The sequence below is a fragment of the Pseudoalteromonas sp. NC201 genome (genome assembly GCF_002850255.1).
Lineage (GTDB): Bacteria > Pseudomonadota > Gammaproteobacteria > Enterobacterales > Alteromonadaceae > Pseudoalteromonas.
Window position 1 is genome coordinate 230,687 of the sequence record NZ_CP022523.1, and the last position, 57,671, is coordinate 288,357.

The following is a 57,671-nucleotide window of genomic DNA, read 5'->3' on the forward strand; positions in this document are numbered from 1 at the left end:
GCGCGCTTCCCTTGATGAAAATAGGCTTGTTGCACATGTAATAGTTGGGTTTGCCAGTACTTTAACTCGCTTTTGTAGTGTTTTTTTGAATCAATAGCAGGATGTGCCATGGGAGGCTTAACACTTAGCCCGCGATTTAGCGCTTTTATTTTTGATACATAACTGGTCATGCTAACTCCTTTAATCGCCTTTGGTTAAGTTGGCCCTGTTGCTTTTCAACGCGAAAATATTACCGCACCAACTAACTTTTGAGCGTGTTAGAGTAACCTAGAGTAAACTCTACAGGGTCTTTTTGACAATGATATGTCATACTACTTTGTCTTAATAATTGCTCAATTTGAGGGAGGAAATCATACGCTGACTGCGTTAAGAATTTCTCATCATTTAGAACAGGTAAATAGCAAAATTTTTCCTTGATTGAATAACTGACTCCATCAGTATAAAATCTAGTCCAGATTATATCTCGCGCTCATTGATGAGTAGCAAATTGCATTGATGAGGAACAACCGGAATAAACAAGGAAGGATTGGCATGAAGCCTTTTGACAAGTGGCCTGCGCTTGTGCAAGACGCACAGCAAGGTACATTCGATGATTCACTTTTTCAGTCAGATTCAGACGTAAAAAATTCGGCACAACCAACCAGATTGCCGATGGCTAAAGTGCCCAACATCATTCTTAAAGCACTTAACCCCCATCACACTGACTATATTCGTATTGACCCAAAAGAAGCTCGTTACTGGCATGGTGGACTTCATCACCATGACGATAGACAACTACTTGTTATTTCAAATAACCAAGCACAACGTCTCAAAACGGTTTCTCAAGGCAATATAAAGGAGATCTTTGCGTTTATTAAAAAGTCAGCGCTTGAGGCTAAAGTGGAAGGTCAGTTCAGTTCTAGTGGCAGTAAAGGCTTCTCGGGTGGGGCGGGAGAGTTAAGCCAAAACGGTGCACATTTAGGTGCTGCAGCTAAATATGCTGCTACAAGCGATTACTCAAAAAATGATGGTGTGGGCTTCAATAGCAGCCAAGGAGCAGGTACAACGCGACCGTCAATGGGTAAGAGTAACGCTGGGATTCAAAAAACACCCACTAAGCTAGAAAATACAGCACAACCCATATCTACCAGACAGAGGCTACGATTGGGAGTTGGCGCTATCGCTTGTGGCGGGGGAATACACATTAACCGCTGAAGCCGAAGGTGCAACGCACTCCGTGAGTTTTTCAGTTGAAGAATCCGAGGACCAACTGGAAATTATTGATTTTATATACATTCCAGAAGATAACAGCTTTATAGCGGTCACCCAGTCACTTGCCGATATTTTAGAGCAAGAAATGGAAGTACTTAACCCTCCCATGGAGCAGTTAAAGCAAGCGCTGGCTGGACAACAAGACCTCTCGAAACAAGATGATAAAGTAATTGACGCAAAAAGGCGTTAAACGAGACCCTAAAACCACTTGTTTCAGGCCCTACCGCTAATAAAATTACCGAAGTCATTGGCTTTAAAGGCCGAAAGTATACCTATGTGCGTAGTGATAAAATGGCCAACCACTTTAGACGCTATAAAATTGATACGGACATTCGAAACGGTCGTCGTTTTAGCGATGCGAATGGCAACTTAGACCGTAAGAAACTGAACAAAGCGCTTAAAAATGATTTGAGCAAGCTAAAGGTCAATTTTAAGTATGATAAGAAGCTCGTCGACACGTATACAACCATATGGGGCGAATGGGCTAGGGAGCTTAATAAAGATCTAAATATAAAAAGGTTTGAAAAAAGCGACTATTTTGATGCCAGTGCAGAGGCGCGACTAATGCGCTACACCCATGGTGCAGGCATTGCGGCAAACTTTAGCCCAAAGGATGGTGTCTTTTCATTTCAAGCTGATGGCAAAGTCGATTTTGCAGTTGGTGAAGCAAAAGCAGCAATGAGTGGTTACTACCCTAATAAAAATGGGTATGAATTTAAGTTTATGATGCCACTTAAAAATACGACCAAAGAGCGTGAGATAAACTTAGGCGCGATCCGATTAAATGCGACCATTGCCCTTTTTGGCTATGCAGGAGCGAAATTACAAGCGGCGGCAAATGTAGGCTGTACAGTAAAGCAAGGTAAAATGATGCTTGAGGGATTAACCCCTGAACAAGTAAAAGCACTTAGCCGCGCCGATCGCAAGTTTGAACCTGTAAAAGGCGAGCTGAGCGCATTTGCTGGGGTATCCGCAGGCTGTGAGTTAACAGGTGCTTTGCAATGGGATAACCCAGAAAAATCTGGTAAATCTAGTTTTTGTGATTTAGCTAAACTAGGTGGAAAGGCAGAAGGCGCATTTGGCGCTGGTGCACATGCCGGATGTTATATTGGTTATGAAGACGGAAGGTTTATGCTTCGTGCGAAATTGGGACTTATCTGGGGCGTAGGCGCTGGCGGAGAGTTGGTCTGTGAGATAGGTGTAGATGAAATTGTCACGCTTGCCCAATTTGTTTATCACCAGCTTAAAAATAATGATTATGATTATCTCGAGTTTATACAGCCATTGGCATTTAACGTGCTTTATAAAGCCGTGGGTATGCATATAGCAACAGGTAAAGATATTACTGAGTTTGTTGGTGGAACTGCTAAAGACATAGATGAATGGTGGCGAACTAAAGTAATAATTCATGAACAAGCCAAGGCTATCATGCAAAGAGTTGAACAAACACCAGAAATGCTGAAGTTTACGGTACCTGAGTCCAAGGGGGCATTTCTAAACTTATTAGCGAACCCTAACCTCGCTAGCCTTATAGACTCAAACGCCTACAGCTGGTCGGGCTTAAATGAGCAGCGCGAGAATGCGATTATTATCATACTCAAGCATATACTTTGTACAGAGGAATTAGACGAGGTGTTGCAGCATATGGGTAAAGGAGGAACTAAGTGTAGCCAAGAAGAGGGCTTATCTCAGCTTAATAGTATTTTAGAAGGTGCTCAGCAGTGAGAGTTTGATGCATGGCGACGCAAACTACCAAGCCGAGCTCGCTCCGGTTCGGTTGCTGTCGCGATGCTTAATATCAGTCCATTTGTAGCACTGGCATAACAGCGTATGAGCAACCAAAGTTAGCTACTTTGGTTGCTCATTTAAAGGCATAGACTGATTGAGCACGCAGCGAAATCCAGTTGCCCTGTATGCCTTTTTTAGTTTCTCAGATTCTTGCCGTGTATATACATTACTGCCACGGGGAGACTCTAAAAACATCCCGCCACGCATGACCTTTTTTGTGCCTTCTTTTGGCCCTTTAGGATCCTGTTCTGGGGAGTGTTGATAGTAATCCTCAGCCCACCAGTCATTGACCCATTCAATCATATTGCCGCTTAAGTCATAAAACCCCAATGGGTTAGGTGGATAGGTGCCACTAATATGCGGTTCAGGCTCTTCGGCGAGAGAGTAATTTACACCGAGTTCAAGCATACCAGTATTGGTGGCAAACAAAATGTTTTCACCACGGTTTCGTGCTGCAAATTCCCACTGTGCTTCGGTTGGTAAATCAATTGGGAGTTGTGTGAGTTTTGCCAGCCATAAACAATAGTTCTTAGCACCATACCAACTCACTCCCGCTGGGAATTCAGGTGCGCGCCAAACTTCCCCTTTACCCCAATCCTCCCACATGGTTTTTGGTAGGTCATTTACTGCGGTATATAAATCAAAATCGCCATAGCTTACCTCATAAGCGCCCATTGAATAGCTGGTAAGGGTCACCTTATGAGCGGGTTTATTGTCGCGGGCTATGGTCCAAGGCAAGTTATTAGGACCTCCACCATCGCCCATCATAAAGCTGCCGCCTTCAACAAACACCATTTGGGCTTTAGTGCGCTCAATCAGTGTTTGCACTTGTTTGTCTTGCTCGCCAGTAAGCGCGTCTATTTGTTGGCCAAGGTCGTCACACCCGCTTATGACCAAGCATAGTAATGTCGCTAAAGGGGTTAATATCTGGTGATCAATCTTGTCCATAAGTGTGCTATCCACAAGGTCTTTGCATACACATTTATCATAACTTGTTTAGCTGTATTGAAACATAGCCAATGTGGCAGTAAGACCAATGTATAAATATTAAAATGACAATATAACGCTTGTGATTTATATTGCTTGGGCACTACAACCCTTGAAAGAATGAATGCTGTTCAAGATGTTGGCGGCTTTTGAATTTATAAGCAAGATTATGCCCAAAAAGAGTATGCTATGAAATCTGCAGTATTGGTAATTGATGTACAGAGTCTTTTATTCGACCCAGAGCCCAAACCGTATGCAAGTGAAGAGGTGTTAAACCAAATTAACTTAGTGACAGATTGGGCTCGAAAGCAAGGCATGCCAGTTATCTATATTCAACATGAGCAAAACGGTACTGCGATTGAGTATGGTAGTGAAGGTTGGCAATTACAATCAGTACTTCAAGTTGACGCCAATGATCAGTTCGTGCGTAAAACCACCCCAGATTCATTTTTAAACACAAATCTGTCTAACATACTTGAAGAACATGGAGCTCAACATATTTATGTTTGTGGTTATGCTACAGAGTTTTGTGTTGATACAACGAGTCGGCGAGCCGCGGGTTTGGGTTATGCAGTTACATTAGTGGCGGATGCCCATACCACACATTGCAAAAAGCACATGTCAGGTGAACAAATAAGAATACATCATAACGCCACACTGCCAAGTATCTCCAGTTTTGGAGTGAAAATATCCGCGGTGTCTACTGCCAAAATTATTGCTTTAGGTGACTGATACAGTCTAATTTTGTTGAGGGATTACCATTTCCTGTCACTGTTTTCACTTACTCGTCCTAATAACCGGCTGTTAAGGGTTATACATGTTATTACACAAGTGTGAAGCAAACCGGAAATGGTCCTCCTATAAGTTTTGATCTAAGTCTTTGAACCAAAGGACTATTCAATCCACATCCATGCAATTAAAGGCGGGGTAGTCGCGTTTTTAAATGTGATATTAATTACGATATCGTCTTGTGTGTTCTCGTATTTCGCTGCAAATATCAGCATTGGATCCTGACCTCTTCGAAGAGACGCTAACAAGGTTTTGGATTTTAAGCGGCCAAGCTGCGGCGCGATTTCATGGTATGCCCGTAAAAATCCCTCCTCAGAAACCTTTTTGGCTAAGTCGGTGGTTATTAAAGATAAATATGCTTGATAGTTTCCTCTCTCATGCGCCTTCAAAGCGCTGTCGACAACAGGCATGAGAAGGTTAAGCGCCTCTTCTTCCGTTGAACCAAACGTTCCAAAATAATTCATAACTATTATCCTTGTCTAATCCTACTGATTTTTCACCTACAGGTAATGAATATAAACGATAGTTTTAAGTGTCTCAAACACTGTAAAAGTCTAAGTACCTATTTCAATTGTGGGGTTAATACTTTTATACTAGGGTCTGTTGTTCTTTGCTGCTGCAAAAACAAACTTGGAAGATAAACAGGCCCTAACTTACGAGAAAGCAACGTTATTTAATAAGGAGATAGTAATGAATGCTTATAATATCGAGATATTGAAACAATCCATTGATGATAAAGCGCGCTTTGATGGTTGGGTATTTGGTTTGCCCCCCGGAATTAAAGCCAATCAATGGCCGCTTGACCCACATACCGGCTACCCGCTAAAACACAGCTTTACACTAAGATTGCCAGAGGGCTATCGCACTGATGAGAATGCATTTGCGGTTAGCTTTTTTGCAATCGCGGTTGATCACAATGATGGCGGGCCCGAATATATTGAAGGGTTAGAAGAGGCGTTATTTGCTGAGCAGTCGCCAGATGAACCGCTATTCAAACCCTTTTGGCAGGCGATGCAAACGGTTCATCCTAGCTGTAAGTTTGCAGCGGATACGCTAGATTGTTATTACGCAACGCTCCTGCTTAGTGAAGCTGAGTTTTACGGCGAGCTCTGTTCACCGCCAACTATTATTGAACGACATTTTGAAGATGATGTTTGCGTCCCTGAATGGCTAGTCGAGGGTGGGGCGAGTTGCTTTTGGAAAATGAACTATTCCCAGTACCTCAGTTTGCCAGCTGAAGAGTACCAAATATATCGCGAGCTTGGTGGAATTCCCCCAGAAGCAGTGAGTTTTAACCGTGCAATTGCGCTTGTTGCCAACCCTAGTGATCCTAATGCGGGTAAGACGCCCAGCGAATATGAAGATACAGGTTATATTGACCCGTATGAAGGCGATCCTGAGTGGTTAGAGAGTGTTTCGCCAAACCATTTAGGCGGGACGAGTTTAAACGGTCAAGGGATCCCAGATTTTCTTACACCTTACTACATCGAATTCGAAGAGATCTTAGGTGGGCATAACTTTGGCGGAGGGATAGGTATGCTTGATTTGGTAACTCGCGAGTTTGATTGGAGTTGTGGCTAATATTAACTAATACCAATTTATCTTAATACTTGCTCAATTTGAAGGAGTAAATCTGACGCTAACGGCGTTAAAAATTTCTTATTTAGAACAACTAAATAGCAAAAGTTTTGCCTAGTTATCGACAAGATTTTCTCGCCTCAAAATAGCTCACTTAATTAAGCAAATTGGTATAAAAAAGCAGCCATAAAGGCTGCTTTACAATTTGGGCAGAGTGCTTAGGCAAGCACTGATTTTAAACGCGATTATCTTGCGTTAGTACTTTCAAAGATTTTGTCAGCAGAAGCTGCAACAAAACCAGTATAGATCTCGCCGTCAGGCTTGGCATAACGCAGAGCAAACTCATAGAAGCAGCTTGGAATGCTAAATTCACCGTCATTAAACTGCACGTTTTGGTGATCAGCAAGCGTTGAAGATTGTTCTAGTAACACTTCTGGAGAGCCTTTGATCTCGCCACCTGATGTGTTTAGTTCAAAACCATTGTCTTTGAGTGCTTGGTTTACAGCTTCAATTGTGGTGAAGTTCTTCAGGTAGTTGATGCTTACCGTGAAATGGTTTGCACGGTAGCCCCATGCAGACATCCATGCGGCATACTCGCTCTCAGCCAGTAGTTTTTTGTATGTCTCGTGAGAAACGCGCCAGTGGGTGCCAGAATACAGGAAGTTTTCAGCTGTTACTGCTGATTCGTCGATTTGCTCAACCATGTCTTTAACGATAGCTTGTAGTTCTTCTGAACATTTTTCAACGAGCAGCTCAGAGATAAACACCTTTGGTTTCGTTGGATCTTGGTGTTCATAGTGCTTGGCATATAGCTTTTTCGCTTCAAAGTGGTATTCGCCACATTCTGTGTAACCTACTGCTTTAAAATGTGAAGCGAGCTTTTCTAGACCTACTTTTTCAATATTAAAAGTACGCAATGCGATGTGGTCATTGATCACGTCGTCTTTTTGCGTTGAGCCGAGTAGTTCATGAACTTTAACTGCAGAAGGTGTTACTTCTAGGTAGTTGTCCCACAGGTGTTCAAATAGTGTATCTACGTTGTTGTGCATAATGGTTTCCTAATTTTTTGTCTTGGTGACAGCTTGTTAAACTTTATACCAATTGGTATCAGCACGACATTGAAATCTATAGTTTAAATGCGTTTATCAGTTCACCTTGAGTGACATCAAGCGCATTGGCTACCTCTACGGTCAGCTGAATTTTTTCTTCTGCTTCGCACAGATAAGCCTGATCGGTAAACGTGGCTTTAAACGCGTCTAATCGACCATTTGAAATAGCAAGATTAGGGAGCTTGTCAGGTAGTGAAGCGACTATTTCAACCTCACCTTTAAACGACTCTCTAACCGTTCTAATGTTGTCTAGTTTGGCTTCTACCGTTGGACCTGCGTCGAACAAGTCAACATAGCCACGGTGTTCAAACCCTTCTTTTTGTAATAAACGCAAAGCAGGCTTGGTTTTCTCGTGCACTTTACCTATCACAGCTTGTGCTTCTGGACTTAGTAGGTTTGCATAGATGGGATACTTGGGCATAAGTTCACAAATAAAAACTTTGTCCCCGAGACCGACCAAGTGATCTGCTTGCGGAAATTCAATGCTAAAAAAGTGTTCTTGCAGCCACTGCCAAAATGGCGAATGGCCATGTTCGTCACTTACACCACGCATTTCCGCAATAACGGTGTCGCTAAAGCGTTCTGCATGTTCTGCCATAAATAAGAAACGACTTCTTGAAAGAAAGCGACCAGCGAAGCCTTGACGATGACCTTCACGTAAAAATAGCGTGCAGATCTCAGAACTTCCAGTGTAGTCGTTACACATCGACAGAATATCGACGGTATTATAGACACCCAAAGTTCTTGAGTGATGTACTGTTTTACCAAGATGATAGTGATATAAAGGCACAGACATACCTACCGCGGCTTCAATCGCAGTGGTACCTATAATTTCGCCCGTTTGTGTGTCTTCAAGAACGAATAAATAGCCTTCGTCGTATGGTTTTGATACTGACTTTGCAAAGCTTTCAACCGAGCGGTTAATTTTATTAGACAACAATTCGTCATCTACTGGCAGTGAGGTAAACCCATGGCCAGATTCAACCGCAATGGTTTTTAGCGCATCGAAGTCAGTTTTTTGTATTGGTCTTAATACTAACATGAGAAAGAGGAGACCGAGGTCCCCAGCTCCTTAGCCGTTTACTACTGCAGCAACCGCTTGTTCAAAGCGTGCTAGGCCTTCTTGGATCTCTTCATCAGTGATCACAAGAGAAGGTGTAAAACGAACTACGTTAGTGCCAGCAACTAATGACATTAAACCGTGCTCTGCACTTGCTACTAGGAAGTCGCGTGCACGGCCTTCAAATTTATCATTGAGCACTGCACCAAGAAGAAGACCTTTACCGCGCACTTCAGAAAATACATTGTATTTGTCGTTAATGGCATTTAGACCATCTCTGAATAGTTGTTCTTTGGCTTTTACGCCAGCTAACACCGATTTTGTATTTACTGTGTCAAATGCAGCTTCCGCTACCGCGCAGGCTAGTGGATTACCACCATAAGTTGAGCCATGGGTGCCGACTTTAAGGTGAGCTGCAATTTCAGTGGTGGTAAGCATCGCGCCAATTGGGAAACCGCCACCTAGTGCTTTTGCGCTAGTAAGGATATCAGGTGTTACACCTAGCCCTTGATAAGCATATAGATCACCAGTTCGGCCAACACCCGTTTGTACTTCATCAAAAATAAGTAACGCGTTGTGTTTATCACATAGTTCGCGCACAGCTTGGACAAACTCAGCATTTGGAGAAATGATCCCGCCTTCACCTTGAAGCGGTTCCATCATGACTGCGCAAGTGTTGTCTGAGATTGTTTTTTCAAATGTAGCTAAATCGTTATAGTCGATATGAGTGATATCAGCAGGTTTTGGACCAAAGCCATCTGAATAGGCTGCTTGTCCACCAACCGTTACCGTGAAGAAAGTACGACCATGAAAGCCTTTGTTGAATGCGATAATTTGCGTTTTTTCTGCACCAAATTTATCCAGTGCCCAACGACGCGCAAGTTTAAGTGCCGCTTCGTTTGCTTCAGCGCCTGAGTTTGCGAAATAGACTTTTTCTGCGAATGTTGCATCAGTTAACTTTTTGGCAAGGCGAAGCGCCGGCTCGTTGGTCATCACATTTGATAAGTGCCAAATTTTTTCGCCTTGTTCTTTAAGTGCAGAGACGAGCGCAGGATGACAATGGCCTAGACAGTTTACGGCGATACCGCCTGCAAAATCGATGAACTCTTTACCTGTCTGATCCCATACGCGAGAGCCTTGGCCTTTAACAGGAATAACGGCTGACGGGTTGTAGTTTGGAACCATGACTTCATCGAATAATTCGCGATTTGCTTGCATGACGATTTCTCCTAAATTGTTATCATTGTGCGGTATTACTGTCGAGCAGAAGCTGATTACTTGTTGTTCTGCTCACAGCCAACTTGCTATTTCTTCATTATTACGCGCTTTTGTAATAATTTGCAGTGCAATAATTCACATATTTGCTATCATTTGTGTCAAATTAACATGGTTAAATTGCAAAATGATTAGTTCACAAGACGAAAAGCTCATTGCACTGTTGCGTAATAACGCACGAGAGAGCATCTCTGAGTTGGCACGAAAGTTAGACCTTTCCAGAACCACAGTACAAAATCGTATCGCAAAATTAGAGCAAAATGGCGTAATTAAAGGCTATCGCGTAGAGTTCGCGGAGCAGTATATGGATGATTTAGTATCGGCACACGTTTCTATTAAGGTAAAACAAAAACTCACTACAAAGGCGAATTTAGCATTGCAGCAGTTGCCAAATGTTTCAGCGCTTTATGCCATTAGTGGGGAATATGACTTGATTGCTATTGTTGAAGCACAGAGTTTGGAGCAGTTGAGTCATCTGCTAGATGAAATCGGTAATTTAGAAGGGATTGAGCGTACCAATTCGTCGGTTATCCTAGAAACCAAATTTAAGCGATAAATAACCTTACCTAGTCTGGATAAATACTGTGGGCGTTCATCACGAACCGCCAAGCACCCACTTTTAGCATAATAGGTTGCCTAGCGTGAAAGGTGCAGTATATAGCTCTCTTTTTTCGCTTAACTATTAACAGCAGCTACCCAACTTGCTCTGGTAACCAAATGCTGGTGCCGGTGGCTGCGATGTGATTCACATTGCCATTTAACACTTTGCTACCCACATTATTTGAGCTTTCAGGCCGGCTAACTAAATACCCCTGTACACAGCTAATTCCTAAGTTTTTAACTAGCTCAAATTGTTCGGTTTGTTCAACGCCCTCGGCAACAATCTTTAATTCTAACTGTTGTCCAAGTTCGCTGATGGAATTGAGGATCTTACGGTACTTGGGGTTGCTATTGGCTTGGGTGATAAACAGTTTATCGATTTTTATCACATCAATGGGTAAATCGGCGAGGGTGCTTAGCGAGCTAAAGCCTGTTCCAAAGTCATCAATCGCGACACTTATTCCTGCATCTCGGCATTGTTGTAATTGTGAAATCGTTTCATTGCTGGCCTTGATAAGAGTGGACTCCGTGATTTCCAACATCAAAGCAGTAGCTGGTAAACCGGTTTTTTCTAGGGCAGCATTTACCCATTCAAAGACTTTTCTGTGCTTTAATTGTATTCCAGAAACATTGACCGAGATTTTTACCTTTTTCATCCCTGCATTATGCCATGCACACATTTGCCTACACGACTCAAGTAGGATCCAATCACCAAGCTCTAAAATTAAATTTGACTCTTCTGCAATTGGAATAAATTCGGCCGGTGGAATCTGCCCTTCTATCGGGTGGTTCCAACGAATAAGCGCCTCAAAATAGTCGATAGCACAATCTTCAACATGCACTATCGGTTGGAATGACAGATAAAAGCTTTGCGCAGAGATAGCGAGTCGTAACTCTTCTAAGAGGTAGTGATAACGTCGCATTTTCGACCCCATTTCGGGGGAATAAACTTTAAAAATTCCACGACCATCCGTTTTTGCTCTATACATGGCAACATCAGCCATCTGCAGTAATGAGTTTGGTGTTGCTGCACTATCTGGGTATACCGCGATGCCGATACTTGCTCCAATTTTGACAAGCTTATTGCCAAGCAAGAAATCACGCTCTATATCACTAAGAATGGACTGCGCGATTTCTGTGCACAAACTTGGATTGTTTAATTTGGGAATAAATAGCGAAAATTCATCGCCGCCGAGTCTTGAAAGGTTTTGTTCAAGGCCATGAATAGGGTGGCAATCTTCTAAACCATATTGGCGAACCACTTTTGAGAGCCGAGCAGCGACTTGGATCAGAATTTCGTCGCCAAAACTGTGGCCAAAGGAATCGTTGACCTGCTTAAAGCCGTCCAAATCAATAAATAGCAGGCCACATTTTTGTTGCGCCAACTCAGCTTGCTTTAACTTTGCCTCAATATGGTCAATATATGCATGTCTATCTATAAGCTTTGTGAGCTTGTCTTGAAAAATTTGAGACTCTGAATGGCGTTTTACGCGTGCAAGATGGCTAGACAAGTCGTGGATCGCATGGCTGAGCTTGGCAAGAGAGGACTTATGGTGCAGTGGCGCACTATCAACCTCTAAACGCATCAATATTCCTCCAACGTCCTTATTCACCTCGCTTATATCTTCATCTTGATTACGGTAGCGGCGTTCTGATTTAAAAAGGTATGCAACAATCGCGAGTAAAGTTGCGATTGAAATGAGAGTGATTGGAGAAGTAAATACGGTATACCAAACTGTACTTACATCCAGATATTTCGGGATTCCGAGTGTTGACTCTACCGCAACATAAGTGTGGTTTCCGCTTGCTGCAAAGTTCAAACCGTGCAGTAGTGGGGAATACCAAGGTGATATCATTGATACTGTAAGGTGCTCATTTACCGGGGTTGTAGCGATCAGCTCAAGCACGTGAGCCTTAAAAGACAGATGCAGCAATATGACAACAAATAATGTGCCCAAAAGTAGGGTACTTGTTAGTCTTATCGCGTTTGGCATGGATAGGCTTTCCTTAGTAATTCAGACTCTTGCATATTATGGAGTAATCGTACTTAGATAACACCATCATCGCAAAAAATGTAATCTGAAATTATAGTTACTAACCTAGTTTTTTACACACTTTAGCATTCAGTTGCAAACTTCATCGTGTGAAAGTACCAAATATTTCACTTTGCAGACTGCTTTATATGAGCGGGATCAATTATTAATTAAATTCACTTTACATGATAACCATTCTTAACTAGCTTTCTTGTTGACTCTTAATGTGATTGGCTCAGTGATTGCAAGGAACTCATAGCAAACTGAAATCACTGCTTATCTGATTTAGATTGCGCCAAAACGGTGCAAAATTGCACCAAATTTGTACTGTCATACAAACTCAATATTTGTTTGCTGTACTTAGGGTTGTTGATTTTTAAAGCGAACGGTGAGTTGTCATCTAGTTTCACTTAAATTTCAATATGCTCGACATAAATCGTACACAGTTACCAGTCGTTTGCAGTATTAGCGTACGTCGCTGTGAAATAAGGACTCACAAAAGGTAAACGGGGGTTATATGCTCACTAAACGGTTTTTCAAAACAAAAGACGAAGCAGAAATTACATTTTCATTTTCACACCCAGAAGCGAAAACGGTGGAACTTGCTGGTGATTTTAATGATTGGCAACCCGAGCCGATGAAATTCATCAAAAAAGACAGTGCGTTCAAGCTCAAACACCGTTTACCAACCGACAAAGATTACCACTTCAGATATTTGATTGATGGTGAAGTCTGGGACAATGATCATCAAGCAGATGATTATGTGCCCAACGGCTTTGGAGAAGACAACAGTGTTGTGTCCACAGCGAGAGCGTAACATTATAAATGGACAACATTGCTCAGCTTCTTTATCTCTATGGTATTGGTTATGAGTACCATAAATACACGGGTGATCATGTGGTATTTGATCACCAAACTCGTCTACAGGCATTGCAGGAGTGCGGTGTTGATGTCAGCAATCTAGATGAAATAAATACACTCAATTTTGAGCTGGATATTGCTAAGTGGTTAACGCCAGTTGAAGCCATTTCTTTGCTTTGCAAAGAGATGCCAACTATTACGATAAGAGTGGATGCCGGCCTGCAAATTAACGAATTAACTGTGTCGATCCCCGCATTGGGTTATTGCTGTGTTTGCGATCCAAACAAGCAAGTAGTGATTGGGGATTACCGCTATCAAGATACACGCTATGTTCAACTTGAAGTGCCAATAAACGCGATTGAAGTCGGTTATCATAGCGCTGAGGTAATGTTAAATGGTGCGCGGTTCGAGACAGAACTTTGGGTGACGCCTAGACAGTGTTATGACCCGATTGAACAACATAAGAAGCTCCTTGGATTGTCTATTCAGCTATATTCGTTAAAGCCTGCTGGCAGCAAGTTAAGTTCAGACTTTTATGAGCTAAAGCAATTAGTTAAAGCTAGCGCAGCTGAAGGGATTGACTACATTTTGCTAAACCCACTGCATTTATTGTTTGTTGATGAGCCAGAAAAAGCGAGCCCGTACAGCCCAAATGACCGCCGCTTATTGCACCCTTTTTACATTTCTATCGAGCTTTTGTGTGAACAATTTGGTTTAGATGTGAGTGTGTTTACCGACTATTTAGACAGCTCAAAGGCTAACTTGAACGCGACATATCTTGATATGACTCATTGTATGGAAATTAAGCTTAACGCGTTACGTTTTGCGTGGCAGTTATTGTGTGAACAAACTGGAGCGTGGCGTGCAGACTTTACTCGATTTTGCCAGGCTAAGCAGCAAGAGCTTAAGGCATTTGAGGACGATGACTTCGCTAAATTTTTACAATGGCTTGCGTTTGAACAATTAACGCAATGCCAGTCTTTGGCACTGAATGCCGGTATGGCTGTAGGTTTAATCAATGATTTAGCCGTTGGTTGTGCTGACGGTTCAAGTGAATACAACAGCAATAAAAATTTGTATGCCGAACGTGCTCGCGTGGGCGCGCCTCCAGACCCTTGGGCAGAGCTCGGTCAAAACTGGGGGTTACCAGCGTTAAACCCCGTTAAGTTAAAAGCGCAGCGCTTTGCATTTTTTAAACAGCTGATCCAAGCGAACATCACCGGTGTTGGGGCATTAAGAATTGATCATGTGATGGGCCTAAGAAGGTTGTGGTGGTGCTTTTATCAAGATCAGCAGCAAACAGGTTGCTATGTATATTATCCATTTGAGTACCTTTTAGCGATCCTCAAAATTGAGTCTGTCAAACATCAAGTAATGATCATTGGTGAAGACTTAGGGGTTGTTCCAATCGAAATCAAAGAAGCAATGTCTGAGTCTCATATATACAGCAATATTCTTTTTTACTTCGAGAAGGATTATCACGGTCAGTTTTTAGCACCTACGCACTATAAGCACAATGCATTACTTATGGTTGCAAACCATGACGTCCCGCCATTTTTTGGCTGGTGGAGCCATGATGACCTTAGGTTGAAACGTGAATATCAGTTATTGAGCGAACCCCAACTAACAAAAGCGGATGAAGAGCGAACATCCGAGCGAGAGAAGCTTTGTCATTGGCTTAGTCGCTATGGTGAAGTGAGTGTCAGCCTTGCGAGCGAAGCCCGCGATGTGTATCAGGCGCTTATCAATGTGCTCGCCAAGTCGCCTGCAAAAATGCTGACAATTCAGTTTGATGACCTCGACGAACAGAAGTTACCAGTGAATATTCCTGGTACTGATCAAGAGTATCCAAACTGGAGAAGGCAACTTAATCAGACATCAGCGGAAATTATTGCAAGTTCTCGGTCGCTTATCCGAGATGCAATAACTAGCAGGAAAGAATAGATGAATACAAGAGCAAAAATAGAAGACGCCCAAGTAGATGACTACATCAGTCAATTAGCCGCTTTGGAAGCCGGTAAGTGTCGCGACCCATTTGCCTTCTTAGGGCTACACCAGTTAGATGCGAAGCGCTCAGTCGTGCGCTGTTTTATTCCAGGTGCGACAGAAGTTAAGGTGCTTACCAGCGATAGCAGCTATGCACTTGAACGGTTTCGCAAAAGTGCGCTATTCACATTAGATTTTAAAGCGGATGACATCAGCAAAGATTACCTGCTTGAAGTGCACTACCCAGAGCAAACCGTTACTGGGAGGGATGTATATAGTTTTGAAAGTTGCTTGGCTGATGATGCCTTGTACTTATTTAATGAAGGAACACAAGCTCAAGCTTATTTGCATTTAGGTGCACATCAAGTAGAAATAGAGGGTGTAATTGGGTTTCGATTTGGTGTTTGGGCGCCAAATGCGTTGTCTGTTTCTGTGATAGGTGAGTTTAATCATTGGCAGGCCGTGCAGCATCCAATGCGATTACATCCAGCCAGTGGTGTATGGGAGCTTTTTATTCCGGCACTGGAGGTTGACTGCTGCTATAAATTTGCAATCACCACATTTGAGGGGGAGCGCATAGAAAAGGCTGACCCTTTTGCATTTAAAATGGAACAAGCACCGGGTACGGCGAGTATAACTCAGGCTCGACCTGCGGCTTTCACATTGAGCCAAGCTGATCATGATAAAAAGGCGCTGCGTAATAAAATCAATGCACCCATTAGTATTTATGAAGTGCATTTGGGCTCTTGGAAGCGCCGAGAGAAAGACGGTAATCGCTATCTTACGTATCGAGAGTTAGCGGACGACCTTATCCCCTATGTAAAGGCACTGGGGTTTACTCATTTGCAACTGATGCCTATCAGTGAATATCCTTTTGATGGCTCCTGGGGTTACCAACCGGTGGGGTTATTCTCGCCAACCAGTCGCTTTGGTGGCGTTGAGGATTTTGCTTACTTCGTTGAGTGCTGTCATCGTGAAGAGCTCGGATTACTTATCGACTGGGTACCGGGACATTTCCCATCAGATCCCCATGGTTTACATAAATTTGATGGCACACACCTATTCGAACATGCTGATAAGCGGCAAGGGTTTCATCCAGATTGGAACACCTATATTTTTAACTACGACCGCGCTGAAGTAAAAAGCTTTTTGTTGTCGAATGCGATGTATTGGATAAAAGAATACGCCATCGATGGCTTAAGGGTGGATGCTGTGGCATCGATGCTTTATTTGGATTACAGCCGTAAGCATGGGGAATGGGTGCCAAATCAATATGGCGGCCGTGAAAACCTAGGTGCAATTGAGTGCCTCAAATCAGTCAATACCAAATGCTATGGCGTTGATGAAGGTATTATGATGGTCGCTGAAGAATCCACAGCTTGGCCCGGTGTTACTCGCAGTGTTGAACACGATGGTTTGGGTTTTGGTTATAAGTGGAATATGGGGTGGATGAATGACACGCTAAACTATATGTCCAAAGACCCAATTCATCGCAAGTACCATCACCATGAAATGACCTTTTCGATGGTGTATGCCTATTCTGAAAATTACATCTTGCCATTAAGTCACGATGAAGTGGTACATGGCAAAGGTGCGCTACTGAGCAAAATGCCAGGAGACGATTGGCAGCAATTCGCTAATTTACGTGCCTACTATGGCTTTATGTTTGCCCACCCAGGTAAAAAGTTGCTGTTCATGGGCGCTGAACTTGCCCCCCGAGAGGAGTGGGATCATAACCAACAACTCAACTGGAAGTTGCTTGAAAGTGAAGCACATCAAGGCGTCTACAAGTGTGTCAAAGCGCTCAATACGACCTATAAATCAACGCCGCAATTATTCGAGTGTGATAGCAAATCAACAGGATTTAATTGGATTGATGGGGGGAACGCTGAGCAAAGCATATTTAGTTTTGTACGCTACGGACAAGATGGTGTTACACCGCTGGTGGTGATCGCAAACTTTACGCCACAAACTCATTTTCAATTCCGCTTAGGCGTGCCGTCAGCGGGTGTGTATCAAGTTATCTTAAACACGGATGACAAAGCGTTTTGGGGGAGCGGCGTTGGAGTCGTTGCACATAAACAACAACTCATTGAATCGAAAAGCATAGCAAGCCATGGCCTTGAGCAAAGTATCGATATAACTGTTCCGCCTCTGGCAACCGTGTATTTGCAGCTGATATCTGGTGGCACATGCTAACCAGTTATCGCGGCGATCATCAATTATTGGGTGCAACAGCCAGTGATAAAGGCGTTAACTTTTGTGTTTATGCACCGAAAGCAAAACGAGTCACCCTGTGTCTGTTTGACAAAAGCGGCCATAGCGAAGTGAATCGGATAGGGATGTTTCGGCATGAAGGCGGAAATTGGTCATTGTTTATCGAGGGAGCACAAGTCGGAGACTTATATGGCTATCGGGTAGACGGAGAGTATAGCGCGGAAAAAGGGCTGCTTTTCAATGCTAATAAGTTACTCTTAGACCCATATTGTCGCGACTTTTTCGGTGAGTTTACTTGGAGTGAACGGCATTTTTGCCATTTGCCAGTAGGCCATTTAAACCCATCTGATAACGCCTGTGATATGCCAAAGAGTAAAGTGACGGCGATTGAGAAGTATCAAGGGAAGCGACCGAAGACTCCGTGGAGTAAAACGGTGATCTATGAATGTCATGTTAAAGGGGCAACTGTTAGGCACCCAGATATTCCAACTAAACACCAAGGAAAATATTTAGGGATTGCTGAACAAACCTTTATCGATCACCTCAAGCATATTGGTGTTACTGCGATTGAGCTGCTACCTGTGCATGCGTTTATCAACGAGCAATTTCTTACGACCAAAGGACTAAAAAATTACTGGGGATATAACAGCCTCAACTTTTTTACGCCACACAAAAGTTATCTCGTTAACGACGACATCAACGAATTTAAGGTAATGGTAGAGCGACTCCATCAAGCCGGCATTGAGGTTATTTTGGATGTGGTGTTTAACCATACTGCGGAAGGTGGTTTGGATGGCCCGACAATTAGCTTTAAAGGGTTTGATAACCTGACTTATTACAGCACCTTGCCGAGTAAGCCCAATGTCTACATTAATGACACGGGTTGTGGAAACACAATGAATATCTCGAATCCAGTGGTATTAAGACTTGTCTTGGACAGCTTGCGCTATTGGGTGGAATACATGGGGGTGGATGGTTTTCGCTTTGATTTGGCGACGATCCTTGCTCGTCAAGCCTCGGGATTTTCAAATCAACATGCATTTTTGCAAGCGATCCATCAAGACCCAGTACTTAGCAAAGTAAAACTGATTGCCGAGCCTTGGGATATTGGTCCTGGTGGGTATCAACTTGGGCAATTTCCTTCTCCTTGGCGTGAGTGGAATGATAAATATCGAGATACCGTTAGGCGCTTCTGGCGTGGCGATGAGGGAGTATTGCCAGAGCTTGCGATGCGTATTCATGGCTCCAGTGATCTGTTTGAACATAACTTACGGGGCCCTTTGAACTCCATAAACTTTCTTACCAGTCATGACGGCTTCTCATTGTTTGATTGGACGGCTTACGAGCATAAACACAATGAAGCAAACGGCGAGGCAAATAGAGACGGCCACAGTGAAAACTTTTCATTTAATTGTGGGGTAGAAGGATTCAGTGCCGATCCTCAAATCAATGAATTGCGTCTCAGTATGCAGAAAAATGCATTACTCACTTTGTTTTTATCCAAAGGGATCCCGATGATTTGTGCGGGAACCGAAATGGCACATACGCAAAGTGGCAACAATAATGCTTACTGCCAAGACAACTGCACTAGCTGGCTGGCATGGAAAAACCACCAGCAACACCATACTTTAACTTTTTTTATCCAAGATTTACTTGCCCTTCGAAGGCAATTTGCCGCGTTTTCTCACTCATTTTATGTCCATGACAGTGACAGTCGTTTTGCGGTGAATTGGTTTAATGAACAAGCAAAGCCGTTATCGCCTGAACAATGGCGAGAGCCGAGCCGCAAATGGTTGAGTTACACCATTACTGATCAGCAGTTAGGGCAAAGCTTATTGATAATATTGAACGCCAGTGAAAGTGCATTGCAAATAAAGCTGCCATTTAGTGCATTTTCATCTCATTGGCAGCAAGCAATCACCACCGCGGTTGAGCCGCAAAGACCAGAGTTAGATTCTTATTTACAGGTTCCAGCTAAGTCAGCATGGATATTTACATCAATCAAAGGGGATGAAAAGCATGGCTAATAAAAGTGCGCCAGTATGCGTGGTAAAACATTGGCAGGATGCACCAAAGATAGATGAAAACACCTTGAGTGATGATTTGACTCGTCACTTTTACTACACCTTAGGTCGAGACAAAGTAGGAGAGTCGCGACTGTATTTGTACCATGCATTAGCCTTGACCATTCGTGACCGATTAGTCGCCCGTTGCCGAGCAACCAAAGAGCACATAAAGAGTAAAAAGACGCGTAAAGCAGCTTATCTCTCGCTGGAATTTTTAATGGGTAGAGCACTGTCTAATGCGGTGTTAAATCTAGACTTAGAAGAACAAGTTCAAGCGGCATTACAAGAATACTGTACTGAGCTTGAAGAGGTCGCGCAGGCTGAACATGATGCAGGTCTTGGTAATGGTGGTTTAGGCCGCCTTGCAGCTTGTTTTTTGGATAGCTGTGCTTCATTAGCCCTTCCTGTTGTTGGTTACGGTTTACGTTACGAATTTGGGATGTTTAACCAAACCTGTGAACAGGGTCACCAAGTAGAGCAGCCTGATAACTGGCTCCGTGAAGGCCATCCATGGGAGCTTGCCGCACCAGAACAAGCCCGCAGAGTTAAGTTTTTTGGTCATGTTGAAGTACATACCGACAAAAATGGTAGGCAGCATCATGAATGGCTTGATACGCAAGATATTCTCGCGGTGCCTTACGACGTTCCTGTGCCTGGATATCGTAATGAGGTGGTAAACACATTAAGACTATGGAAATCAGAGGCGACCGATGAGTTTGACCTCAACGAATTTAACGCCGGTAGTTATTCAGAAGCGGTGGCGAAAAAGAATCTCGCTGAGCAGATAACGATGGTGCTATACCCCAATGATGCCAGTGAAAATGGCAAAGAACTGAGATTAAGGCAGCAGTACTTTTTATCCAGCGCGAGCTTGCAAGACGTGATTGCAACTTGGGTTGAGCAATATGGCGATGATTTCAGTGATTTTGCGGATTATCACGTATTCCAGCTCAATGATACCCATCCCAGTATTGCCGTAGCTGAACTAATGCGTATTTTATTAGACGATTACGAGCTGGAATGGGATGCCGCGTGGAAGATAACGACATCAACTATGGCATATACCAATCATACTTTATTGCCTGAAGCATTGGAGCGTTGGTCTGTGAGTTTATTTGAGCGCTTGTTACCAAGGTTGCTAGAAATTATCTATGAGATCAATGCCCGCTTTTTGTCGGAAGTTGCACTTAAATGGCCCGGCGATATCGAAAAGCAGCGCGCGCTGTCACTCATTGAGGAGTCCAGTCATCCTCAAATTCGCATGGCGTACCTTGCGATTGTAGGCAGTTATTCTGTCAATGGCGTTGCGGCACTTCATACCGAGTTATTAAAAGCTGGCCTGTTTAATGATTTCTATCAACTGTGCCCAGAGAAGTTTAATAATAAAACCAACGGTGTGACGCCAAGGCGTTGGTTATCGCATTGTAATCCAGAACTGGCGCAATTGATTAGCGGAAAAATTGGCGACGGATGGCAAGCTGATTTTTCTAAAATTAGTGAACTACGTCGTTTTTATGATAATCACGCCTTCCAAAAGCAGTGGCTAACAGTCAAACAAAACAACAAACAACGTCTTGCTGAGCTAATTGCTCATGAATGTCAGGTAGAGTTTGACCCAACTATGATGTTTGATGTTCAAGTAAAGCGAATTCATGAATACAAACGTCAGTTACTTAACGTATTGCACGTTATCCATCTTTACGATCGGATCTGTCGTGGCGATGTGGCAGAGCTTGTTCCTCGTTGTGTACTGTTTGGAGGTAAGGCTGCACCCGGTTATTACATGGCTAAGAAGATCATTAAATTAATCAATAATGTTGCCAATGTTATCAACAATGACCCCACGGCGAGGCCCTATCTTCGAGTGGCTTTCATGCCCAATTACAATGTCTCAAAAATGGAAGTAATTTGTCCTGCAACAGACTTATCAGAGCAGATATCAACCGCTGGAAAAGAAGCCTCTGGCACAGGCAATATGAAGTTTATGATGAACGGCGCGATCACTATAGGTACCTTAGATGGTGCAAATATTGAAATACGAGAATGCGTTGGTGCAGACAATTTTTACTTATTTGGTGTAACTGCTGAACAAGCACAGCAAGTGCGTCAAAATTATCAGCCCCTTAAGATAATAGAAAGCAACAATGACCTAAAACGCGTTATGGCTTTGCTCGAAAGTGGGCACTTTAACCTATTTGAGCCTAATATCTTTGATGACGTAATTAACTCAATTAAGAGTAGTACCGATCCTTGGTTAGTGGCACAAGATTTTCCTTCCTATGTTGAGAGCCAGGAGCATGCGGCTCAAGCATACAAAGACAAGGAACATTGGCTGCGCATGAGTATTCTCAATACCGCAGCAAGTGGAAAATTTTCTAGCGATAGAACAATTCAAGATTACAGCGATGATATTTGGCGCTTGAGCCCAATGCAGTAGTCACCGCAAAAAAGTTATGGAGAGAAGAAATAATGCCTAATTATGCGAATCGTTATATTAGTACCCTCACTCGAGAAACATATGCTTTGATACTTGCGGGTGGAAGAGGTTCGCGCCTTCACGAACTCACCAATTGGCGAGCGAAACCCGCTGTTTATTTTGGCGGTAAACATCGAATTATCGATTTTCCACTGTCTAACTGCATTAACTCAGGGATCCGTCGGGTTGGCATTGCTACGCAGTATAAGTCGCACTCGCTTATTCGCCATGTTAATCGCGCATGGGGACACTTTAAAAAGGAGCTTGGAGAATCTGTAGAAATATTGCCAGCATCACAGCGATATGGTGATGAGTGGTACTGCGGCACAGCCGATGCAGTTTTCCAGAATATGGATATTATTCGTCATGAGCTTCCCAAGTACGTTATGATCTTATCGGGTGATCATGTTTACAGAATGGATTACGGTGGCTTACTTGCAAAGCACGTTGAGACAGGTGCAGATATGACCGTATGTTGTATTGAAGTGCCTTGTGAAGAAGCAGCGAAAACGTTTGGTGTAATGACTGTGGATGAAAGCAACCGTGTGCGTCGCTTTGATGAAAAGCCGGTAGATCCGACGTCAATCCCTGGAAAGCCAGGTGTATGTTTGGCGTCTATGGGGAACTATGTGTTTAACACTGAGTTTTTATTCGAGCAGTTAAAAAAGGATGCGGAACGAGAAGGGTCTGGTCGTGACTTTGGTCATGATATTATCCCATCCATCATAGAAGAGCATAATGTATATGCGTATCCATTTTGCGACCCATCACATGAAGGGCAGCCATATTGGCGAGATGTAGGGACGCTTGATTCATTCTGGGAAGCAAATATGGAGCTGGTTTCTCCTGAACCACAACTTGATCTCTATGATCCTCATTGGCCAATTTGGACTTATCAGGAACAGCTACCACCAGCTAAATTTATATTTGATGATGATGATAGACGCGGTATGGCCGTAGACTCGACGGTTTCTGGTGGCTGTATTATTTCTGGTTCTAAAGTTAAGCGTTCATTGCTGTTTTCCAATGTGCATGTTCACTCGTATTGTGAAATTGAAGGAGCCGTTGTGTTGCCTGGTGCCAAAATCGGGCGTAACTGCAAAATCAAAAACGCAATCATTGACCGCAGTTGTCAAATACCGGAGGGGATGACAATTGGTTACGATACTGACCTAGACAAAGAGAATGGCTTTAGAGTGTCGAATAAGGGGATCGTATTGGTGACCCGAGATATGCTCGCAGAGCTTGCGGAAAAAAATAATAAATGATCCATGTAGAGGTACTATGCATGTAATTTTAGTGGCAGCCGAAAACGATCGGTTGCCAAATTGTAAGGTGGGGGGCGTCGCAGATGTAATACGCGACGTACCTTATGCATTGGCGCAGCTTGGCATTAAAGTATCGGTGGTCACACCCGATTATGGCCAAGCTGCTTTAAATCGAAACTTAGTCGCTGATATTGCCGTCCCTTTTCGTCAACACCTAGAAACGGCGACTCTTTGGTCTGTTGAAGAAAGTGACAATGTCACTCAGTATGTCATTTCACACTCATTGTTTAGTGAGCATCACGGCGCTATTTACTGTAATGATCCTCACCAGCCCTTTGCGACAGATGCAAATCGATTTGCGTTTTTTAGTGCGGCAGTTGCTGAACTTATTGAACATGAGTTGATAGCTGAGATAGATGTTGTACACCTACATGACTGGCACGCTGCTGTCGTTGCTGTACTTCGTCAGTTTAGTCCAAGATTCAAACGCTTAAAGGCGCTAAGGACAGTCTATACTGTGCATAACCTTGCACTTCAAGGGATCCGGCCTTTTAATCATGACTTATCCAGCCTTGAGTCTTGGTTTCCGACACTCACCTATGATGGGCTCAGTATTTGCGATCCTAAATATCCTCACTGTTTTAATCCTATGCGAGCGGCTATTAATCTTTCAGACAAAGTGCATGTTGTTTCTCCTAATTATGCCAAAGAAGTGATGATCCCGAGTCATCCTGAGCTTGGTTTTTTTGGTGGCGAAGGGTTAGAAAGCGACATGCAGCATGCGTCTCATGAAGGACGGTTAGCAGGTATTTTAAACGGTTGTGTGTATGATGAGTCAGGTGACGAAGAGAATCTAATTTTTGCTGACTATTTGGCGCTTGCTGAGCAGCATGTGTTTCAATGGATGGCAAAATCTAGCCAAGTATTATCTCGGTTTTACATTGCTCATCAGCGCATACTCGCTTGGCGTGACGAAGCCTTTAGCGGCAAGCTAATTACAAGTGTTGGTCGTCTCACCGATCAAAAAGCACTTATTTTAAGACAGCCTACCCAATCAGGCATTGTGCTCGATGACATTGCAAAAATAGCCAAGCACCAAGGAGCACGTATTGTGATTGTAGGCTCTGGTGACCCAAGTCTTGAGCAGCTATTTACCGAAGTAATGGCACGCCATAACAATGTCTTGTTTTTAAATGGTTATGGTAAAGCACTCGGCGAGCAACTGTACCCATTAGGTGATTTGTTTTTAATGCCAAGCTCCTTTGAGCCTTGTGGTATCAGTCAAATGCTTGCGATGCGCGCTGGACAACCTTGTATCGTACATAAAGTGGGGGGATTATCTGATACGGTAAAACACAACGAAACCGGCTATTGCTTTGAAGGAGAAACGCTTGCTGAGCAAGGTAGTCAGTTTATTGCGATTTTTGAACTAGCACTCGCTGATCTGGTAGGGGATTGCGAAAAATATCAACAACTCAGGCTGCAAGCTCGTATGCAGCGCTTTGACTGGTCTGATGTTGCACAAAAATACTGCGAACAATTATATAGATAGAAAAAACGTAGTTAAAAAAATTTTCGCTTCTGTGTTAAGTATTTAGCAATTGGCTCAGTTGCTAAACAAAAAACTAGGTCAAAGGTATCAAAAGATAGCTTTGGCCTTTCTTTTTTGTCATTTTGCATTATCTTTTAAGCTATTATTTTGATTCTTAATAGCTTAGGTTGATTTTCTTTATCATCATAAAGGGTTAAAATCTAAAAATTGCTAAACCAAAAGTGCGATTGTTCACTTTAGGTACGAAGGAGTTTTTGTTTGAAGGTTTTTGTGGCCCGCCAAGCCATATTTAATCGTAAAAAACAAGTTGTTGCATACGAATTGTTGTTTCGCGATGGTGTAAAAAATAGCTTTCCAAATATTGCAGATGATGCAGCGACAGCCAAGCTGATAATGAATAATCAACTTAACCTCGGCATGCGATATCTCACTTCGGGAAAGAAAGCGCTAATTAATATTGGTCCAGACTCGTTACGTCAGGAGCTGTGTGAGTTTCTCCCAGCAAATGATGTGATCTTAGAACTATTGGAGACTATTCCGCCAACAAAACAAAATTATGAGCGGATAAGAGGCTTATTTCACAGCAACTTTAGACTCGCGTTAGACGATTTTGAATACTCAAAAGAATGGGAACCTTTCTTAAAGCTCGTAAGGTTGATTAAGTTCGACGTCATGGAAAACCCGCTGGACACTATAGTGCCAGTGATTGACATGATTAAAGAGCGAAAGAACATTAAACTACTTGCGGAAAAAGTCGAAACCGAAGAAGAATTCGAGCAAGCTAAAAAGATGGGATTTCAGTTCTTTCAAGGCTACTTCTTTGCAAAACCAAAAATGATTGAGCAAAAAGACATTACTATCAATTATGTGATAGTCATGCTCATTTATGAAGAAGCACTCAAACCGAATATGAGTATTACGCGATTAGCCGAGTTGTTTGCTCAGGACACTGCGCTTGCGTATAAACTGCTAAGGCTTATTAATTCCGGCGTATTTCCGATCAAAAGTCGTATCGAATCTTTAAAGCAAGCCCTGGTATATTTAGGAAACGAGCGTGTAAAAAAGTTTGTAAACTTAATTATGACAGCCCACGTAGCCGAGGGAAAACCGACAGAATTAACACGCCTTTCTATCGTTCGTTCACGGTTTTGTGAACTTATCGCACAGCAAATATCGCCAGGGCTTGCCAATATGAGCTTTATGACAGGGTTATTTTCTCTGCTTGATGCCATTCTTGACAGGCCAATGGAGCAGGTTGTAAACAAGCTACCTTTTCCTGAGCAACTCCATGATGCTTTGATAGGCAAACCCAACACACTATATTATATTTTAAATATCGTTAGAGCCTATGAGTCTGGAAGCTGGTGGACTCTGCAGGATGCGTGCAGTTATTTAAACTATAAAGACGAAAACCTTCCTGATTTTCATGCCGCTGCGATAAACTGGGCTGATATGTATAAAAACCGTGTGTATTGATGAATAGAATTATTGCGATGGATGCGATCCGCGGGTTCGCGCTGCTTGGCTTGCTTTCCATGAATATGGTACATATGGCCAATTTTGAGTTGGGTTATGTACCAGCTCAAACTGCCCACTATCTTGATCCGTTCTTCGCAATGGTTAACAGTATTTTCTTTGATGGTCGATTCAGAACCTTATTTGCCATGTTATTTGGGGCGGCATTGTGCATTCAGGTAGCAAAGACGGATGATCAGAGCCTTGCAAGACATCGACTAACATGGTTAATGGTTTTCGGTGTGTTACACGGCGTGTTGGTTTGGCCTGGAGATATTTTATTTAATTATGCGTTGAGTGGATTTGTAGCGCTACGATTTATAGATGCGAGCGACAAAAAGCTAAACCGCTATGCGATAGGATTCATTTTAGTCCCTTCTATTGCTATCAGCTTATTGCTATTAATTGATCCAGAACCACAAATAAATAGAACTTCAGAAGTCTACCTCGAGTTTTTGCAGCAAATTCCAGCAAACTACTTAGAACTACTCACCCTTAATGGCCTGTACTTTATCATTATTAGTTTGCTTATCCCGGTTATTACTTTGTGGTATACCGCCGGGTTAATGCTACTTGGTATGCGTTTATATCGAAGTGGAATGTTTGATTTAGAGCGTACTGAACCTGTTCATAAAATTAATTTGTTTGCCGTTGTAGCCATTATTTTGTCATTTGTAGGCTTTGTTCTTGAGCGTAAGCTAGGCGTCGAGTTTTTTGAAGGAATAGATTGGATCCTTGCGATACCCGTTGCGTTGTTTTATGTCGTTGTAATTAAGGCGGCAATGCGAGGTGCAAAAAATCAACTTTGGAGTTTACAATGTGTTGGGCGCCTAGCGCTTTCGTTTTATCTTCTCCAGTCAATTGTGTTTGTAAGCTATTTTTACTTTATAAACCCGAACGCTATCAGCACTTGGGAGCGGGTGGATTATTTCTCGGCATTTGTAATTGCGTCTATAATTCAATTAGCCCTTGCGTCTATTTATTTTAAGTTGTTTAAGCAAGGCCCATTTGAGAAGTTATTGAAGTTGCTAGTAATACGAAGAGCCCGCTATGATTAAAAAAGTACTAATTGGGGTAGTGCTATGGATGGTGTGTTTTAGTGTTGATGCTAAACAGTCTTTAAATGTCTTGTTTGTTAATCCTTCTGTGCCTGGTGAACCATTTTGGCAGCGCGTCCAAGGCATTACAGAAGCGGCAGCGGATCAATTCGATATTAGATTAGATGTGATCTATGGAGAAGGAAACCGAATTATACAGCTCGCTGAGCTTAAAAAATATTTGAGTTATCGTGCTACTCCCGACTATGTCATCCTCATTAATTATCCTGGTGGTGCCGAAGAAAGCCTAAAGCTTTTAGAAAAATATGGGATCAATCATATTACTTTAGAAGAAACGATTTCGGGCCCTGAAAGGCAGGCGATAGGTAATCCAAAAGAACACTATAAGTATTGGCTTGGGGAAGTACATCATGATAATGACCAAGCCGGTTACGATCTGGCAAAGAAACTATACCAACAGGCTAAAACTAACGGTCATGAGACAATTTACCCTATTGCTATCAATGGTCACTATGGCACAGAGTCAGATATTAGAAGCAACGGTGCAAAGCGCTTTTTTGATGAAGTTGGCGTGGTGGTTCAGCAAACTGTCTACGCCGGGTGGTCAAAAGAACAAGCGCTTGATAAGACTAAGAAATTGTTGCACCGCTATCCAAAAACAAACCTTATTTGGTGTGCGTCAGATTTGATGGCGATGGGAGCTATCACCGCAGCTGCATCAAGCGCTTCACAAATAGTGTTTGGTGGGTTTGATTGGTTGTCGGATACTTTTGAGCTTATTGAACATAATGAGATGCAAGCATCCGTTGGCGGGCACTTTATGATGGGGGCTTGGGCGTTGATTTCGGTGTACGATCATTATTATGGGCACCCTTTTTGGAAGGATAACACTGAACTTGCGTTTGATTTAACTGTGATCACCAAGGAAAATCTAGCTGACTATTACTGGATAAAGTCAGCGAAAAACTGGCAATCTATTGATTACAAGGCAATGAGTCTTAGAGGAAAGCCTAAAGAGCAGTATCATTTTTCTCCTGAGCTATTAAGAAAAAGTTTGCAAAAGTAGAAATGCAGTAGTGTAAAGCGGTTGAAGCGATTACAATACGGGTTTTTACTCAAAGTGGTTGTATCGTGACAGAGCAAAAGCGCCTCAATAAATACATCAGTGAAACAGGATTCTGCAGTCGTCGAGAAGCTGATGACTTAATCGCCTCAGGTCGTGTCAAAGTAAATGGAATTCTACCAGAAATGGGCACCAAAGTGTCTGATGCTGACACTATCATCATTGATGGTAAGCCTCTGAAAGCAAAGCCAAAGGCTGTATTTATTGCTTATAATAAACCTGTAGGTGTAACTTGTACCACCGAGCGTAAAATCAGAAGTAATATTGTCAGTGCAATTAACTATCCTGAGCGTATTTTCCCTATTGGTCGCTTAGACCGTCCATCCGAAGGATTAATTTTCTTGACCAACCAAGGCGATATGGTCAATAAAATCCTTCGCGCCGGCAATAACCATGAAAAAGAGTATGAGGTTGTGGTCGATAGGCCTATTGATGAGCGCTTTGTAAAACGTATGTCCTCTGGTGTTCCAATCCTTGGCACCGTCACAAAGCCTTGTAAAGTTCGTAAAACCGGGACTAAGTCATTTACCATTGTATTGACCCAAGGCTTAAATCGTCAAATTCGCAGAATGTGTGAATATCTAGGATTTGAAGTAACACACCTTAAACGTATTCGGATAATGAATATCGATCTAACTGGCCTTAGCTCTGGTAAGTGGCGTCACCTTAACGAAAACGAAATGCGAGCGATTAATCACGCCACAGAGTCATCGAGTAAAACGCAAGAGGCATCAGCGGGTGCTGGTGCGGGAAAACAGCATGATAAGCCTAGAAGTGAAGTTAGTGAGGTTGGTCGTCCAAAGCAAGATAGGCGAGCGCATAACAGCAAAGATCGAACAACTGAACTCGACAACCAAAATAGCGTTAAGCCTAAGCCAAAAACGCGAAATGGTGAACAAAATCACAGTCACAACAAACGTAAGTCAAGCCCAAAGCCCAATGCTAAGCCTGCAAAAAGGGTCAAAGGTACTTTGTCCTTAAATAAGAATAAGTGACCTGAAGTTCGGAAATTAAGCAAAGAGTAGGGCAATGTAAAGCCCCTTGACAGCTTAATTAGAATGGGCAAAACGAAATAAATAAGGGCTATAGAAATAGCCCTTATTACATTTACTCAAACTGTTACTTTTCATCATCAGGTAGAGTAACGTTCAATTCTAATACTGCTAAGTCATCCTCGTTTTGTTCAAACTGGACGTTGACAGCATCCGAATCTACTTTCACATATTTACGAATAACATCGAGGATATCTTGCTTAAGTTGTGGTAAGTAGTCAGGTGTACCACGCTTTGAGCGTTCGTGCGCAACGATGATTTGCAGTCGCTCTTTCGCTAATGATGCGCTATTTTTTTTCTCAGAACGAAAATAATCTAGTAATGACACCTTACCCTCCAAAGATCCGTTTGAAGATACCTTTCTTCTCAACTTGTAAGAAGCGGAAATCAACGACTTCACCTAATAAGCGGTTAATTGCATCGCTGTATGCTTGGCCTGCATCAGACTCTTGGTCTAAGATAACCGGTTGACCTGAGTTCGACGCATTAAGTACTGCTTTTGATTCAGGTATTACACCTAGTAAGTCAATCGCTAGAATTTCTTTTACATCGTCTACCGACAACATTTCACCGCTATCTACCCGCTCTGGGTTATAACGTGTAAGCAATAGGTGTTCCTTAACCGGCTCTAGGCCCATTTCAGCGCGCTTCGACTTGCTTTGTAGAATACCTAAAATACGGTCTGAGTCACGAACGGATGAAACTTCAGGGTTAGTTGCTACCACGGCTTCATCAGCGAAGTACAATGCCATCATTGCGCCTGCTTCAATACCCGCTGGTGAGTCGCAAATGATGAAATCAAATTCTTCTTTCATTTCATTTAGCACACGCTCAACCCCTTCTCGAGTGAGGGCGTCTTTATCACGAGTCTGAGAAGCTGGAAGAATATAAAGTTTTTCAACGCGCTTATCTTTAATCAATGCTTGATTTAGGTTTGCTTCACCGTTGATAACGTTGACAAAATCATAAACAACGCGACGCTCGCATCCCATGATTAAGTCGAGGTTTCTAAGACCAATATCAAAATCGACAATGGCTGTTTTATAACCCTTTAGCGCTAAGCCAGTACCAATTGCTGCACTTGACGTTGTCTTACCAACACCGCCTTTACCTGAAGTTACGACAATAATTTTTGCCATCTGATTTATCCTTTGACCAAAGCTGTAATTTTTAATGATTCGTCTTGTTGTGTTATTTGAGCAGCTTGACCCCAGTGTTCACCTTGCAGCGAATCACTGATCCAATAACTCCCGTTTATAGACACCAGCTCAGCTTCTAAGCGCTGACAGAATATACTCGTGTCTTCTTGGCCTTGCGCACCTGCGATTGCACGACCACGTAAAGTACCGTAAATGTGCACGTTACCATCGGCGATAACTTCTGCACCATGACTTACAGCACCTAGCACGATCAGATCACGGTCTTTAGCATAAATTTGCTGACCACTACGTACCGTTCCGTTCACAATTTGAGCAGGAAGATAAACTTGTTTTTCTACTACTTCTGCTGCTTGAGATTGTGATGGGGTACTCGGTTGCACATCCCTTGAATAGTTTAGTACAGAAAACCCGGCTTCTTTGGCTAAGTCGTGCTGACTTTGAGTACCGCTACACACACCCACTGGATTGAGCTGTAAATCGACCAGTGTTTGCTTTAACTCTTTGAATTCTACAGTTTGCTCCTGAACATCAGCTAAATTAACGACAATTGGTGCACCTTGAAAAAATTTAGGCGCTTGCGAAATTTTGCTATCAAGATCTTGCCTTAACTTGGTCAGATCTAAAGAAAACAACTGCAGTACAGAGAGTGTAAATAGATTTCCTTTTAGTTCGAATGTTTGATTTGCCATATGTACTCAAATTTCTGTTACAACCGCCGCTAAAGCCTTATCTAGCTGACTTTAGCGGTTAGTAAAACTTTCCACAACTTACTAATAGCATGGTATAGTGACCGCCCATGATTAGCAAGAATTTATAGGCTTATAATGCTCACTGCCATATACAAAAGTCCAAAAAAAGCGGATACCTATCTTTTTGTAACTAAAAGAGATGATTTTTCCAATGTCCCTGCACCGTTAATGGAAACTTTCGGCACTCCTACCTATGTCATGATTATTGACCTTGCGAGAAGAACAAAATTGGGAATTGCTGATCTTGAAACGGTTAAGCAAAAATTAACTGACGATGGGTTTTACTTGCAACTTCCACCGCATACAGAAAGCTTGCTTGATGAATTTAGAAAGCAAAACGGAGTAACAGATTCGTGATAAAAAAAATTTCCCTACTAGTAGCCTCAGTTTGCTTGTCCACATCAGTCTTTGCTAATACTCAAGCGAAGTTTGATGAATACCTCAAAAACTTAAAACAAGAAGCGATTGACAAGGGCTATACACAACAATTAGTTGATGAGGCTTTTGCAACAGCAGTATTTAAGGAAAAGGTGATTAAGGCTGATAAGTCCCAGCCAGAAATTGTCGAAACACTAGAAACTTATTTACCCAAGCGCGTCCCTGAATGGAAAATCCAACAGGCTCGCAAACTCTACAAAGAACACCAAGAATCTTTAGAAAAAATAGCAAAAGAATATGGCGTACAGGCACGGTTTATTGTTGCCCTGTGGGGCCTTGAAAGCAACTTTGGTCGTATTCAAGGCGGCTATCCAGTCATTAGTGCGTTAGTGACGCTTGCTTTTGATGGTCGTCGAGAAGCTTTGTATAAAAGACAGTTGTGGGCTGCGCTGGATATTTTAAGAGATGGTCACATCGGTCTGGATGATTTCAAAGGATCGTGGGCAGGAGCAATGGGTCAAACTCAGTTTATGCCAACTTCATTTACGTCTTATGCTGTTGATTATAATAAAGATGGTCGTAAGGACATTTGGACGACACAAGAAGATGCTTTTGCGTCAATAGCCAATTACCTGAAAAGTGTGGGCTGGAACGACGATCTCACTTGGGGTCGCCAAGTTAAGCTACCTGAAGGTTTTGACAATAGCTACATTTTAAAGCGTGGTACTAAAACGCACAGCGAATGGTTAAAAGAGTGGAGTAAATCAGAGCGTTCATTGCAGGAGTGGCAAGCGCTTGGTCTTCGTAGGATGGATGGCACTGACTTGCCAAAAGTGAATATCACAGCCGCTTTAGTGATGCCAGATGACGCCAATGGCCGGATGTACTTGGCTTATGACAATTACAAGGCTTTAATGAATTGGAATAGATCTTATTACTTTGCCTCAAGTGTTGGATATTTATCTGACAGAATAGGTTACCCAAAGATTTAGCCACAAAGTCAGACTTAGCCCGCTCGAATAGCGGGCTTTTTTATGCCTATTTATTGGATGATAAAGCTTGCTTCGCAGGCATTAGATTTGCAGTAAACAAAAAAGACATATAGCAAAGACGAGTAGTATTCATAAAGCAATAAAAAAGGCAGCGTCCAACTCGCTGCCTTTTGGTTGGGCTAATGTATGCAAGTGTCAATAGTAGGACAAAGGTTGAACCTTGCCCCAAAAGACTCGGTACGAAAATAGTGTATATGCAATTAAGGTCGGCACCACAATGACTACGCCATATAATAAGAAAGTAAGAGCCGATGCGTCAGCGACTGCTTCGAAGATGGTTAGCTTGCCTGGCACTACGAATGGGTAAAAGCTATAAACTAAGCCGAAGAAGCAAAGCACAAAGATAAATGCTGAAATCAGGAACGGTAACCAAGCACCATTATCCGGCGACTTTGGTAGTTTCTGTAACACAAGTTCTAAAATTACAAAGAGCGACAAGCAAATAATCGGGGCTGGTAATACGACTAAGGCCATCGGGAGGTCAAACCAACGCTCATAGATCCACTCATTAATCGCTGGGTTGATGATAGAAACGAGCAACACCCCAACAAAGGCTACTCTCGCAAATTTTTTGCACCAGCTAATCGCATCTTGCTGCAATTGCCCTTCACACTTCATAATTAGCCATGCTGAACCAATCAAGCCATACGCGCAGACAACGCCAATTCCACTAAAGACCGCAAATGCATGGGCAAGAGGGGTATTTTCAAAGCCTATGACATAAAGCCCCAGCATATACCCTTGCGCAAACGAGGTGAGTAGCGACCCAAATTTAAATACTTTGTCCCACCGCCTTTGGCGTTTAACTCTCGCTTTTGCTCTGAAATCAAAAGCGACACCACGCATAATTAAGCCAAAGAGTAAAAACACAACAGGAATGTAGAGCGCCTGCAAGATCATACTATGGGCTTGAGGAAATGCGATAAATGCGAGGCCTACAGCTAAAACTAACCACGTTTCATTGGCATCCCAAAATGGACCGATAGAGGCTATCATAGTGTCTGCGGTTTCTTTATCGTCCAGCGGGATCATCATGCCAACGCCAAGGTCGTAACCATCTAATATTGCATAAACAAGCACAGCGAGTGCCATCAAACCGGCATAGATGAGAGATAGATATTCCGGATTAAACACGAGTAACCTCCTCAGCAAATTCCTTCATGTCGTACTCTTCCACTTCTACAGACTTGCTAGCAGTGTGGAACAAAGTGCGAATATAAGCGTACAGTAAGATTGCATATATCGTCAGATAGCCAATGAGTGTAAATAAGACGTTTTCTGAGGCAATTGTTGTGACTGCATCTTCAACTCTTAAGATACCACTGACGATATAAGGTTGGCGGCCAATTTCTGTGACATACCAGCCTGCGAGGGTAGCCACCCAGCCTGAGAAAGTCATCGCAACAAGCGTTTTCAGTTGCCACTTCGGTAACTCGCCCTTTTTCCATAATGTAAAACGAGTGACAAACGCAACTAAGATCATCAGCATGCCCATCCCAACCATGATTCTAAAACCGAAAAAGACGGGCTTAACAGGTGGGTGTTCACCTTTAAATTCATTAAGCCCTTTAATTTCACCGTTAACGTCGTGGGTAAGAATAAAACTTGCCATGTTAGGAATACCGAGCGCAAAGTCGTTGCGTCTTTCTTCCTCATTCGGAATTGCGAATAATAGTAGTGGTGCACCTTTCTCTGTTTCCCAAACCCCTTCCATTGCTGCAATTTTTTGTGGTTGATGTTTTAGCGTATTTAGGCCATGCAAATCGCCAACGAAAGCCTGCAATGGAGTAAGCAGCGCCGCAACTGTTAATGCAACGGTTAGCGCTTTCTTGGGGGCATGTTTTTCATCGTTTTTCAGCATCCGATACGCACTGACACCAGCTATCAAAAATGAAGCCGTCAGCGCACTAGCTAATAACATATGGAAGAAGCGATAACCGAATGAAGGATTGAAAATAACTTCGAACCAGTCCGTGGGATATACGATACCGTCTCTAAGTTCAAAGCCTGTCGGGGTTTGCATCCAACTATTCAAAGACAGGATCCAAAATGCGGAAAGCGTTGTACCTATGGCGACGATAAAAGTGGCTAAAGTATGTATTTTAGGTGGTACGCGCTTCATGCCAAACAACATGATCCCTAAAAATGTTGCTTCCATAAAAAATGCGGTCAATACTTCATAACCGAGCAAGGGACCTGCAATATTGCCGACTTTCTCCATAAAGCCGGGCCAGTTTGTACCAAACTGGAACGACATGGTAATGCCGCTTACGACACCGAGTGCAAAGGTTAATGCAAAAATTTTGACCCAAAAGCGATAAGCTCTTAACCAAACCGGGTGTTCGGTTAGGTCATACTTGAGTTTAAAAAACGCCAGAAACCAAGCTAACGCGATGGTTATCGTGGGAAAGAGAATATGAAAACTAATATTTGCTGCGAATTGTATTCGCGACAACAACAACGTATCAAGCATGACGCACCTCGCACTTTAAGACTTACGTAATAATTTATCCTTTAAATCTATTACTTTACTCACAGAAGAACCGAGCTTCATCAACGATTGCAATTGCTCTGGTGATAGGCGTTGAAGTTCCGCTGACCACTTAGTGACGGTTTCAAGTAGGTCATGAATGGATTGCATTTGCTGCTGTGCATACACTTCTTCAGGTGAGTTGGCGCTATCTAGGATTTGGTCACGAAGTAGAGTTAGTGTTGGGTCGATTTCCCTTTTTCTTCTCTCTTCAAATACGCGGTTAGCGAGATCCCAAATAGAGCCGTTTGGAGAGTAGTATTCTTTACGGTCGCCGGGAATATGATGCACCTTAACTAGTTGCCAAGATTGCAATTCTTTTATTCCCATACTCACGTTACCGCGTGAAATTTTTAACGCATCGGCGATTTCGTTCGCTGTTAATGGTTTTTCATTAATAACCAACAAACCAACCATTTGTCCTATAGTTCTGTTGAAACCCCAACGGCTTCCCATTTCGCCGCAATGAAGTACAAAATTTTCTATTTTTGGTGATAAGTTCATTGTTCTAAACTTTCAGTAATTATTGAAACTTTAATATAAAGGTCACTTTGACTTAGATCAAGCATTAATTAAGCTCAACTACAACATAGTGAAAGTTAACCTTCCCCGAATATCTATAATTGCCATCCACTGACCGCAAATCAATATAAATTTCAAATCATTGTGATTTAATGCGGCCACAATCACACGGATTATGCTGCACAGCCTCCTACTTTTGCAGCGGTACTCACATGACACGGGAATTTATACATGTTAAGAATCCTCCTTTTCACCTTATCTATCTTTAGTTGCACTGCTTTTGCTGAGCGCGCGACAACCATATTGATCTCCATTGATGGGTTTAGATGGGATTACATTGAAAAACACGATGCAAAGAATATTGCAAATCTTGCGAAGCAGGGCGTCCGCGCGACTAAGCTATGGCCTCAATATCCGACTAAGACATTTCCGAATCACTTATCTATTGTTACGGGTTTAAAACCAATCAATCATGGCATTGTCGATAATTACTTTTGTGATAAGAAGCGTGAAGAGTGTTATAAGATGGGAATGGGTAAAGTGGATAGCTCGTGGATAAGTGGTATTCCGTTATGGAATCTTGTAAAAATGCACGGGTATAAGTCTGCCGCGTATTTCTGGCCTGAATCAGACGCTAGAATCAATGGTATGACGCCTGACTATTACTATCACTATTCAAAACAAGCCGATTACAAGAACCGTCTAAATGAAATACACAACTGGCTAAAATTACCAAAAAGCGAAAAACCATTGTTTGTCGCCAGCTACTTTTCTCTAGTGGATACCATGGGTCATGAATACGGACCAGATCATGAAAAAACGAGAGAAGCGGTACAATTTGTTGATGGCTTAATTGGAGATTTTGTCGCTGTTTTGAAAAGGGACAAAATTAAAGTGAACTTAGTACTCGTTTCTGACCACGGTATGGCAAGCGTAGAGCCAAGCAAAGCCGTGATCCTCGAAGAGCTAGATATACCTGAAGATTGGACGATAAAAAATAGCGGAACGAGGGTGTCACTTTATGCGTTAGGTGATAAAGTCCTTGAAACAGAGACGCTTATACAGCAGTTACGTAAAAAAGCGAATGGTCGTTATAAAGTATTAAATCGTGAGCGAAAACTGCAATTAAATGGCGGTGAGTCTTCTCGTATCGGTGACATTATCCTGCAAGCAAAAGCGCCTATTGTCTTTATGCAAAAAGGCAAGCAAGGCTATTATGGTACGCATGGGTATGAGGTGACACCTGATATGGCCGCATTTTTTGTCGCAAGTGGCCCTGCCTTTAAATCGGGTGTAACGATAGAACAAGCTAGCAATTTAGAAGTTTACCCAACACTTACACACATTATGGGGCTTAAGCCACTTAATGAGCTTGATAGTAGGGGGGAAAACCTATTAAAGCTGGTTAGGCAGTAAAACAGGCCATTTATTGTGTTCAGAGCCGATAAATAACGAGGCTCTGAACAAAAGCAGTAAAGCGCGCTACTTTTTATTGGAAGCCTTCATTAATCGTTTTGCTAAAGCAAAGACAATATAGACAAGAACCAAGGAATTAAGGACAAGCAATGCATCTTTATCAGATACGAACATCCATATCGCCGCGAGCGCAAGGCAAGCAAGTGTAAAGTGGCCAACTAGTGGATTGGTAGTCTTTTTCTTCATTAGAACTTCGCTGTATTTATGTTCAGATTATTTTACACCTGATAGCTGAGACAATACCAATAATCCGTTCAAAAAACTAAATATTTTTGGCTATGTGGTTATAATACCGGCACACAGAATGTGCACGTTCTTATTCGTTATTGGTCTGACCAGAAGTTTGATATAGATTAACTGTTTCATTCAAACGAATAGCTAAAATGTCATGGAAGTACATTAAAGAGAATTCTTAGTGGTACAAATAAATAAAGCAAAACATTGGTTAGACCTCAAAAAGCTCATACTCATTCTTGCCACATTATGCGTATTTACTTCGTTGCTAAACGCTCTGTTCTCAAGCTACCAAGTTCAAAAGCAAGTGATGGTAAAAGATACCTTGGAGGCAAATCGCGCTTATGCAACTAAGCTCGCGGATGTTACTGATCTCTTTTTACAATCAGTTTTGATGCAATTAAAAGCGTCGAGCGAAACTATCGCCTCGGAGCTAGATAACCCAGAGTTGGTCGATAACGAACTTAAGCAAATGCTTACTCGAACTCATAGTTTTGATTCAATCGTGCTAGTCAACGCCGATGGAGAAATTATCGGTGCTCAACCCAGTTCACTCGGTGTTGTTGGGACTACGCTTATAAATGAAGCCGAAACATCGCCACTTCGTAAACAGGCACCTTTCATCGTAGGGCCATTTATCTCTCCCGCCGGAAATTTGATGGTGAGCCCAACACACCCAATGTTTGATAGAGAAGGTAAATTTGTCGGCTTTATCGCAGCTGGGATTTATCTAAAAGGAGATAATATCTTAGGGCGGCTTCTTGCTAACCACCATCATAAGGACAAAACCTATATTTTTGTTACTGGGCCAAATGGTAAACTTATTTATCATCATGACGATCATCGAATAGGACAAGATGTCACTGAAAATGAAGTTGTTGGGTCTCTGCTTAATAAAGTTTCAGGGTCAGCACAAGTGATAAATACCCAAGGCGTTGCGATGCTTGCGGGCTATGCTCTGGTTCCCACAAGTGGTTGGGGCGTAGTAGCACAACGTCCGTTAGAAGTTACCATGTCGCACCTTTCTAATACTATGCGGCACGTACTCAAAACTACCATTCCATTTACTGTACTTTTGTTAATTTGTGTACTTGGACTCGGAACCTTAATAGCAAAGCCCCTATGGCGATTAGCTAAGTTATCAGAGCAAGTGCAAGATGGTAGAAACATAGATTTTCCACATGTATCTACATGGTATTATGAAGCCGCATGGCTTTATCAGGCAATGCACAGCAGTGTTAAGAACTTAGGAGCACAGATCCAACGCTTTGACGATGAAAGAAAGCAAGATCAGCTTACTCATTTATTCAATAGACGAGGAATGGAAAAGTGGCTGGAGACTGCCTATGAGCAGCAAACTCCGTTTAGCATTATTGCGCTCGATATCGATCACTTCAAACATGTGAATGATACTTACGGCCACGATGTTGGTGATGTAGTAATCAGAAAACTCGCCGAGCTGATGCGCACTAATGCACGTGAACAAGATCACTTATGTCGTAGCGGTGGAGAAGAGTTTTTAATGTTTTTGCCATATGTAGACATTGATAAAGCAGACATAATTGCAGAACGCTTGCGTGCATGTACCGCTGAAACTGAGTTTGGTGAAGCTGGGCATATTACGATTTCACTTGGTATCTCTCACTGGCCGCTGTGCTCTGAGGATTTGCATCATGCACTTAAACTTGCAGACAGAAGTCTATATCAGGCGAAAGCAAACGGCAGGAACCGTGTTGAACATGCCGTTTTAGCCAATCACAATGTAGCATAATTGGAAATTTGATATTAAAAAGTGAAATTTGCTCCGAATATCGGTAAGATGCGTTGCAATTTTACCGTTACCAAATTTGGAGCTGTACTTTCCATGGCAAAAACATTGAAAGTTCCTCATACACTAGTCCTGCTACTAGGTATGATGCTAATTGCATTACTGTCGACTTGGATTATTCCACAAGGCTTTTTTGATACTGCAACTACTGACTCTGGCAGGCAGGTTGTGCTTGCTGGTACCTACCATATTGCAGAAGAGTCTGTTCATCTTACACCTTGGGATCTGCTAAAAGCTATTCCTCGTGCGTTTGCTGCTGCGCAAGACGTAATCTTTTTCGTTATGATTGTTGGTGGTGTACTCGCAATCGCACGTGCAACAGGCACCGTTGATGCGTTGATCGGTCGTTTACTTGAGAAAAATGGCGATAAACCACAAAAACTCATTTTTATGGTAGTGTTCTGTTTTGCAATCGCGTCAAGCGCTATTGGTACAGCAGGCGAATACATCCCGTTTGTGCTGATTTTAGTTGCACTCTGTAAAGCAATGAAGCTGGATGCCATGACCGCTGTTGGTATGATCATTGCCGGCTATGGTATTGGTTACGGTGTCTCGGCATTCAACCCATTTACGGTATTAATTGCTCAGCAAATTGCTGAAGTACCTGTCTATTCGGGCATATGGTTGAGATTTGCTATTTTTGTTCCATTTGTACTGATTGGCTTTCATCATGTATGGAGCTATACAAAAAAGGTACAGCAAAACCCTGAGCACTCTATGATGAAAGACGTGCCTTGCCCACTGGCAGGTCAGGCTGCGCCAAGCTATCCGCAGCTTAATGGTCGTCATAGAACTATTCTACTTACCTTCATTGTTACGCTTGTCTGTGCGGTTTGGGGTATTGCGACTCAAGGATGGTATCTCTACGAACTAGGTGGCTTATTTATCGCCTGGGGTATCGTTATTTCAATTCTTGGTAAACTTTCAGCTGATGAAGCCGCAAACCGATTTATCGAAGGAGTCTCAGATCTTGTTACTACTGCAGTGCTTATTGGTGTAGCTCGTGGTATTGCACTAATTCTAGAGGATGGTCAAATTCTTCATACGATTGTACATGGTCTTTCAACACCACTTTCTTATGTCGCTGCGGAAGTTTCAGCTGTTGGTATGTTACTTATCCAAACGCTTTTAAATATGTTCATACCTTCGGGCTCTGGTCAGGCTTATGTTACCATGCCATTGATGGTTCCAGTAGGTGACCTAGTTGGTGTACCAAGGCAAGTTGCAGTACTTGCGTATCAGTTTGGTGATGGTTTCTCAAACATGATAGTACCGACCAATGCAGTATTAATGGGGATACTCGGCATGGCTGGCGTCCCATATACCCATTGGTTTAGATTCTGTATGCCGTTAATGGCTAAACTCATGGTAGCAGCGGCAACTGTGTTGGTACTCGCTGTGATGTTTGGTTATGGCTTGGACGTGCAACCACAACTGTAGATAAACAAATTTTCTTCTTAGATAGCGCCAATCGGCGCTATCTTGCTTTTACTAGACTCAATTTCTTTTCAAAAAGCAAATTTATTGATCTGTATTTATATTCTATGTAGTTTAATAAGCTATTATTATTTATTAAACAAAAATCTTGGTCGAGAATTAGCCATACAGACTTCTATGAATTTAACGTTTAGCCATTTTTACAATTTAACATCCACTAATCAGCGATATCAATTTGCATTGAAACAGCTGTTTGAACGGTTTGATGCGGATCATTGTTTTGTGGGTAAGTTTATCGATAACGATAAGCGCGTAAAGACCGTTATGTACCTGGCGGATGGTAAAGAAGTCGATAATATTATTTATGACCTAGAAGGGACGCCGTGTTTTGATGCTAAAGCAAGTAACGAAGTGTGCAGTGTTACCAGTGGCTTGCAACAACTTTATGAAGAAGATGAAATTCTTCGTGTTCTTAGTATAGAGGGGTATTTAGGGGTAACGCTAAGGGCCTTAGATCACAAACCAATAGGAATAATGGTCTGTTTGTTTAATAAAGAAAAACAAGTCAGCTTTGAAGAAAAATTGTGGTTTCAAGAGTTAGGACACCTGATCTCAACGGAGCTTAACCACAATTTAGAATTGACTAAACAAGGTATTTTACTAAAGCAACTTGCAAAAGGTGAGCAAATAGCGGACCTATGCACATGGACATGGCAACTTAAACAAAATAAGCACTACTTTTCCCCCCACCTAAATCATCTACTTAAGACAAAAGCTCATTCTCCGTCGCTGTCATTATTGCTCGATAAACTCACGATAGAAGATAGTGAAAGGCTGCGGATTGCATTAGAAAAAGTGAGGTTAGGTGCCGTTCGCAATACTGATTTGCAAGTTTCATTGGCCGCTCGCACGGAAAATCATGGGTTATTAAGAATTATTGGGCAAGTAGAGTCTGATGAGCAGCATAGCGATGAGTTTGTATTCACTGCGACCATTCAAGATATTAGCTATATTTCATCGCTAAATAAACAGCTCGAACTCACTAATGTTGTGTTTGAGCATGCTACAGAAGCCATTATGATCACCAATAATGAAAATAAAATCATTATGGTGAATCGTGCTTTTGAGCGGCTAACGGGTTATACCGGCTACGAATTATTGGGCCAAGACCCCGCGGTGTTATCATCTGGTAAGCAAGATAAATCATTCTATGAAGCCATGTGGGCATCATTGAGCACGGTTGGCCATTGGAAAGGAGAGATCCACAACCGTCGCAAGAACGGTCAGATTTATCCTGAGGAATTAACACTGAGTGTGGTGAAGGATGAGCAAGGTCGAGTTGCTAACTACGTCGGCATTTTTAGAGATATTACCGAATGGAAGCGGAACGAGTCTCAACTTACCTTCTACGCCAACCATGAACCATTAACAGCATTATTAAATCGCCGCAGTTTTATGCAGCGATTGGAAGAACAAATATCGGGCTCTAGAAGTAACAATACCAGTTGTTCACTGCTTTTCATTGGCTTAGACAGGTTTAAAGAAGTGAACGATGTTTTTGGTCCGGAGATTGGCGATAAGGTACTTATTTCTGTAGCTAAACGATTAAAAAATGCAGTTCGCCAAAATGACATTATTGCAAGATATGGTGGTGATGAATTTGCGCTATTGCTCACTCATAGCGATGTAGAAAGCGCGCTTAAAATTGCTCAAAAGCTTTCACTGAAACTTTCTCAGCCCTATGTATTTAATGAAATTACTATAGAAGTCACTTGTTCTACAGGTATTGCACAGCTCGAGGCAGGCTCTCGGATCACCGCGGCTAACTTACTCAGAAACGCAGCGCATGCACTCAATAGCGTGAAAAAGACCGAGCGCGGACAGGTAGCCTTACACAATGCGGCAATTCAAAATGCCTATTTAAATAAAATAAAGCTTAAAGACAAGTTAAAGCAGGCACTGAAAGAAGGAGCGCTTACTGTTTATTATCAACCGATCGTTAATGCTGATACCAACCACATCACAAAGTTTGAAGCCCTAGTACGTTGGTTTGATGATGAATACGGAATGGTATCACCAGGTACTTTCATTCCTATTGCTGAAGAATTTGGTCTTATTCATTTAGTTGGACAGTTTGTACTTGAGCGTAGTTGCCAAGACTTAGCAAAGATCCACCAAGCTGGTTTTACAGAGGTTGGGATCTCTATTAACCGTTCTGTTAGTGAGTTTAAAGCCAGTATTAATCAGGTGAAGTTAATTACCAGCGCCATCGAAAAAGCAAAGATCCCGTATGAAGCAATTACCATTGAAGTTACCGAATCGCTTGCTACAAATCGCTATACTTGGAAAACGCTTAATCAACTGAGGGAACATGGGATCAAGGTTTCGCTTGATGATTTTTGTACTGGCTATTCATCATTAAGTAACTTGATAGAAAATCAGGTGGATTACCTAAAAATAGACAAAAGCTTTGTCGACAGCCTGATGTCTGATTACAACAAACAAGTAATGATTGACTGCCTCATTAAGCTCAGTGATAAGTTGGGAATTGGTGTGATAGCCGAAGGGGTAGAGCAGTTTACTCAACTCGAAAAATTACGAGAGCTCGGTTGTCATCACATTCAAGGATTCTTTTACAGTCCCGCAAAACCAATAGATGCCTGTCTTGAGCTACTCACAACAGACGCTTTTGCTGAACAAACACAAAGTGCGTTAGAAAAATAAAGGTGTGATATTTTGATATCACACCTAAAAATAGCAGATTGCTTCTGCGTCTTTATTACAGCAGTGGTTTTATCAGCGCTGTGATCGCTTTAATGTGATCATCACGGTCGTTTAGTGCGGGAATATAGCGATACTTTTCGCCGCCAGCAGACTCAAATACCTCTCGGTTTTCAACTTCTAACTCTTCGAGTGTTTCTAAGCAGTCTGCACTAAAAGCCGGACTTAAAATAGCGACGTTTTTAATACCTTGACTGGGAAAACTCTCAAGTGTTTTGTCCGTATAAGGTTGTAACCATTCTGCTTTACCAAAACGACTTTGAAAGGTAGTTATTACTTTTTCTTTATCAAGATTAAGTTTTTCAACGACTAATCGAGTCGTTTGCTGACAAAAACAGTGATACGGGTCGCCTCCATCTAAAAATAGCTTTGGTGTACCATGATATGAAAATACCAATTTATCCGGCTCCCCATTCGCCTCAAGATCTTCGCTAATGGAATTAGCTAAAGATTCGATATAGAGCGGATGTTTGTGATAGCCATTAATAAAATGTAGCTCTGGTACCCAGCGCCAACCTCTTAGCACCTTTGAGATCTGATCAAAGGTTGAGCCTGTCGTTGCACTGGAATATTGAGGATATAGTGGCACGATGATAATTCTTGTGATGCCTTTTTCTCTTAATTTCTCAAGCCCTGATTCAATTGACGGGTTGCCATAGCGCATGGCGAGTTCAACTTCGATGTTTTCAAAACCTTCACTGAGTAACTGCTTCTTTATTTTATCAGTTTGCGCTCGACTAATGGTTATCAACGGGGAGCCCTCATCGGTCCAAATTGATTGATAGGCATGTGCTGACTTTTTAGGGCGAACACGTAAAATTATGCCATGTAAAATCATTAACCAAATTAGCCTTGGAATTTCGACTATACGGGGATCGGAGAGAAACTCCGCAAGATAAACTCTAAGTGCCTTAGCCGTCGGTGCATCCGGGCTACCTAAATTCGTAATAAGAATGCCCGTTTTGGAATTAAATCGGCCTTCATGGGGATTATCTGTAATGGCTGAAAAGCGAGACACTTAACGCTCCTTAGATTATCATTTTATTAGGATTATTTTACAAGAAAGGCTATACGGGAGTAAGCCTAATTTCGATCTAAACTGGCATAAATCAATTTGCGCCTAAAATTAACTCACACTATAGTTGTAATTATCGTTAATTAATCCCTTCTCTATTGCTATTCATGGATTGAGGGCGTATTTTTCTGCAAATATTTAAGGGAAAATCAATTTTTTGTTAGTTTTGGACTTGTCTAATGAGAACCAACCACCCAGTAACCCAAAGAGAAAAAACCTTTCCTCGCGATGTAAAACTCATCTCCGTCACTGATCTGAAAGGAAATATTATTGACTGCAATCAAGCGTTTGTTGATGTTAGTGGATTTTCTCGTGATGAGTTAGTTGGTCAACCTCATAATATAGTACGACATCCAGATATGCCACCTGTGGCGTTTCAAACAATGTGGACGCAGCTTAAAACAGGCAAGCCATGGATGGGGATCGTAAAAAACCGCTGTAAAAATGGTGATCACTACTGGGTAGATGCCTATGTAACGCCAATAACAGAAAATGGCAAAATCATTGGCTATGAGTCGGTTAGAAGCTGCCCAGACAGGGCTACGGTTGAACGGGCAAGTCAACTTTATACAAACGTAAATACTAATAAAGGAAGCAGTTTCGGTCTTCCCAAATTACGCGTGGTTTGGCCAGTCTTTAACATCATCTCATCACTGGCACTTTGGTATTTTGCTTCTGAGTCTGCAGGATTTTTTTGGTTGATGGCAAATATGCTGGCATATTCAGCCTATGCAACTTGGCGCGATAAAGAACAGCTGAGAAGACTAGAATCTGAGTTGGCGCACAGTTTTTGCGATGAGATATCTGAGCAAGTTTATTCGACTTGGGATGGTACTATGGCATCAATCCAAGTCCGCTTAAAGAGCGAAAGGGCACACCTAGATACAATTCTTACGCGTGTTGAACATGCGGCGCAAAACGTATCTAAAGGAGCGCATACGGCGAGTAAAGAAGCGCGAGCCACCTATGCTGATTTACAAAAGCAGCAAACTGAGACTGAGCTTGTTGCCACAGCAATGAATGAAATGACAACAACCATCAACGATGTCTCTAACAGCGTGCAACTGAGTGCTAAAGATGCTCAGAACTCCCTTGATTTGACTTCTCAAACAGAGCAGATCGCTAATAAAACTAAAATTGCTTTTGGTGATTTAAGTAATACCATTGCTGACATCCGCAATTCTGTTGAAGGTGTCTCTAAACAAACTGATAAAATTGCAGCAGCCGCACAAATTATCGAACAAATCGCTGAGCAAACTAATTTGCTAGCACTAAATGCAGCAATTGAAGCTGCGCGAGCTGGTGAGCAAGGTAGGGGCTTTGCAGTAGTTGCTGATGAAGTTAGACATCTAGCACAGCGCACACAAGAGTCGACGAAAGAGATCCATGCAATTATTGAAGAACTAACCAGCAGCACACAAGCGTCAGTAGACATTGCTCAGCAAGGCCAAGAAGAATCGCTTCACGGTATTGATCAGCTGAATCAAAGCACCGATATGCTACAACAAATCACCCAAGCGGTTATCCAAATTAGTGATATGTCGATGCAAATTGCAACTTCGGTTGAGCAACAAGCGGCCGTGTCTGATGACATTAATCAGCAAGTCGTAAACATTGCACAGCTTGCAAACAACAGCCTAGATAGCGCGGACAAAGTGCATCAAGAGAGTAAAGACCTAGAATCGACTGCTAAAGAAATGCACGAGTTGATTGTTCGTTTTAAGCGTAAGTGAGTTTTAGTATAGCGCACTGATTTACTGAAGACTTAAAAGGGCATTCTCGAATGCCCTTTTAAGTCTTAATCTGATCTGTAATTTTTCCTTTTAAGCAACTTGTTATACATGTATCAATTATTAGACTATAGAGTCGTCAACGTTCGTTTAAAAACATCAAAAGCGTCGTAACCTTTCTTGGGAAAAGTCTTTACTAACTAAAGAAGGTGAAGATGCTTTAAGTCGGCAGGCTGGTTCTGAATTAAATAAGTAGTATAATTCTTTACACTTTTTACTTAGAACCATGATTATATATAGGATGAAGATCGATCTGATGACGAAACAAGTAAAGTAGGCGCTGTTATCCAAATGCTTAATAATTCACAAATATCAGCACGGCAACCGACGTAGTTGCTTAATCTACAACAAATCTGGCTCTGAAATAAATGGGCAAGGGTCGGTGTTTTTACTCGAAGTGGTGAGTCATGCATGTAGGGCGACACCCTTGGCTATGTTTACAAAATTTTGGCGAAGTATGACGCTAGTCAGTTTTCACCGTTTAGCACGGCGCGTTTTGTTCCCAGTGTTCAGTTGCACCACTACCGATATTCCGCCTGATATCACTTGGTAGTACATGCGCATTTTTAACTTTTCCTTATTAAGTTGTAACTTAATTAATATCTTCCTTATTTCCAGTTAGTGAATGTATGTTTGAAAACACGCAATAAAATTATTGACTCAATAATGGTAAGTAAACGCATATTTATAGTGTAGTTGAATGGTGATAGAATAAAGTACTTTTTGATTAAAAAATTGACTGGTGTTTTTTATTTTGCTAGGTTATTTCTGCGGTCGATTTGGTCGTAAAAATGGATTAAAAAAGGAAAATAAAATGAATTTAAAATTAAATAAAAAGAAACTCAAACATTTATCAAAAAATCTTGGAGCGTTGCCATCAGAGATGACAAATAATGTCGCCGGTGGCCGATCAAAAGATAACGATGACTTACATACTATCGAAGTATCAGGCTGCGGCCCATGTCTTACAGATGGTACCTGCAACACAGGTGCTTGTGATAGGTATACAAACTAGGAACTAGTATAAGAAAGTTATAAATTTTGGCGTGCTTAACGAGCATTATTCGCGCCAATCTGTAGCCAAAGTTTACTAATCCCTGGACCTTACAGTTGTAAGTTTACCTATATTCCTACTCATAGTAGTGATTCATCTCAGTGTTGTAGCCGATGCTTTTCTCAGAAAAATAGTGGACTATCTTATCTTCGTAAATGAGTTATCGTTTACAGTAGGGCAAATGATGTTGTTAGTCCTTTAAACAAAATTTTTTAGTTTGTTTTTGGTGAAAAGTGAGTTAGCTGGGCGCCTGCTTTATCTTTTCTTATATCTATATCTTGCGTTTTAACCCCGATTTGGCACGCTCTTTAATATTGGTTTGAATATAAATTTGATCTGTTGTTGCGATTTTAGCGTGACCTAAATCTTCAGATAGATGTTTTAGCGGGCGGTGTTGCGCATCATGCGTTGCACCTGTATGTCTTAGCCAGTGTGAAGTTGCGGCTTCGAGTTGCTCTGACTCTTCTGTAAAGCCATCTTCCTTTAGTTTAGCCACTGCTAAGTCAAAACTTTGCTGAACAATACGGCGTAATTGACGAACGTTCATACCGCCTTGGCCCCTTAGTTTATGAACAATTGGGTAGGGCTCATCAACGCGAGGTAGGGCGCTTAACCCCCGGTACTGCCGGTAACGCTTTAAATAACTGATAAAGTCTTCGCTAAGCGTTACATCCCTTAGCTTATTGCCTTTACCCATAATTCTTAGGTACCAAAAGTCATCTTGATCTTGCCAAAAGTGGCTCATTACTGGTGACCAATGAGGGCGGTCAGATAGCTCTGAAATGCGTAAATACAAGCCTTTTAAGCAAGCTAATACGAAAAGATTTCGTTCTAGGTCCGGCTGCTGTTCACTTAAATCACGTGTTACACCAAAAACATATTCCCATTGCAAATCACTCAGCGTATCAGGAAGGTTGATTTGCGATTGAACCACTAAATACGGGCTATTTTTCTTAACCACTGGAACAAAGTTAGCAAATGATTTTTCTTCTAAAATGGCAAACTTGTAAAACACATTGAGCGCGGTAAACATTGCTGCCAACGTTTGCTGGCTAGCGCCGTTTTCTTTGAGAACAAATGGTCGCCAATTTTCGTTAACCTGACGGATACCTTGGTTTTGCTTATAACGCCACTGCACAGAAGTTTGTGTCCATGCGTTATCTGGCTCTACCACAAAATCCACATATGCCTCGATGTCTTCGCGTTTTAGCTCAAACACTGACTTCTCAGCAACCAGCCACGACCATAAATAAAAGCGCTCAAGCTCATTACGAAAGCGGTTAAAAGTTGCTTCAGACTTACGACCGTAAACATACAAAAACTGAAATAGGAACTGTAGTTCGCTATGTACCGGTATTGATTTACCTTGACGAGCCAAGAATTTTTCCAGCTCTGGATATTCATGCCCAAGCGTATCATCTTCAAGATGGGCGATTTGATACCTAAGCTGCTTTAAGGTGTCGACCAATGGTAAAATCATGATAAGTCCGATATTGGTTAGTATTGGACATATTATAGTGACATCTACACATATTATGCAATACTGTGTAGATAAGCCTATAATTTATATTATGTTAAATAAAAGGGTCGCGTCATTTATTTGCAATAAGGGCGCCAAAACGAAAAAAGCGAGGGTTTCCCCTCGCCTTGTCTACAGTCTACTTGTTTCTTAATTTATTCGCAGTAGTTGGCTACGTACGTTAAGTCGTTGATGTGCTCAGGGCCATCCATTACAAAGGTTGCTTCTGCAGTGTTTGGATCTAGTGTGTAGATCTTCGCGTCTTCACCTGAGTTACGGCCAGATACGTATAACGTGCCGTCTGAGCTTACTGCTAAACCCGATGCCCAATTTACACCATGCTCGCCAACGAGATCTAAAGACATGTCGCCTTTATCTAGTGTGTAAAGTGCTTTACCTGTTAGTACGTAAATCACGTTAGTATCTGCTGAATAAGCGATATCACCGTGTGAGAAGTCGTCACCTGCATAGCTTAGCTTTCCAAGTACTGTTTTTGCGCCTGTTTGCATGTCAAACTCATAAAGATAAGTTTTGCTGCTTGCAAGTAATTTAGTACCGTCTGGCGTTACTGCTGAACGGTATAATGGCCATGAAACTGCACTAGCAGCTAAAGTCTGCTCTGCACTATCTAGTGAAACCTTCCAAAGTGATGAAGCTTTAGATGCACTGTCGTTTTGTTCCATAAAGTAAAGTGCACCATTGTGCGCAGCAATGTTTGAAGCTGTATTAGCGACGCCATCAACGTATGCATAGGTACCATTAACCATGTCGAATTTATAAACATAGCTATTGCTGTCTTCACCAAAGTTATTGATGCCATACACGCCTACTTTACAAGTTACTGGAGGCTCTGGAGGTGTAACGTCTTCCTCTTCTGTTACGACTACGTTGTCTAGTAACGCACCATATGAGTCAGAAGTGCCTAACCCCTGAAAGCGTAATTGTGTCGAACTACCAGTTGCTTCAACCGTATACTCGTACTTTGTCCAGCCTCGGGTCGTTGCATTCATCGTCACTAGTGTGTTGTCACCAAACCATGCACGTGCACGATTAGTTGAGTTATTGTTTACCACTCGAGGCGAGTAATAAAAACTCACTTTATACTTTTTTCCAGCAGTTGTTGGGATATTCTGGTAGATTGTATAATTTGCAGTTGAGTCAAGCTCTAGGTATTGATTGCCGTTTTGAGGCACGATAATACCAAGGCTTTGCTTTTGAATTTCGAATCTGGCACCCTCTCTATTCCAACCTTGGAGGTTGTCAAATAACGCCCAATCACCAGAAATATTGCCTGATGTTTCAAACGAGCCGTTAACGACTAAATTGTCGGCAGCACTTGCTGTACCAACAACTGATATTAACGCTAAGGTTGTAAAGTTAAGTTTCATAGCCACTCCAATAAAATAGAGTTAATGTAAATTTTTTGTTTACAATAACATCACTTAATATACTACCATTGTCGTATTTTTTGAGTCAGCGGTCAATGAATAACCGAAAAACCAGATTTTATGGTGTTTTACGTCTTTAAATAGACTTTTTAATTGGTACTTTAGTATTGTTTTCTTGGCGTGGAAAATAGATGTCGAAACCTATCCGTCATTTTGACCGAGACTAGGGTTTCGTATAGCAAGGTCATTAAAGCTAATGGTTAACGGTACATCTAAGAGCGTTTGTTTGGTTGCAGTAATGAAAGTCTAAGTAGTAGTTGTCCTTGGAAGGTGACTGGCCAAGAGCTATCGTATTGTAAAGTAATTCCGCTCCTTTTCGGCCCATTTCGAAGGGGTTTTGGCCAATATTGATTGTTGAAAGTCCCTTTTCCAAAGCTTTAAGTTGCATCTCTTCTGTATCTGCGGAAATGATCACAGCATTGTTATTTTTGATCTTCTCTTTGTATGGTAATACGCGTTCAATATAATTAGAGTGAAATTGAGCGAAGCCAGCGACAGCAATAAAAATCGGGGGATTTTCATAACTTAGCAAGGTCAATAGTTGGCTTATCGCATCTTCGCGTTTACCCATTGTGTAAAGTGGGCATCGTTCGTACTCTTGCCACCCTTGCTTGAGATCATTCTCTGTTTTTGTAAGGTTGTCTATTGTATGTGTAGAGAGTGCATATCTAACGCCATTGATCCTTTTATCCAAATTAGGTGTTGAGTGATGACCTGTTTGAATACAAAACGATTGAAGCGCGGCCTTTTTATAAGGTTTAGCGGCTTCTCCAAGTGCAACACCAAATGCAAAGTTATCGGTTCCTACATAGGCGAGACGGTAATCTTTATGCTCTGTTAAAAGGTCAGAGTCAAAAGTGATCACTGGTATCTTCAATTGCTTTGCCTTTTTGAGTGAACGTGACACGAGATAGTTTGAATCGGTAGTTGATATTAATAACCCGTCTACCTTTTTACTCAATAGTTCATTAATGATTAGGCTTTGCGTTCTAAAATCTTGATAGTCGTCTGCACCATCGTAGATACACTCTACATTTGGATGTTGTTTCGCAAAGTCTACACACCCTTTATACGATTGTTCATAAAAGGTGTCATTTTTAGTTTTGCCTACAACCGCGATGGTTATTTCCGCTTGAGTACTTTGGCTCAGTATCGCAAACAATATTAGCCCAAATACCAAGGTACAACGGGAGAATAGATTTTCCTTTAACTTCATGTTTAGAGTGAAATAATTTTCTTAAACTACTGCAAGCATAACGTAGATTTTTAGTAACGCAAATGAGGACAGCATTCCATCTGGCGCTCACTAGTGCATCGCAGCATTTTTCAATACAAATTGATGAGCATCCATATAGCTTTTAATAGCACTTTGCGCAATTCGTATCGTCGCGGGTACATCAGTACTACCTTTATGAATGCAAAATACCTCCACTTTTTCCAGCTCGAATTCGGGATCTACTCGCTCCAGGTTATGATTATTAAATGCGATGATTTCTGGCACTAATCCAATACCCAAACCGCTTTCAATGAGCCCTATTGTATCGCTAACGGAATTGGTTTTGTGATGTGCTTTGAATGAAAGCTGTTTAACGATATTTTGTGTTGTATGTATAAATTCATAATTTGTGACTTTGCTTTCCCAAGAGTTTGCAATGTAAGGAGCGGTTGTGTCGTTAAATTCACTGTCCTTTGCTTTATATAGCACGTCTCTAAATGAACCAATATATTGTTGTGATTGCTCCACATCTGTGCTTTTACCCACTCTAACAGCAAGATCTATCCCCCGCTCCACTAGATTGAGATGGCGATCTTCATTAATTAAATTCAGGCGGATTTTAGGGTGCGTTTTAATCAGCTTACATAGTGCAGGTGCAACGATGGTTTGCATCAAAGCATAGGATGTTGTCACTGTTAACTGCCCTGCCAGTACTGATTGCTTAGATCTTGCTTTCTCCCAAGCTAACTCTGATAAATGGCTGATTTCAAGGCAGTACGCATAGAAGTCTTTACCAACGTTGGTCAATGATTGGCTTCGTGTGTTTCTATATAGTAGTGGTGTTCCTATCTCTTCTTCTAGTTTCTTGAGATGTTGGCTGATCACTGATTTAGACAAAGATAACTTCTCCGCGGCTTTGGTCAGTGATCCTGACTCTACCACCCCCTTAAATATCATCATTCTTCTTAGTTTGTTCATTTAACTTCTCTTTTCACATTACTTTATAAGATAAAGACCGCCGCACTCAAATAAAATTACATAAATATTACATAAATTAAACATTTATTTTTAACAGTTATAAATGAAATATGTGTTTTGGTCTATACCAAATTCAGTGTTATTTCCCCTGCCTAGCTAAAAGTGGTTATTGATAATTTCCTTAATCGTTTTAGGTTTAACCTTGTTTGAATTTTTAAGTCATTTATATAACTTAAAGTGGCTGTACTAACGGGTAGTTACTTTGATTTTTCTGGCCAAGATCAGATAGCTGTCAATAGATTGAATTTATTTCTTCAACAAAGAACACGCGTGTCATTTATAGCGGCAGAAACATTGAGTTCGATTTTATGAAACAGTTTAATTAAGGTTGAATTTTGAGCGAAAGTGGCTATAAAAATAAGCTGTTAACTATCTGTTTGTAACAAAACTCCCTACATCTATAGCTATGGATGGCCAGGTTATAGCTCGTTTTTGTTAACTTTCATTTACTTAATTTGTTGTTTTGTAGATTGTATACCATGCTGTTTGGTGTTATTGAAAATGCAACTAATTTCCTCAATTTGTTAGAAAGTGTAGAAGTTCTTCCATTCTCATTGTCCCTATATAAATAATATTAAAAGTACATTTGGTTAACATTTTAACTACATGCACTTTTATCTTCAGTTGCACCTTTTAAACCAGAATAGGTCTAGTGCAACTTAACAGTTAGAACACCGATTGATTAAGGAATATGAAAGATGAAATCAATTAAGTTAAAGAAAAGCGCAATTGCTATCGTAACGTCACTCCAATTATTTGGGCTTAGTCAGCTCGCAACTGCGAATACCGACGTCCCAGAAATCTCACCAATTATGTACGATACACTTCAAGGTGATATTGAAGGTGCACCTTTGTTTGTAGATGTTGGTTCAGATGATTTTCTATTAACACAGGAGCAATGGCACACAATTCAAGTGTTCGCTCAAGCTGCTGTTGGGTTACCAAACAACGAGTCTGCATTTAGAAGTTCAACGCGCTACCCTGACAACACGCCTTTGAATAAACACTATAAAGCGTTAATGGAAACGTTTGGAGAAATCAACGCATCTGGTCAAAACTGGAATCACAATATCTACCCTAGCGTTATTGATTTAGCGACAAAACTTGCTAACTACTCAGACACTCATGCACTGTTAATTAACCCGTTTATCAGCCAATTAACCAACTTACATAACGCTTCACTTACGGGGGATATGCAAGCTGCTGAGCAGAGTCGCCAAGCCGCAATTTCATTTCTCAATACTTTTATGAGTTTTATTGACTCAAACCTGAATAAAACAGAAGAAGTGGTGAATGAACTTATTAGTTTTCAGGGGGGATTGACTACGCATACAGGGGAATTGGAAACGCTTGAGAGTACATTTGCTGATATCTTGAATAAAGATCAGCCTGCGAATATTCGCGAAAAAATTAGTACCTTGCAAAATCGCCTAAACAGTCTTAACAACGAAAAAGACACTAAGTTGAAGATAGTTGCAGGCCTCTCTGCTGGAGGACCTTTAGTGTTGTTAATCGGCGGTTCAGTACTTGGCAGCCAAGTCGAAGAGCTCAAAGACGAAATAGATAAGGTTCAAGCAAAAATTGATAGTTCAAACAAAGACCTAGCACATTCAGTGAGCCTGGCCGCATCTTACGAGATTGCAAAAGGTCAAGTAGATGGCATGAATGATAAGATCCTCAAAGCAATCGATAATGTGCGCTTAGTGCAAGTGCATTGGCAGTCTCTACTAGGAGATATGCGGTCACTTAAAGAAGTCTTAGAGCAACTAGACAGTGAAAATGCACTTCGAAATGCTAATGTTGTGGTAGCTGGTATTGTTTCATCTCCGCTTGCTAGCAGCGCAACAAACTCGTGGAAAGACATTTCAGACAAAGCGAGAGCATTTTTGCAAAATGCTTATCTACCTATCTCTGAGCAGTAATCAAATACAACATGCATTCCTTCCTTATTGCTATAAGGAATATATCACCGTACCTGAGCTAAATATGCTCAGGTACATAAGGAGTTACTATGAAACCAACTTTACTCAGCCTGTTGATTGGCTGCGCTTTTTCGAGCCAAGCTGCGACTTGGAATGAGCTATATAATCTTGAGCTAAGTCAAAACCTACCGAGCGTTACGACTTCAAATCAACAACAGATAGACACACAAAATTATTTGGTCTCGGCCTTACATGTCAATTTGAATGACGTGCTTACTAGTGCAAGAGATCATAATACTATCGTCATTGCTGCTGACACGGTAGAAATCGACCGAAACATGATTTTCGATGCGCCAAACAAACGAATTTTTATCGTCGCACGTAAAATAATGGGTAATGGTACGGTGAGTATCAATTTAGATACCCAAAATGCTCAAGCATCAACATTGGTATTTATGGCTGATAAAGTTGAGGCTAATATCAATATAATCACAGCTCATTCGCCAAGCGATGGTGAAATTGAACGCTTTAGTATTGCTCCAGACTCATTTGGTACGCTATATCAAGTTATACAAGGCAATAAGTTCGCAACGCCTATTTCGCCAGCGTTAACGTCGCTCATCTCTGTGCATAAAGAGTACTTTTTAGATGCATTTGAAAAGTCATTCGATATGGCGGCTTCTATCTATGATCAAAATCCAGCGTTAAGTATTGAGATGTTGAGCTGGCCTGAAGTTATTTTAAACGCAGCTCATGATGTTAGAGAATCTTCCGTTCAAGCAAAGAATTTTTACTTGCAGCTTGCTAACTTTAAACAGTTTTTGTCGTACGCAACACTTAACAAAAACTATGTGCCTAGCCTATCCCGCGACTTTTATGAGTTAACGATTAAAGCATATATTGACGCGATGGAAGCATATCAGGATAGCTACGATAATTTTCAGAAACAAGGCCGAAGTTTAGAAAACAAGCGCCAAGATCTCACTTTGATGCAGGATAACCTATTCGACGTTGCATCTGCTGAGCAACGAATTATCTCTCGCTCTGTAGAGCAACTGACGAGCTTGGTAAAAACACTTGATCAACAAAAAGCATCATTCAGCGGACAAGAAAATAATGTCTTCTATTCAGGGGTCGAGTTTCAACAAGGAATTTTGGACTACAAACTAGATAAAATCACTGAAATTGGGCTTAAAGTACTTGAAACCGTAATTAGTGCGGGCACTGCATTTGCGGGCGCTGCGGGGGGAGATACCAGTGGCTTGAAAGACTTAGTTGCGAGCTTGCCCGCCACAATCCAAGAGATCAATGAGTTAAAAACCAAAATTGATGATATCGCGTCATTAATGGATAAAGTACAAACGGTTAGCGGCCAGTTAAACGTGTTATCACAAAAAACCGCTGATCCGTTTTCTAGTAGTGAGCTTGCACAAGAGTTCAATCGCCTTAATTCACTCATTCCGACCAAAGAAGAGGCAAATCGAATTTGGGACGAATTTTTAATAACTGCTAAGGCACAAATGAAAAAGGCCATAGATGAAGACATTGATGGTGCAAGTGACTACCTTGTTGCTATCGAAAAGTTGATTAATCATGGTAAGGCAATAGTTGCTGTAGAGATTGATATTGCCCAGGAGCAATCTAGACAGATAGATTTGCGCATCACCGCTGATGCAAAACTTAAACAGATCAATCGTATAGATGCATTTTTACAAAATAATCAAAACAGTCTAGATGAAATTCAGGACATGGAGGAACAGCTATTCCGGACTTTGAATAATCTAAAACGGCCGATATTTGTTGCACTAACAAACTATCAGGCGGCATTTAGCTACTGGTCTCTTGATGACACCATAGTGACACCAAGCCTTAATCAAAGTTATCAAGAATACCGTCACGACTTAGCTTTACTACGTGAACAAGAGGCCGCGTCATTATTGCGTTTTAACCCTCGACCTCAAGATTTTATGCTCACCATAGAAGAGTTAGATGCGCCGCAGCAATTGCTGGATTTTGCGCAAGATGGTGAAATGAGTTTTACGCTGTCGTTGGAAGATATTGATTTTTCCCAGTTTGATCGAGTTAGATTAGACGAGGTCAATGTTGTACTAGAAGGTTCGGGGTTAAATGAGAACCAGCGCTATGATATCGAAGTAAGATCTAGTGGTTCATATCAAGATAGGTTTAAAGGGCAATCCTATCAATTTAGTGCAGGGTCGTTATACCGATTGGTAAGTTACGAGCTGTTAGATAGTGAAACGACGCGCATAGATCCAATCACCAGTGGTGCAATCGCAAACGATTATGCGATTAATTACTTTAAACCAACTCCGTTTACCACTTGGTCAATTAAGCTGAAAAATCCACAGCTTTATGACTTAAGTAAAGTGACGAATATCAAAGTGTCGTTTAAAGGAAATGCGATCCCCAAACAATAGTGTAGCACTTGCACTTTAGCTTAGTAGGAGCCACTTCAGGTGGCGATCTTTAATAAAAGCTCGCAGGATTAACCTGCTCCTATTTTAGTGTGGCTTGAATATTTGCTAAACAAGATTGCCTTTCGTAGGAGCCACTTCACGTGGCGATCTTTTAACAAAAGCTCGCAGGATTAACCTGCTCCTACTCTGGTGAGGCTTGAATATTTGCTAAATAAGATTGCCTTTCGTAGGAGCCACTTCAGGTGGCGATCTTTAACAAAAGCTCGTAGGATTAACCTGCTCCTATTTTTGTGTGGCTTGAATATTTGCTAAACCAGATTGCTTTTTTCGTAGGAGCCACTTCACGTGGCGATCTTTTAGCAAAATTCCTCCGGATGAGC

At 41.7% G+C, this 57,671-nt stretch carries 45 protein-coding genes (1 of these 45 cut by a window edge); 27 read left to right on the forward strand and 18 right to left on the reverse strand.

Annotated features, from left to right (window positions below; genetic code table 11):
- Positions 1 to 170, reverse strand: partial view of a polyphosphate kinase 2 family protein gene (locus PNC201_RS18990; protein WP_102058030.1) — the 5' end (the start) only. The gene continues 661 nt to the left of window position 1, outside the view; the window shows 170 of its 831 coding nt (coding positions 1–170); it begins with the start codon at positions 168 to 170; its stop codon lies beyond the left edge, outside the window.
- A 361-nt stretch (positions 171 to 531) separates the two neighbouring features.
- Between PNC201_RS18990 and PNC201_RS23545 the strand changes: the two genes are divergently transcribed.
- From PNC201_RS23545 to PNC201_RS23555, 3 genes are all read left to right on the forward strand, one after another.
- Entirely contained in the window at positions 532 to 1,194 is a 663-nt protein-coding gene (locus tag PNC201_RS23545; RefSeq protein ID WP_233525286.1) for a hypothetical protein, read from the forward strand.
- Positions 1,166 to 1,441, forward strand: a complete 276-nt coding sequence (locus tag PNC201_RS23550) for a hypothetical protein (protein WP_233525287.1) — start codon at positions 1,166 to 1,168, stop codon at positions 1,439 to 1,441. Before PNC201_RS23545 ends, PNC201_RS23550 begins: the two co-directional genes overlap by 29 nt.
- Before the next feature lie 86 nt (positions 1,442 to 1,527).
- Positions 1,528 to 2,976, forward strand: a complete 1,449-nt coding sequence (locus PNC201_RS23555) for a hypothetical protein (protein WP_233525288.1) — start codon at positions 1,528 to 1,530, stop codon at positions 2,974 to 2,976.
- Between the two features lie 123 nt (positions 2,977 to 3,099).
- Here the strand turns inward: PNC201_RS23555 and PNC201_RS19000 are convergent, their stop codons facing one another.
- Complete coding sequence (locus PNC201_RS19000) at positions 3,100 to 3,987, reverse strand: formylglycine-generating enzyme family protein (protein ID WP_233525289.1); 888 nt, start codon at positions 3,985 to 3,987, stop codon at positions 3,100 to 3,102.
- A gap of 228 nt (positions 3,988 to 4,215) precedes the next feature.
- Between PNC201_RS19000 and PNC201_RS19005 the strand changes: the two genes are divergently transcribed.
- On the forward strand, positions 4,216 to 4,758 hold the full coding sequence (locus tag PNC201_RS19005; protein ID WP_102058032.1) for a cysteine hydrolase family protein: 543 nt from the start codon (positions 4,216 to 4,218) through the stop codon (positions 4,756 to 4,758).
- Positions 4,759 to 4,919: 161 nt separating this feature from the next.
- Here PNC201_RS19005 and PNC201_RS19010 read toward each other — a convergent pair whose 3' ends face one another.
- A complete protein-coding gene (locus tag PNC201_RS19010; protein ID WP_102058033.1) occupies positions 4,920 to 5,279 on the reverse strand; it encodes a hypothetical protein in 360 nt (119 codons plus the stop codon).
- Positions 5,280 to 5,505: 226 nt separating this feature from the next.
- Between PNC201_RS19010 and PNC201_RS19015 the strand changes: the two genes are divergently transcribed.
- Positions 5,506 to 6,396 (forward strand): hypothetical protein, encoded by an 891-nt coding sequence (locus tag PNC201_RS19015; RefSeq protein WP_102058034.1) that lies wholly within the window; start codon positions 5,506 to 5,508, stop codon positions 6,394 to 6,396.
- A gap of 242 nt (positions 6,397 to 6,638) precedes the next feature.
- Here the strand turns inward: PNC201_RS19015 and PNC201_RS19020 are convergent, their stop codons facing one another.
- From PNC201_RS19020 to PNC201_RS19030, 3 genes are all read right to left on the reverse strand, one after another.
- Positions 6,639 to 7,442 carry a DUF1338 domain-containing protein gene (locus tag PNC201_RS19020; RefSeq protein WP_102058035.1) on the reverse strand — a complete coding sequence of 268 codons (804 nt, stop codon included), beginning with the start codon at positions 7,440 to 7,442 and terminating at the stop codon, positions 6,639 to 6,641.
- Between the two features lie 76 nt (positions 7,443 to 7,518).
- Positions 7,519 to 8,544, reverse strand: coding sequence for an arginine N-succinyltransferase (gene astA / locus PNC201_RS19025; protein ID WP_010605388.1), 1,026 nt, complete (start codon positions 8,542 to 8,544; stop codon positions 7,519 to 7,521).
- Positions 8,545 to 8,574: 30 nt separating this feature from the next.
- A complete protein-coding gene (locus PNC201_RS19030) occupies positions 8,575 to 9,780 on the reverse strand; it encodes an aspartate aminotransferase family protein (protein WP_102058036.1) in 1,206 nt (401 codons plus the stop codon).
- 184 nt (positions 9,781 to 9,964) lie between these two features.
- Between PNC201_RS19030 and PNC201_RS19035 the strand changes: the two genes are divergently transcribed.
- Positions 9,965 to 10,393, forward strand: coding sequence for an Lrp/AsnC family transcriptional regulator (locus tag PNC201_RS19035; RefSeq protein WP_010372995.1), 429 nt, complete (start codon positions 9,965 to 9,967; stop codon positions 10,391 to 10,393).
- 136 nt (positions 10,394 to 10,529) lie between these two features.
- Here the strand turns inward: PNC201_RS19035 and PNC201_RS19040 are convergent, their stop codons facing one another.
- Complete coding sequence (locus PNC201_RS19040; RefSeq protein WP_102058037.1) at positions 10,530 to 12,431, reverse strand: putative bifunctional diguanylate cyclase/phosphodiesterase; 1,902 nt, start codon at positions 12,429 to 12,431, stop codon at positions 10,530 to 10,532.
- 556 nt (positions 12,432 to 12,987) lie between these two features.
- On the opposite strand from PNC201_RS19040, the gene PNC201_RS19045 reads away from it, so the two are divergent.
- From PNC201_RS19045 to rluF, 11 genes are all read left to right on the forward strand, one after another.
- Positions 12,988 to 13,287, forward strand: coding sequence for an isoamylase early set domain-containing protein (locus PNC201_RS19045; protein ID WP_010372991.1), 300 nt, complete (start codon positions 12,988 to 12,990; stop codon positions 13,285 to 13,287).
- Positions 13,288 to 13,295: 8 nt separating this feature from the next.
- Positions 13,296 to 15,275, forward strand: coding sequence for a 4-alpha-glucanotransferase (gene malQ / locus PNC201_RS19050; protein WP_102058038.1), 1,980 nt, complete (start codon positions 13,296 to 13,298; stop codon positions 15,273 to 15,275).
- Positions 15,276 to 17,516, forward strand: a complete 2,241-nt coding sequence (gene glgB, locus PNC201_RS19055) for a 1,4-alpha-glucan branching protein GlgB (protein WP_102058039.1) — start codon at positions 15,276 to 15,278, stop codon at positions 17,514 to 17,516.
- Positions 17,510 to 19,561, forward strand: a complete 2,052-nt coding sequence (glgX, locus tag PNC201_RS19060; RefSeq protein WP_102058040.1) for a glycogen debranching protein GlgX — start codon at positions 17,510 to 17,512, stop codon at positions 19,559 to 19,561. The genes glgB and glgX overlap by 7 nt, the downstream gene beginning before the upstream one ends.
- Entirely contained in the window at positions 19,554 to 22,037 is a 2,484-nt protein-coding gene (locus PNC201_RS19065) for a glycogen/starch/alpha-glucan phosphorylase (protein WP_102058041.1), read from the forward strand. The genes glgX and PNC201_RS19065 overlap by 8 nt, the downstream gene beginning before the upstream one ends.
- A 32-nt stretch (positions 22,038 to 22,069) precedes the next feature.
- The gene (gene glgC, locus PNC201_RS19070; protein WP_010372983.1) at positions 22,070 to 23,344 is read left to right on the forward strand and encodes a glucose-1-phosphate adenylyltransferase; all 1,275 of its coding nucleotides are present in this window, start codon (positions 22,070 to 22,072) and stop codon (positions 23,342 to 23,344) included.
- A 16-nt stretch (positions 23,345 to 23,360) separates the two neighbouring features.
- Positions 23,361 to 24,896 (forward strand): glycogen synthase, encoded by a 1,536-nt coding sequence (locus PNC201_RS19075; protein ID WP_102058042.1) that lies wholly within the window; start codon positions 23,361 to 23,363, stop codon positions 24,894 to 24,896.
- Positions 24,897 to 25,154: 258 nt separating this feature from the next.
- Complete coding sequence (locus PNC201_RS19080; protein WP_010605397.1) at positions 25,155 to 26,372, forward strand: EAL and HDOD domain-containing protein; 1,218 nt, start codon at positions 25,155 to 25,157, stop codon at positions 26,370 to 26,372.
- A complete protein-coding gene (locus PNC201_RS19085) occupies positions 26,372 to 27,469 on the forward strand; it encodes a DUF418 domain-containing protein (RefSeq protein WP_233525290.1) in 1,098 nt (365 codons plus the stop codon). Before PNC201_RS19080 ends, PNC201_RS19085 begins: the two co-directional genes overlap by 1 nt.
- The gene (locus PNC201_RS19090) at positions 27,462 to 28,535 is read left to right on the forward strand and encodes an ABC transporter substrate-binding protein (RefSeq protein WP_102058044.1); all 1,074 of its coding nucleotides are present in this window, start codon (positions 27,462 to 27,464) and stop codon (positions 28,533 to 28,535) included. Before PNC201_RS19085 ends, PNC201_RS19090 begins: the two co-directional genes overlap by 8 nt.
- A 65-nt stretch (positions 28,536 to 28,600) precedes the next feature.
- Positions 28,601 to 29,587 carry a 23S rRNA pseudouridine(2604) synthase RluF gene (gene rluF, locus PNC201_RS19095; RefSeq protein WP_102058045.1) on the forward strand — a complete coding sequence of 329 codons (987 nt, stop codon included), beginning with the start codon at positions 28,601 to 28,603 and terminating at the stop codon, positions 29,585 to 29,587.
- Positions 29,588 to 29,711: 124 nt separating this feature from the next.
- Here rluF and minE read toward each other — a convergent pair whose 3' ends face one another.
- Genes minE through minC form a run of 3 tightly spaced genes read right to left on the reverse strand, consistent with a single transcriptional unit; the run spans position 29,712 to position 31,493 of the window.
- Complete coding sequence (gene minE / locus PNC201_RS19100; RefSeq protein ID WP_010372964.1) at positions 29,712 to 29,972, reverse strand: cell division topological specificity factor MinE; 261 nt, start codon at positions 29,970 to 29,972, stop codon at positions 29,712 to 29,714.
- A gap of 1 nt (position 29,973) precedes the next feature.
- Positions 29,974 to 30,783: a septum site-determining protein MinD gene (gene minD / locus PNC201_RS19105; protein ID WP_010372960.1), complete on the reverse strand. Its 810-nt coding sequence runs from the start codon at positions 30,781 to 30,783 to the stop codon at positions 29,974 to 29,976.
- Between the two features lie 5 nt (positions 30,784 to 30,788).
- Positions 30,789 to 31,493, reverse strand: a complete 705-nt coding sequence (gene minC, locus PNC201_RS19110; protein WP_010372958.1) for a septum site-determining protein MinC — start codon at positions 31,491 to 31,493, stop codon at positions 30,789 to 30,791.
- Between the two features lie 135 nt (positions 31,494 to 31,628).
- Between minC and PNC201_RS19115 the strand changes: the two genes are divergently transcribed.
- Both PNC201_RS19115 and PNC201_RS19120 read left to right on the forward strand, forming a co-directional pair.
- Positions 31,629 to 31,910, forward strand: a complete 282-nt coding sequence (locus PNC201_RS19115) for a YcgL domain-containing protein (RefSeq protein WP_010605401.1) — start codon at positions 31,629 to 31,631, stop codon at positions 31,908 to 31,910.
- Positions 31,907 to 32,923, forward strand: coding sequence for a lytic murein transglycosylase (locus tag PNC201_RS19120; RefSeq protein ID WP_010605402.1), 1,017 nt, complete (start codon positions 31,907 to 31,909; stop codon positions 32,921 to 32,923). The genes PNC201_RS19115 and PNC201_RS19120 overlap by 4 nt, the downstream gene beginning before the upstream one ends.
- Positions 32,924 to 33,118: 195 nt before the next feature.
- Here the strand turns inward: PNC201_RS19120 and PNC201_RS19125 are convergent, their stop codons facing one another.
- The 3 genes from PNC201_RS19125 to PNC201_RS19135 are packed head-to-tail and all read right to left on the reverse strand — an operon-like array spanning position 33,119 to position 36,017.
- Positions 33,119 to 34,117: a cytochrome d ubiquinol oxidase subunit II gene (locus tag PNC201_RS19125; protein WP_010372949.1), complete on the reverse strand. Its 999-nt coding sequence runs from the start codon at positions 34,115 to 34,117 to the stop codon at positions 33,119 to 33,121.
- On the reverse strand, positions 34,110 to 35,456 hold the full coding sequence (locus tag PNC201_RS19130; protein ID WP_039495168.1) for a cytochrome ubiquinol oxidase subunit I: 1,347 nt from the start codon (positions 35,454 to 35,456) through the stop codon (positions 34,110 to 34,112). The genes PNC201_RS19125 and PNC201_RS19130 overlap by 8 nt, the downstream gene beginning before the upstream one ends.
- Before the next feature lie 15 nt (positions 35,457 to 35,471).
- A complete protein-coding gene (locus tag PNC201_RS19135) occupies positions 35,472 to 36,017 on the reverse strand; it encodes a GbsR/MarR family transcriptional regulator (RefSeq protein ID WP_010605404.1) in 546 nt (181 codons plus the stop codon).
- Between the two features lie 249 nt (positions 36,018 to 36,266).
- Here PNC201_RS19135 and PNC201_RS19140 point away from each other — a divergent pair, with 249 nt between their 5' ends.
- The 4 genes from PNC201_RS19140 (at position 36,267) to PNC201_RS19160 (ending at position 43,734) form a co-directional block, all read left to right on the forward strand.
- Entirely contained in the window at positions 36,267 to 37,451 is a 1,185-nt protein-coding gene (locus tag PNC201_RS19140; protein ID WP_010605405.1) for an alkaline phosphatase family protein, read from the forward strand.
- A gap of 475 nt (positions 37,452 to 37,926) precedes the next feature.
- Positions 37,927 to 39,516, forward strand: coding sequence for a sensor domain-containing diguanylate cyclase (locus PNC201_RS19150; protein ID WP_102058046.1), 1,590 nt, complete (start codon positions 37,927 to 37,929; stop codon positions 39,514 to 39,516).
- A gap of 93 nt (positions 39,517 to 39,609) precedes the next feature.
- Positions 39,610 to 41,013, forward strand: coding sequence for a YfcC family protein (locus PNC201_RS19155; protein WP_102058047.1), 1,404 nt, complete (start codon positions 39,610 to 39,612; stop codon positions 41,011 to 41,013).
- A 174-nt stretch (positions 41,014 to 41,187) separates the two neighbouring features.
- Entirely contained in the window at positions 41,188 to 43,734 is a 2,547-nt protein-coding gene (locus PNC201_RS19160) for a putative bifunctional diguanylate cyclase/phosphodiesterase (RefSeq protein WP_102058048.1), read from the forward strand.
- A gap of 55 nt (positions 43,735 to 43,789) precedes the next feature.
- Here PNC201_RS19160 and hemH read toward each other — a convergent pair whose 3' ends face one another.
- Positions 43,790 to 44,809: a ferrochelatase gene (hemH, locus tag PNC201_RS19165; RefSeq protein WP_102058049.1), complete on the reverse strand. Its 1,020-nt coding sequence runs from the start codon at positions 44,807 to 44,809 to the stop codon at positions 43,790 to 43,792.
- Positions 44,810 to 45,045: 236 nt separating this feature from the next.
- Here hemH and PNC201_RS19170 point away from each other — a divergent pair, with 236 nt between their 5' ends.
- Positions 45,046 to 46,599: a methyl-accepting chemotaxis protein gene (locus PNC201_RS19170; RefSeq protein WP_102058050.1), complete on the forward strand. Its 1,554-nt coding sequence runs from the start codon at positions 45,046 to 45,048 to the stop codon at positions 46,597 to 46,599.
- A gap of 871 nt (positions 46,600 to 47,470) precedes the next feature.
- Positions 47,471 to 47,671 (forward strand): hypothetical protein, encoded by a 201-nt coding sequence (locus tag PNC201_RS19175; RefSeq protein ID WP_102058051.1) that lies wholly within the window; start codon positions 47,471 to 47,473, stop codon positions 47,669 to 47,671.
- A 310-nt stretch (positions 47,672 to 47,981) separates the two neighbouring features.
- Here the strand turns inward: PNC201_RS19175 and PNC201_RS19180 are convergent, their stop codons facing one another.
- The 4 genes from PNC201_RS19180 to PNC201_RS19200 all read right to left on the reverse strand — a co-directional run bounded on the left by PNC201_RS19180 (position 47,982) and on the right by PNC201_RS19200 (position 52,871).
- Positions 47,982 to 49,190 carry a tyrosine-type recombinase/integrase gene (locus PNC201_RS19180; RefSeq protein ID WP_102058052.1) on the reverse strand — a complete coding sequence of 403 codons (1,209 nt, stop codon included), beginning with the start codon at positions 49,188 to 49,190 and terminating at the stop codon, positions 47,982 to 47,984.
- Between the two features lie 194 nt (positions 49,191 to 49,384).
- Positions 49,385 to 50,617 carry a DUF642 domain-containing protein gene (locus PNC201_RS19190; RefSeq protein ID WP_102058054.1) on the reverse strand — a complete coding sequence of 411 codons (1,233 nt, stop codon included), beginning with the start codon at positions 50,615 to 50,617 and terminating at the stop codon, positions 49,385 to 49,387.
- Positions 50,618 to 50,870: 253 nt separating this feature from the next.
- A complete protein-coding gene (locus PNC201_RS19195) occupies positions 50,871 to 51,857 on the reverse strand; it encodes a substrate-binding domain-containing protein (RefSeq protein ID WP_102058055.1) in 987 nt (328 codons plus the stop codon).
- A 126-nt stretch (positions 51,858 to 51,983) separates the two neighbouring features.
- Entirely contained in the window at positions 51,984 to 52,871 is an 888-nt protein-coding gene (locus PNC201_RS19200; RefSeq protein ID WP_102058056.1) for a LysR family transcriptional regulator, read from the reverse strand.
- Positions 52,872 to 53,629: 758 nt separating this feature from the next.
- Between PNC201_RS19200 and PNC201_RS19205 the strand changes: the two genes are divergently transcribed.
- Together PNC201_RS19205 and PNC201_RS19210 are read left to right on the forward strand one after the other, a co-directional pair.
- Complete coding sequence (locus PNC201_RS19205) at positions 53,630 to 54,853, forward strand: alpha-xenorhabdolysin family binary toxin subunit A (RefSeq protein ID WP_102058057.1); 1,224 nt, start codon at positions 53,630 to 53,632, stop codon at positions 54,851 to 54,853.
- A gap of 89 nt (positions 54,854 to 54,942) precedes the next feature.
- A complete protein-coding gene (locus tag PNC201_RS19210) occupies positions 54,943 to 57,291 on the forward strand; it encodes a hypothetical protein (protein ID WP_102058058.1) in 2,349 nt (782 codons plus the stop codon).
- The last annotated feature ends 380 nt before the right edge of the window (positions 57,292 to 57,671 follow it).

Coding starts and splice junctions, on each gene's coding strand:
- PNC201_RS19045 (WP_010372991.1), top strand. CDS start 12,988: ATGCTCACTAAACGGTTTTTCAAAACAAAAGACGAAGCAGAAATTACA.
- PNC201_RS19160 (WP_102058048.1), top strand. CDS start 41,188: ATGAATTTAACGTTTAGCCATTTTTACAATTTAACATCCACTAATCAG.
- PNC201_RS19015 (WP_102058034.1), top strand. CDS start 5,506: ATGAATGCTTATAATATCGAGATATTGAAACAATCCATTGATGATAAA.
- PNC201_RS19135 (WP_010605404.1), bottom strand. CDS start 36,017: ATGAACTTATCACCAAAAATAGAAAATTTTGTACTTCATTGCGGCGAA.
- PNC201_RS23545 (WP_233525286.1), top strand. CDS start 532: ATGAAGCCTTTTGACAAGTGGCCTGCGCTTGTGCAAGACGCACAGCAA.
- glgX (WP_102058040.1), top strand. CDS start 17,510: ATGCTAACCAGTTATCGCGGCGATCATCAATTATTGGGTGCAACAGCC.
- PNC201_RS19130 (WP_039495168.1), bottom strand. CDS start 35,456: ATGCTTGATACGTTGTTGTTGTCGCGAATACAATTCGCAGCAAATATT.
- PNC201_RS19030 (WP_102058036.1), bottom strand. CDS start 9,780: ATGCAAGCAAATCGCGAATTATTCGATGAAGTCATGGTTCCAAACTAC.
- PNC201_RS19065 (WP_102058041.1), top strand. CDS start 19,554: ATGGCTAATAAAAGTGCGCCAGTATGCGTGGTAAAACATTGGCAGGAT.
- PNC201_RS19010 (WP_102058033.1), bottom strand. CDS start 5,279: ATGAATTATTTTGGAACGTTTGGTTCAACGGAAGAAGAGGCGCTTAAC.
- PNC201_RS19190 (WP_102058054.1), bottom strand. CDS start 50,617: ATGAAACTTAACTTTACAACCTTAGCGTTAATATCAGTTGTTGGTACA.
- glgB (WP_102058039.1), top strand. CDS start 15,276: ATGAATACAAGAGCAAAAATAGAAGACGCCCAAGTAGATGACTACATC.
- PNC201_RS19000 (WP_233525289.1), bottom strand. CDS start 3,987: ATGGACAAGATTGATCACCAGATATTAACCCCTTTAGCGACATTACTA.
- PNC201_RS19020 (WP_102058035.1), bottom strand. CDS start 7,442: ATGCACAACAACGTAGATACACTATTTGAACACCTGTGGGACAACTAC.
- PNC201_RS19175 (WP_102058051.1), top strand. CDS start 47,471: ATGAATTTAAAATTAAATAAAAAGAAACTCAAACATTTATCAAAAAAT.
- minC (WP_010372958.1), bottom strand. CDS start 31,493: ATGGCAAATCAAACATTCGAACTAAAAGGAAATCTATTTACACTCTCT.
- malQ (WP_102058038.1), top strand. CDS start 13,296: ATGGACAACATTGCTCAGCTTCTTTATCTCTATGGTATTGGTTATGAG.
- PNC201_RS19115 (WP_010605401.1), top strand. CDS start 31,629: ATGCTCACTGCCATATACAAAAGTCCAAAAAAAGCGGATACCTATCTT.
- PNC201_RS19005 (WP_102058032.1), top strand. CDS start 4,216: ATGAAATCTGCAGTATTGGTAATTGATGTACAGAGTCTTTTATTCGAC.
- PNC201_RS19180 (WP_102058052.1), bottom strand. CDS start 49,190: ATGATTTTACCATTGGTCGACACCTTAAAGCAGCTTAGGTATCAAATC.
- PNC201_RS19200 (WP_102058056.1), bottom strand. CDS start 52,871: ATGAACAAACTAAGAAGAATGATGATATTTAAGGGGGTGGTAGAGTCA.
- PNC201_RS19140 (WP_010605405.1), top strand. CDS start 36,267: ATGTTAAGAATCCTCCTTTTCACCTTATCTATCTTTAGTTGCACTGCT.
- PNC201_RS19205 (WP_102058057.1), top strand. CDS start 53,630: ATGAAATCAATTAAGTTAAAGAAAAGCGCAATTGCTATCGTAACGTCA.
- astA (WP_010605388.1), bottom strand. CDS start 8,544: ATGTTAGTATTAAGACCAATACAAAAAACTGACTTCGATGCGCTAAAA.
- PNC201_RS19035 (WP_010372995.1), top strand. CDS start 9,965: ATGATTAGTTCACAAGACGAAAAGCTCATTGCACTGTTGCGTAATAAC.
- PNC201_RS19155 (WP_102058047.1), top strand. CDS start 39,610: ATGGCAAAAACATTGAAAGTTCCTCATACACTAGTCCTGCTACTAGGT.
- PNC201_RS19170 (WP_102058050.1), top strand. CDS start 45,046: ATGAGAACCAACCACCCAGTAACCCAAAGAGAAAAAACCTTTCCTCGC.
- PNC201_RS19085 (WP_233525290.1), top strand. CDS start 26,372: ATGAATAGAATTATTGCGATGGATGCGATCCGCGGGTTCGCGCTGCTT.
- PNC201_RS19075 (WP_102058042.1), top strand. CDS start 23,361: ATGCATGTAATTTTAGTGGCAGCCGAAAACGATCGGTTGCCAAATTGT.
- PNC201_RS19210 (WP_102058058.1), top strand. CDS start 54,943: ATGAAACCAACTTTACTCAGCCTGTTGATTGGCTGCGCTTTTTCGAGC.
- minD (WP_010372960.1), bottom strand. CDS start 30,783: ATGGCAAAAATTATTGTCGTAACTTCAGGTAAAGGCGGTGTTGGTAAG.
- PNC201_RS19040 (WP_102058037.1), bottom strand. CDS start 12,431: ATGCCAAACGCGATAAGACTAACAAGTACCCTACTTTTGGGCACATTA.
- PNC201_RS19090 (WP_102058044.1), top strand. CDS start 27,462: ATGATTAAAAAAGTACTAATTGGGGTAGTGCTATGGATGGTGTGTTTT.
- glgC (WP_010372983.1), top strand. CDS start 22,070: ATGCCTAATTATGCGAATCGTTATATTAGTACCCTCACTCGAGAAACA.